Below are 57052 nucleotides of genomic sequence, written 5' to 3'. Positions count from 1 at the left end.
TATTACGATGGCAATGATAATGGCCACGATCGCAAGTTCCGCCGTAGCCGCCAGATAAGGCCAGATCTCGGTTGAAACCTCTGTCTTTGTCCGAAGGGAACTTCCTAAATCCCCGGTCAATAATCCTTTAAGATAATCAATGTATTGAATATACCAGGCATTATCGAGACCCAACTGATCCCTCAAAGCAGCAACGGCTTCTTTCGTAGCCTGCTGCCCAAGGATGACCTGTGCAGGATCACCAGGAATAGCACGTATGATTGAAAAAACGATAAGAGTCATCCCGAGTAAAACAGGAATGAGCTGCAATAATCGACGAATGGTGTATTGGAACATCATGTTCACCTCTCTATGTGGAGATTCTGATTTCGATAGAATAATAATGCTTGTCGGGGCTGTTCAACCCGCTTCCGCTTTTCTTCTTGTCCAGCTCCAGCGGCTAGCCCCTCGAGGTCATAAGTCAATCTTACCCCAAAGGCAAAGACCGCCTTTTGTGCAAGCTCCCCTTATGCTTGTCGCCTCTGGGCAAAGCCCCTCCGCTTTTCTATGTACAAAGGGGAGAAATCTGCGATGTCTCCCCTTTGGTTTATTGCTTATTACTCCATGTCAACTGCGCCTAACCAGTCAGAACCAGTTGGATGCGGTTTGAAGTTCTTAAGTGCAGCGCTTCCTGCAAGTAGTGGTGTAGAGTGAGCAAGTGGTACCCACGGAGCATCCTCATGGATGATTTCCTGTGCTTTCTTGTACAGCTCTTCACGTTTTGCTGGATCTACTTCTGTTTGAGCATCGATCAGGATTTTGTGTACCTCATCGTTTTTGTAGTAAGAGTAGTTGTTGCTTCCGATATTGTCTTGGTCAAGAAGGACATATAGGAAGTTATCTGCGTCTCCATTATCCCCTGTCCAACCAAGTAAGAATGCGTCTGCTTCTCCGTTTTTCGCCTTTTCAAGGTAAGTAGCCCACTCGTAAGATACGATTTTCGCTTTAACTCCTACTTCAGCTAAATCCGCTTGAATTGCTTCTGCTACTTTTTGACCGTCAGGCATATATGGACGAGGTACAGGCATAGCCCAAAGTTCCATTTCAAATCCATCCTTATGACCTGCTTCAGCAAGAAGTTCTTTCGCTTTTTCAGGATTGTATTCATAAGGCTCGATATCTTCATTGTATCCACCGATTACTGGAGGCATCGGGTTTTTCGCCATTTCTGCTTTTCCTTCGAAGAAAGCATCAATGATTTCTTGCTTGTTGATTGCATAGTTGATTGCTTGACGTACTTTAGGATCATCAAAAGGTTTACGAGTAGATGTCAAACCTAAGTATCCAACGTTCATAGACGGACGTTCGAATAATTGCAGGTTGTCATCACCCTCAACTTTACTTGCATCACTCGGATTTACTCCATCAGCAAGGTCGATTTCACCAGAAATCAGTGCATTCAGACGAGCTGAGTTTTCAGGAATCGATTTGAATACGACTTGATCTAACTTTGGTAAATCTTTGTTCCAGTAGTCTTCGTTTTTCTCTAGTACGATTTTGTCATTACGCTTCCACTCAACAAATTTGAAAGGACCTGTCCCTGCATCTGTCGGTGTTTCAGCAAGCTTGTCTCCTAATTCATCAATTGCTTTAGGACTTACGATAGCGAAAGGACTCATGGCAACATTCTTTAAGAATGGAGCTTGAGGACGCTTTAATACGAATTCAACCGTCATATCATCAGTAGCTTTCACTTCTTTGATAACATGACCTTCATCAGCTTTAAAACCACCAAACATGGAACCGTAATATGGGAATTGATCTGCATTCCCGTTCATCCAGCGTTCGAAGTTCTTCACAACGGCATCTGCGTTGAAATCAGTGCCATCCTGGAATTTCACGCCTTCACGCAGCATGAATGTATACGTCAGACCATCCTCGGATACTTCCCACTTTTCAGCTAATCCCGGGTTTACTTCTGTATCCTGTTCTCCGAATTTCACAAGTGTTTCGAAGATGTTCTTTGTTACTTTAAATGATTCACCGTCGGTTACTGTTCCTGGATCAAGTCCAACAGAGTCTCCTCCGCGACCAAAGATCAGTACTTTAGGATCTCCCTTATCTCCACTGTCGCCGCTGTTCCCTGAAGATTTTTCATCTCCTCCACATCCGTAAAGTACGGATGATACGAGCAGGATGAGCAGCATTAAAATTGACCAGCTCTTTTTCCTCAACTAAATCCCCTCCTGAATAATGTTTATATACTTATGAGACTTGCCGCTTTAGTAAAGATGGCAAGCTACATAATGCCCTGGTTGGTGTTCCTTGAATTCAGGTACCTTCTGCTTACACATGTCTGTGGCATGTGGGCACCTGGTATGGAATGTACATCCACTCGGTGGATTGGAAGGACTCGGAATGTCCCCCTGTAAAAGGATCGTATCCCTTTCGAAATCGGGATCCGGCACCGGAACCGCTGAAAGGAGTGCCTGGGTGTATGGATGAAGCGGCTTTTCATACAGGTTTTCACTATCACTCAGCTCCACCATTTTCCCGAGATACATCACACCCACTCGGTCACTTATATGCCTGACTACACCCAGATCATGCGCGATGAAAATATAGGTGAGTCCGAATTCTTTTTGTAAATCCTGCATTAAATTCAATACTTGGGATTGAATCGATACATCAAGGGCCGATACTGGTTCATCGGCTATGATAAGCTTCGGCTTTGTCATAAGTGCCCTTGCAATCCCGATACGCTGCCTTTGCCCCCCACTGAATTGATGGGGATAGCGTTTGGCATGGTAGCTACTTAACCCTACGATATTGAGGAGTTCGTGAACCCTTTCTTTTCTTTCCTTGGCAGACCCCATTCCATGAACCTTCAAAGGTTCTTCAAGAATCTTTTCTACTGTATGCCTTGGGTTCAACGATGCAAACGGATCTTGAAAGACCATCTGCATTTCCCTGCGAATTTTCCTCATCTCCGAGTTTGATAGACTCGTAAGCTCCCTGTCCTCAAATGTGACCTTTCCGTCAGATGGATCGATGAGTCTCATGAGCATCCTGCCGGTCGTCGACTTTCCACAACCACTTTCTCCTACGATACCTAGTGTTTCGCCTTTATTGACGGTGAAGGAAACCCCATCCACCGCTTTCACCGAGCTGACAGGTCGTCCCAATATGCCGCCTGTGATCGGAAAATGTTTCTTAAGGTTCTCAACCTTTAGCAACGGTTCCGTCATAAACTCCCTCCTCCACTTCATCGAACAGGAAGCATCGTGTGCAATGTCCTTGTGATGTTTCATATAATTCAGGTGTTTCCACTAAGCAGCGATCGAATGCTGAATCACAGCGTGCTGCAAAACGGCACCCAGTCTTAATGGACCCCGGTTTCGGAACATTCCCCTGAATCGAATGTAATCGCTGTTGTTTAATACGCATATCAGGTACGGACTGTATCAGACCTTTGGTGTAAGGATGTTGAGGGTTCTTGAAGATTTCTTCTACGGTCCCCTCCTCCACCACCTTGCCTGAGTACATTACGACTACCCGTTCACACGTTTCAGCAACGACTCCCAGATCATGTGTGATCAGAAGTACCGCTGTATTCAGCTCTTTATTCAGCCTCTTCATCAGCTTTAATATCTGGGCCTGGATCGTCACGTCCAGTGCCGTTGTCGGTTCGTCTGCAATCAGGACGCGGGGGTCGCATACCATCGCCATGGCAATCATGACCCTTTGTCTCATCCCACCGGATAATTGATGAGGATATTCCTTTATCAATTCCTCCGCTCTCGGCAGTCCGACCATTTTCATAATATCTACAGCTTTATCTCTTGCTTGTTTCTTTCCAACCTTCGTATGTATTCGTATTGCTTCAATTAATTGATCACCTATGGTAAAAACAGGGTTTAACGATGTCATCGGTTCTTGGAAAATCATCGCTATATCATTTCCCCGGATATCCCTCATCCGTTTCTCGGATGCTTGTGTCAGATCTTCATCTTTATAAAGGATCTTCCCACCTACAACTTTCCCCGGTGGATTCGGTACGAGACCCATGATGGATAGGGATGTAACACTTTTTCCACATCCACTCTCCCCGACGATCCCGAGAACCTCCCCTTCATTCACATGAAAACTGACTCCATCGACTGCAGGAACTTCTCCATCATCCGTAAAAAAGGAGGTCCTTAAATCTTCCACTTTCAGTAAAGGACGCTGTTCGCTCATTCAAATCCTCCTCTTATGAACTATCTCTCTTTTCTCAATAGTGCTTATTTTCTAAATTTTTATATGTTTCTTATTATACAAGATGTTACAAATGTTGCAATCCATTTTCAGAATTTTTCTACACAAAGTCGATATTCCTAACTCAATTCAATATATGTCCAATTAACCTGTTCATTCCTTCCAGATAAAGTTATTTAGTCCTACGATACTCATGTCACACCTGAAATAAGTTTGATATGTTTTTTGGAAACACAAAAAAAGTCATGACTTTTATCACGATAATTGTGATAAGTCATGACTTACAATGCTATTGGTCAAGCTGCTGTACCTGGAAGAGTTTGTAGTAGTGACCTTGCTTTGCCATCAACTCTTCATGTGTTCCCATTTCGACAACTTCCCCATGTTCCATATGGATGATTCGATCTGCGTGGGTGATCGTCGACAGGCGATGGGCCACGATGAAGGTTGTCCGGTCTTTTGCCAGGATTTCAAGAGACTCCTGGATGAGATGTTCACTTTCTAAATCTAAGGCAGATGTCGCTTCATCCAGGATAAGGATCGGTGGATTCTTTAAGAATACCCGTGCGATTGCCACCCTTTGCTTCTGACCGCCGGACAGCTTCACACCGCGTTCTCCAACACGGGTGTCGTACCCTTGAGGCAGTTTCATGATGAACTCATGGGCATTTGCCGCTTTCGCCGCCTCTATGACCTCTTCATCCGTCGCCAGGGGATTACCGAACTTAATATTCATTTTGACGGATTCACTAAAGAGGATATTGTCTTGTAACACCATTCCGATATTATCCCGCAACGACCTGACCTGAAATCTCCTGATGTCCGTACCGTCTAAAAGGATTTCACCTTCCGTCACATCATAAAAGCGTGGAATCAGGCTGACCAAGGATGATTTTCCTCCACCGCTCATTCCGACCAATGCAACAGTTTCTCCCCTTTTAATGTCCAAATTAAGGTTGCGGAGTACTCTGTCTTCATCTGATTCGTAACGGAAAGAGACAGTGTTAAACGTGATATCCCCACGAACATTATTACAAGGAACGGCTCCCGGTTCATCATCAATATCATACTTTTCATCCATGAACTCAAACACTCGATCCATGGAAGCAATCGATTGAGTCAAGGTTGTAGAAGAGTTCACCAGTCGTCTGAGGGGCCCGTATAGACGGTCGATATATGCAATAAAGGCAGCCATTGTACCAATGGTAAGGTCTTTTTCAATTACCTGCAGACCTGCATAACCGATAATGATCAAAGGTGAAATATCTGTAATGGTATTGACCACTGCGAATGCTTTCGCATTCCAGCTTGTCTGCTTTAAAGCTTTCGTTAAGAAATTATTATTCTGCTCCTGGAATTGCTTTTGTTCATAATCTTCCACTGCAAAACTCTTGATGACAGCCATACCCTGAACCCGTTCGTGCAGATGACTCTGTACTTCTGCCAGCGCCTGGGAGCGTTCTCTCGTCAATCCCCTGAGCCTCCCGAAGAAATACCGGACAGAGAAGGCGTAGAAAGGAAAGGCAATTAGAGATACTAAGGTGAGGGAAATATCCATCGTGAACATGATGGACAGGGCAATGACAATGGTAGCCGCGTCCAACCAAAGATTCATCAATCCTGTGATGACGAAATTCTTCGTTTGTTCCACATCATTGATGACCCTAGAGATGACTTCTCCCGCCCTCGTATTGGAATAATATTTAAAGCTGAGCCGTTGTATATGTGAGAATAAATGGTCCCTCAAGTCATACAGGATCTTGTTTCCCGTCCACTGCGCAAAATACTGCCGATAGTACTCCACCGGTGGTCTGACGAGCAGGAACAGAACGAGCATGATTCCCATGATCATGAGCAGCTGACTCGTCTTTTCATCAGCGCTTAACCCTTTGGCTCCGACAATATCATCGATGACATATTTGATTAATATCGGAATCAGAAGGGGAATCGTAAATTTGATGATACCTATGATTAATGTACCTATAATCTGCCATTTATAAGGTTTGACAAACTGAAGGTACCGTTTAATACTATCCAATCAAATACTCCTTTCTAAGATGTATATGTTTAGTTTACCCCAATAAAAAGGGGTGACCCTGTATAGAAAGAAGTGCGTCTCCTCCATAAAGACCTAACAATCGATCAGGGGAAGGTTGCTTCTTACCAGGTCAGCCCATTGACACTTATACAATTTTTCAAGTCCAGTTATCCCCTATGCGTCAGATAACGCTCGTACCAAATATCGATAAAATCCGGGGCAAACGGACCTTTTCTTTGTCGGATCCAGCGAACAAGCTTTTCGACATTCCGCTTTAGGATGTGATCGATCACATCCGGATAACCGTATAATTTTCGATGAGCTTCATACTCATCTTCATCAAGCAAGGTATAGGTCATGTCGGGAAACACTTTAATATCGAGGTCGTAATCGATATACTTGATCGCCTCATGATCATATACAAATGGTGAGCTTAAATTACAATAATAATAAATACCGTCCTCACGAATCATACAAATAATATTGAACCATAGCTCCGAATGAAAATAACAAATGGCCGGTTCTCGGGTCATCCACGTCCTTCCGTCTGACTCCGTCACCATCGTCCGGTCATTTCCACCGATGATCTGATTCGTCGTCCCTTTCAGGACAGTCGTCTCATTCCAGATTCGGTGAATGTTTCCGTCATGCTTAAAGCTATGTATTTGTACAGATTTTCCTTCAGTGGGAACCGCCATCGTACCCCCTTCTTTCGTTTCAAAATTACCCTTTTATATACTTGTCTATTTTATCATTATAACGTTTCCACAGAAAATTTAAAACAAAAGGGCTACCCTTAAAGAAAATATCCTTAAGAATGGCCCGAAATTGATAGTAACTGGGGGTGTTCTCCTCAGAACACCTGTTAATGTTCAGGTAGTGACTCCGTTTTGTTCCTTTTGATAAGAACGAATCACCTCATCGGTTTGCTTTTGAAAGATTTTTTGGATTTCCTTGAGATCCCTCTTTTTAGTGAGGATTTCCTTCTGTATCGATTCTACCTTTGTCATCTCCTGAAGCTCGATCAATTCTTCCTCCAACACCTGGCAACGCTCTATCTCGGACTGAAGATATAACAACTTATCCATCGTCTCCAACTGCACAGTAACCAACTCATTAAAACGCTGCTGTATCACTTCAACCAACTCCTCTAAACAAGCTCTCCTAACACATTCTCCCTTCAGTTCACAAACCCTTTGACTACTTCTGTCACAATGGGGAAAGTTTTGTCGAGGTGAATGATAGAGGTGGTGGGGTTGGTGATGATTCCAATATATGTTAAAAAACGCATTTATCATCGTAAATGACGCAATTGCCTTTCAGAATGACGCAAATAATAAAAAAACGACGCGATTCCTATAAAGAATGACGCAATAAACCCTCCAACCCCTCTTCAAAAAAGATATTCCCCCTCCAATCGAGCACTTTCTCAAAACCTATCATGCTTTCTCAGACAGAATTACCGCTGAACCGGTCATATCCTCCCCCAAAAATCGAAAAAGCACCCATTTAAATGGGTGCTTTTTCCGTCAAGAACAATTCAATTATTGTTGTTGACCGTATTTACCAGAAGCTTTCGCTTTGTTAGCTTCTGCTTGTTGGTTTTGTTGCTTCACTTGTTGTGCAGCAGTTGTTTCTGAAGCGAACTCAGTACCGTATTGTTGGTTAGTCGCTCCAGCTTGAGCGTTTTGTTGTTTCACGTGTTGAACGCTTGTACCAGATTGAGTTTTGTTTGGTTGTTTTGCCATTGTAATCACCTCCACGCTTATTAAGATAACCAAGCGTGGATTTCACTATTCGACCAATTTCAGGAAAAACATTCCATTAAACAAGCAGGGAACGACCACCGTCCACGATGATGGTTTGCCCTCTAATCATGGAAGAATCGTCCGAAACAAGGAACATGACCGACTTCACAAGGTCATCTATTTCGACCATGCGTCCTGCAGGTGTTTTACTGCGGGCATCTTCCAGCAGCTCTTCACGGTTAGGGAAGTGCTTCAGAGCATCTGTATCGATTGCCCCACCTGAGACTGCATTCACAATGATGCCTTTTGGTGCAAGTTCAACAGCAAGATAACGCGTAAGGGCTTCTACTGCAGCCTTTGACACCCCCACTGTTGTGTAATTATCCAAATAGCGAATGGATCCCAACGAGCTGATGCTCACGACGCGTCCACCGTTATCCATTAATTTTGCCGCCTCCTGGGCACAGAACAATAGAGCCTTGCTGTTGATGTTCATCGTCCAATCCCAATGAGATTCTTCAAGTTCCATCACAGGACGCAAAACTCCTGAGGCAGCGTTGCTCACCAATACGTCCAGACGGCCGAACTCTTCTTTGATCTGTTCGAACATGGATTTGATTTTATCCACATCACCGACATTCGCACGGACAACAAATGCTTTCTGTCCAAGTTTTTCAACTTGTTCAGCTGTTTCAAGGGCACCTTTTTTGCTTCTGGCATAGTTGATGACGATATCGTATCCTTTTTCAGCCAGCTGGATGGCGATTTCCCGTCCAAGACCGCGGCTGCTTCCTGTTACTAATGCTACTTTTTGACTCATGATTCTTCATCCTTTCCATTTCATTTTCCAATTGCTCCAAGGCATAAACAGACCCTGAACAAGCAAACTAATAAGAACATATCAGTTAATTGGAGGAATGAGTTATGTATGTAGGCAGAGATATGACCGAGCTTTCAATGATCTCGAAAGATGAATGGAAAGAAAGCGAACTTGCTTTCTTTCATCATTCACTACAACAAATAGTACCCTATTTGAACGCAGAAGGACAATCTATTCACCGGGAAATCGTCGAAGAAATTGAAAACCGGGGTGGATTGAAGCGAGGAGAAGCTGATTACACTCATGGCACAAAGATCAGTTACGACTGAATGTACATGACTGAAGGAAGCAGCCGTCCGCGCTGCTTCCTTCTATTTCTGTAATATTCCTTCTCCTGTTTCCTTCCAGATTTTTTGGTGTGAGACAGGGAAAGCATACTTCTCCATTTCCTCATGGGTAACAGCCATAAGATCTGTTCCTTCAAGGGTAGTACTGTCAACTGATCCCACATATACTTCAATATCCCAAACAATATGAGAGAATATGTGCTGTATCTTTGTCACAACACCAGCCTTGACAGAGCAATCCACTCCATATTCTTCTTCCATAAGATCAAGCAATTGCTTCCGTCCACTGCTAGTATTCCCCACTTCAAAATTAGGGAATTCCCATAAATTAGCGAGCAGCCCTTTAGATGGACGTTTATGAATCACGACCCGATCATCTTCAGTGAACAGCACGGCAGCCGCCATATTGAGCTTGCGGGCAGATTTCTTCTTTGATTTAACGGGAAGTTCGGCTTGCACTCCTTCTTCAAAAGCCTGGCAGTGTTCCCGCACAGGACAAAGAAGACATGAAGGTGATGTCGGGGTGCAAATCAAAGCACCAAGTTCCATCAATGCCTGGTTGAAGTACGATGGATTTTCCTTGGAAATCAAGTCCCTTACCGCTTCTTCAAACACTTTTCTCGAAGAAGGCTTTGCGATATCAAGCCAAATGGAGAGAATGCGTGAAAAGACTCTCATCACATTTCCATCTACAGCAGGCTCCGGTTTACTGTATGCAATACTTAAAATCGCCCCCGCCGTATACGGTCCCACTCCTTTTAAAGAAGAAATTTCCTTAGGGGTATCAGGGACGACCCCTTCGTACTTTTCATTTACTTCTTTAACGGCAGTCTGCAAATTTCTGACTCTGGAATAATAACCAAGCCCTTCCCATGCTTTCAGGACATCTTCTTCATCAGCAGAAGCAAGAGCATTTATGGTAGGAAACTTTTCTATGAATCGGTTAAAATAAGGTATGACCGTATCCACCCTCGTTTGCTGAAGCATGATTTCCGACACCCACACTTTGTAAGGGTCCTGATCCTTCCTCCACGGCAAGTCACGCTGTTCTCTCGAAAACCATGAAATTAAATCTTTCTGAAATTCCTCACGGTTGATGGTCTGTAAATGTTTCAATGGTTCTTCTATCAATTTTGTACCTCCAGGATGTTAAATGTTACATTGAATAGGGAATAATTAATTAGCGACCTGTTTTTAGGCATAAAAGGTTTATTTCTTGCAATCCACCACAAATACATTCGTCCAATAATCCAAATAATAAATGATGACGGGACATCCGTAAACGTTTTAACACATGAAAATGGGATTCAGTTGGAACCACAAAGGTTTCAATGTAGCGATTCGATTCGTCTCCGGCTTTCTCCCAATGGACATTGAAAGCATCATATTGTGGTAATGTCTCTGCGATACTGGTCATAATTTGCTTATATCGAGACTGTAGATTCTGCTTTATTTCGTATTCCATATAAATGTGCAAGGTGTTTTTCATTTGTAATGATCTCCTTTTAACCATATCATGATCACCAATGACAAGTCATAAACAAATCTTAGAAATTGCGAGCCAAGGGAGGACTTTTTTTTGGATACAGGCACTCATATCGTCATGGGCTTCGCTCTCGGGGGATTGGCTACATTGGATCCCGTTGTTGCCGAAAGTGCGGCCACTTCTCAAAGCGTGTTGGTTGCAGCTGTCATCGGCTCTCAAATACCTGACATTGATACCGTTTTGAAATTACGTAATAATGCCGTTTATATACGCCACCATCGTGGAATTACACATAGCATTCCCGCGGTTATACTTTGGCCGCTTTTGATCGTTGCTTGTCTTTATCCGTTTTTCCCTGGGGCAGACCTGCTTCATTTATGGATTTGGACATTTGTGGCCGTATTCCTTCATGTATTTGTCGACATTTTCAACGCTTACGGGACACAGGCAATTCGTCCAATATCGTCGAAATGGGTCGCATTAGGGGTCATCAACACATTTGATCCGGTTATTTTCGGGATTCATATTGTCGGATTGATCCTTTGGGGAATCGGACTGCCTCCAGGAAAAACTTTTTTGGTCATGTACCTTGTCATTTTTGCCTACTATGTACTGAGATTCCAAGTACAAAAAGCGGTGAAAAATGCAGTGAAGAGAAGAATCCCGAAAGCGGAAAAAATTATTGTCTCCCCTACGATCCGATTCTTCCAATGGCGCCTGGCCGTCGTCACCAAAGAACATTATTACGTGGCAAGGGCTTATAGAAGGTCGATTACGATTTTTGATAAATTCGAACGCGTGGCGATACCGGAAAATCCCGTCATCCGCGCCGCCCAAAAAGATAGAAACCTGGCCGCTTTTCTCTCCTTTTCCCCGGTTTACCGCTGGGAAGTGGATGAGTACGATGACCATTATGAAGTCCGCTTCATCGATCTCCGTTATCGCAACAATGGACACTATCCTTTCGTCGCGCTGGTGCAGCTGGACAAAGACCTGAACATCGTCAGTTCCTACACAGGCTGGGTGTTCAGCGAAGAAAAACTACGCTCAAAAGTCGACATCGACATTTTAATTGATTAAAGCAATGAGGGACGGACCTTTAAAGGTACGTCCCTCATTTTTTTCCATCAATGCACCTGATTGTCGTCTCTATCATCGATGAGATGCTTGTATTTAGGGTTTTGGGCAGCAAACTCATGGATCTGTTCACCATATGTATTGACCCACTGTCGAACGACTTTCTCCGTTACGACTTTTCCTTTATAGTCATAACCTGCTTTAGCATATGTCGCTTCGAAATCCTCCCATACGAGTTCGATCCAGGTCCTCGCTTTTTCATAGGAAAGCTTTTGATTTTTTTCCATTAACAATTGTGTTAATTCGTGGAATGTTGACTCCATATTGTCTCCTCCTTTTCCATATATTTAGTTCGTACATTCATGATAATGTCGACCATTTCACCCATACTAAAGATACGTGGTTAAGCTTAGTTTGAATCTTTGCTTCTTCACGGTATAAGTCAGTACATTTCACCTTTTAGGAGGCACATTATGCGAAATAAATCGACAGGGTTCCCCAACATGAACAACAACAAATTCGAAGGTGAACCGCGAGCAAAGGCGGAATATGCATCTAAAAGGGCCAACGGCACCATCAATACCCATCCACAAGAACGTATGAAATCTTCTGGACAAAGAGATCACGACTCACTTTAAGAAAGTGACATTTTGATTAGGGGGTAGTCACGATGGCAAACATGAAAAACAACTTCTACCGCAACAAGTACAGCAGTCCATTTAACAAGGCATTCTACAATCCGAAGCATGCCCATTCACAGGCTAATGGACAAACGACACAAACTCAAGACTTAATCATTCTAGAGAACCAGACACGTAAGCGTTCCTAGACCTACAGAGGTCCGTCCCTCTTGACGGACCTCTTCCCTATTTCTTTTCCCCTGCCAAAAGGGAAATCGGAAGGGCTTCTTCTTTACCGTCTCCACCAAGGCGGTATCCCCAAGCGAATACACCGTTCAAGTAATCCACTTTGAAATATGTACCCGGATCACCCTCAATCGCATAAATACCGCCAGGCTTGTACGCATCAGGATTCATGAGGTAAGCCTGTGCCATAAGGGCTTTACGCTCCAATACGGCAAACTCATTCACAATCCCCAGCTGCTCAGCCTTCCTTGCCTTCTCCTTCAACGAAGCAATCTCCTGCTTCAACTCATGCTCCGTCATCTCACTATATCTTCTCTCTTGTTCCATTCTCATCACCTCTACTAATAGTAGTATAGAGAAAATGATACAATAAGAAAAGCGCAGGGGCTTTGCCCAGAGGCGACAAGCATAAGACGAGTAAACCGGAAAGGCGCTCTTTGTCTTTTTGGTTTACTTGACTTATGACCTCGAGCCTCTAAGCCCCGGAGCTGGACAAGTAGTAAAGCGGAAGCGGCTGGTCAGGCCCGACAAGCATAAGACGGGATGGCCGGAAAGGCGTTCTTTGCCTTTTTGGCCATCATGGCTTATGACCTCGAGGGACTAGCCGCTGGAGCTGGACAAGTAGAAAAGCGCAGGGGCTTTGCCCAGAGGCGACAAGCATAAGACGAGTAAACCGGAAAGGCGCTCTTTGCCTTTTTGGTTTACTTGACTTATGACCTCGAGCCTCTAAGCCCCGGAGCTGGACAAGTAGAAAAGCGGAAGCGGCTGGTCAGGCCCGACAAGCATAAGACGGGATGGCCGGAAAGGCGTTCTTTGCCTTTTTGGCCATCATGGCTTATGACCTCGAGGGACTAGCCGCTGGAGCTAGACAAAGAAAAGCGCAGGGGCTTTGATTAGACCCGACACCCACAAGAAAGGATGAATCAACATGAAAACAGCCATCATCACAGGCGGAGGCTCTGGCCTCGGTAAAGAATTAGGCAAACTCCTAAGCGAACAAGGATTTCATATCTTCTTGCTCGGAAGAACCGAAGATACTTTAAAACAAGCAGTGGCTGAAATTGAAAGTATTGGCGGAGAAGCCTCATTTGCCACACTGGATATCCGTTCAAATGATGACATCGAAAAGCTGCATGACCATTTTTCAAATCACAGCATTCAGCTCCTCATACATAACGCAGGTGTAGGCTATTTCGGTCCGTTTAAAGATTCGAATGACGATGAATTAGTAAGCATGTTCGAAACCAATGCACTTGGGCCGATCCGGTTAACGAAGGCCCTACTGCCTCTTCTTGATCAACACAGCACCATTCTGAACATCATCTCTACAGCCGGACTTAGAGGAAAGAAAAATGAATCACTCTATGTCGCAAGTAAATTCGCTCTCAGAGGATTTGGAGAAAGTCTCCAAAAAGAATATGAAGACACTGACCTCAGAATCGTTAATGCCTATATGGGCGGAATGAACACTCCATTCTGGGACAATAGCGACCATATCAGTGACCCTTCACGACTCCGCTCCCCTAAAGAAGTGGCAGAGCTGATCATGAATGACTATCCTGAAAAAGATGAAATCGTCATTGAATCAAAAAAATAATCAAACAGCCCTCGTCGTATGACGAGGGCTGAATTGTAAAATTCTTTCCTTCATTCTTCATTTTCTCTTAATTCTACTAATAGCCTTTCGATATCCTCCATGGAAAATCCTTTCCGATACAACGTTTGTTTCATCTTTTGTTCATATTCATATCCGTCATACTTTGAACTAAGCTTTCTGTGAGCCTTCAATCCCTGATGATAAACGGCTGTCCATCTCTCATCGTCATCCCTGTCGGATTCGACCGTTTCCCATACGATTTTCATGACAGGCCCGGGGTACCCTTTCCTCATCATGTTCTGCTCAATTTTTTGCTTTGCAATCATCCTGGAGTCTTTTCGATACTTATGGAGGAGCTTCTCTGTTAATGCGACTGCTTTATCCACTTGCTTCTCCAGTGTAAAAGCAGCGAGCGCTTCTTCAATATGGGAGTCCCCTACCCCTTTCCTTCTTAATTCGCCCCGTATCCAAGTCGGTCCCTTGTCAGATGTATTCATCTGAGTACCGACAAATGCATGTGCGAATTCCAAATCATTGATGTATTTGATTTCATTCAATTTATGGACCACTTCCTGGATGATTCCATCCTCAGGGTCCCCTTCCTGCAAGTGATCACGGATTTCTTTCTCCGTCCTCATCCGGTAGGCAAGGTACTGAATCGCTTTGTTAAATGTTTTTTTCACGTCGTCTTCATACTGGATTTCAGAAATTTCAAGTTCATCCACATCCAGTCCTTTTCTCAGCTGAAATCTGGCAAGAACAGCTTCATCGACGCTGAAGGCATATTTTCCATCTATAAATAAATTATAACGCTCATCGTTTTTCACTTGTTTCGTGATTTTCGTAATCTTCCCCATTTTTTCCACCTCACCATAATCGTAACACATTCAACATATGTTTTTTATTCTGAAGATAGGTAAAATAATAAGTATTACTGGAGGGATGAAGATGAAGATTGCCATTACTGGTGGAACAGGTTTTGTCGGCAATGCGCTGACAGAGGAACTTCTCTCACATCAACATGAAATCATGATTCTTACACGTAATCCTGATAAATACGAAGCACGCCCAGGTGTGACATATGTGAAATGGCTTTCCGATGGCGCAAGACCAGAAGAGACGCTTGAAGGGATACATGCATTTATCAATCTTGCTGGTGAATCCATTAACAGTGGACGATGGACAGACGAGCGTAAGAAACGCATCATCAATAGTCGGATCCATTCCACTCAAGAAGTGATCAATATCATTAAGGCACTGAATGAAAAACCGGCATGCCTTATCAATGCCAGCGCAATCGGCTATTACCCTTCTTCTAAGAGTGATACGTATACAGAAACCTCAACGGAGACTGCAGATAATTTCCTCGGGGAAACCGTGCAGATTTGGGAAAAGGAAGCAGCCAAGGCCACACAACTCGGTATACGAGTGGCCTATACGAGATTCGGCATCATTCTTGGCAAGGACGAAGGTGCTCTTCCACGTATCGCACTCCCCTATAAAATGTTCGTCGGTGGGACGGTCGGTTCAGGTGAACAATGGATGTCGTGGATCCATATTAAAGATATCGCACGAGCCGTACATTTTGTGGCCGATACGGATGGGATTGCGGGCCCGGTAAATGTCACTGCACCATCCCCCGTCACCATGAAAGAATTCGGTAAGACACTAGGTTCCGTTATGGGACGTCCCCACTGGATACCAGTCCCTTCACTCGCGTTAAAAGTAGCGATGGGGGAAATGAGCTCCCTTGTGTTAGAAGGGCAAAAAGTGCTGCCAAACGTCCTTTTAGAAAATGGATTCAAGTTTCAATATCCAGAATTAAAGGGTGCCCTGAAAGATATTTATCATTAAATGAAGGTATGCCCCCTCCTTTTCAAGGCAAAAATGATACTAATCTTGAAAAGAAGGGATGTACATAGGAATGGATAATAAGAAGAAGAAAGACAAAAACAAGTCAGTTCTATCAAGCGCACAGGAAGTAACGTACTCCAGGGAGTTCAAAGCAGCTGACCGTGCCGGTGGCTTCAGTTCAAAAGCCCACAGATAGTCAATTATTACCTAACTAAAAATCCTGACTTTGAAGAAAGATAAAGGTACAGGCCGTGAGCCTGTACCTTTATTTTTTAACCAAAAGGGGATGTTGATATTGGGAAGATCACGCGGCCATAGCAAAAGAGGAAACAAAAACAGCCTGCCACAAACACCCGCTCAGCTCAAATCTGATGGTGTTGATGAAGAGTTCTCTCGTGAACTTGCCGATCAGGCAGATATGGAAGCACAGGCTCGGGCAAACGCTGCAAACCAGCGTGCAAGAGTAAAGAAAAACCAATAGTACTTTCCCGTTCGTTAAAAAAAGTTAGGTTTTGAGGAAATTCAAGAATAGGGACCCCAGCTGTGACAGCTCGGGTCCCTTTTTTCAAACCACAATCGGCTTTTTTTGCTTCTTTTCATGATGGTTGAACATCTGTTTCATATAAGGAATCATCCAGTGATCAGCCCCCCAACAATATGCCCCTCTTCCTGCAAACAGAAGGATGATCGCTGCTGTGTATAGAATTGGATTCGTGCTGACGGTTCCCGCGAGTAAAAAGTTTAAGTTCATGAATGCTCCTGCAATCAGCGCCGGTATGGTCATAAATCCAACAATCAATCCGATTCCCACCATAATCTCTCCCCAAGGAATCAGAACATTGAACAGTTCTACATTCGGTAGGGCAACCCCATTCAGGAATTCAGCGTACCAGCCTTGAACGGCTGGATGATCTCCTGTCGCTTTGGTCAATGCCCCTTGCAGAAAACCACTCGCATCAAAGTCACCATTCACTTTATGCCAACCTGCCTCCAGCCACTGTACACCCAACCAAATTCTCATCATCGTCCAAACAACGCTCACCTTTTGATTTTCCCACCATTTCATGATGGATCATCTCCTTACGGTTGTTTTTTTGTGAAATTATTCACATATCATGACGAAATGAAGAATTCAGCTTAAGTGAAGAATGGATGATTGTGAATCATTTCACATTTACTTTACACCTATAATATACCTCTTCCCCACCCGGAATACAATAGGCATTCATTCCGTTCACAAAGGTGTCAAAATAGTCTTGTGTAAGGAGTTCCTCCATAGTTCAGCATCTGAAGGTATGATCGTAGCAACGGTCCCCAATCTTTCTTCTCTCCCCCTCATTTCATCCATCTAAACATCCTAATAATGGAGTACATTTCTCTATTAAATATCCCTCATGTTCAGATCATACCTAAAACCGAAACTTTCTTATTTCCCACTCGTATTACATAATAGAGAAAAAACAGTTTCCGTTTACGGGGGATGAAACCATGAAATCAGAGAACAAGCTTTGGAGAATGTGGAAGGTATTATCTTTGGCCTTGTCAATTGTCGTAAGGGTCTATTGGTACCGATTGCGCGGTAAGTCCCAATGGGAAAAAGATAAACTTTGGGAACGTATCGGAAAAGAATTTAAAGAAACACTTTTCGAATTAAATGGAGTGTTGATAAAGGTTGGACAATTGTTGAGTATACGCGAGGACCTGCTTCCGAAAGGGTTTATCAGTCAAATTCAGGATCTGGTCGATCACGTCCCTCCTTCACCGTGGAAAGAAATCGAGAGTGTTCTTGAACGAGAATGGGGAAGCTCCATTTCTTCCAAGGTACAGGGAATTGACCATGAAGCCGTTGCTTCAGCTTCCATCGGGGAAGTGTATAAAGCGACCCTTCTTGATGGAACACAAGCGGCCATCAAAGTTCAAAGGCCAGAGATCCCTTCACTAGTCAAGACGGATTTTCGTACACTCTCCATCATCATCTGGTTTGCCCGACATTTTGCTCCCATGCCGAAAGGGTTCATTGATTTTAAAATGCTTTATAAGGAATTGAAACTGGTCATCGAACAGGAGCTCGACTTCTCCAAGGAAATGAATACCGCCATCTCATTTAAACAGCGGTTTAAAGAACATTCCAATGTAAAAATCCCCTCTATGTACTCTGAGCTATGCACAGACAAGGTGCTGGTAATGGAGTGGATTGATGGTGTCCGTTTAAATGATAGAGAAGCGATAGGGGTATATGGATTAGACGGGAAGAAGCTGGCGCAAGATTTATTCCGTCTCTTCCTCCCGCAATGGCTCGAGCCGGGGATCTTTCATGCCGATCCTCATGCCGGAAATATTCTCCTCCAACCTGATGGGACTTTCGTTCTCCTGGATTACGGAATGATCGGGGAAATTTCGAAAAGGGATTCCACACATTTTCAGCATCTTCTTGAAGGAGTCCTTCTAAAAAATTTCCGAAAAGCATCAGAGGCACTTGCTCAACTTGGTTTCCTGCTTCCCGACGCAAGTCCGAAAACGATCGAGCCTGTACTGAAGGAGTTTATCACCCTCGATATGGAGCAGTTCAAACAAATGGATTTGATTTCAGTAAAAAAGGAAATCAACGATATGGTGAAGTCACTTCCTGTGCAGGTGCCCACCCGATTTATCTTTCTGGGTCGTTCATTTGCCACCATCGAAGGACTTGTTCATACACTGAGTCCGGATGAAGAAACCCTTGATGTCGTCAAGCCTGCCTTCCTGGAATGGGTGAAGGACAGTAACACGAACAAATGGGATCTCCTCATGAAATGGGTTGGGGCCCAACCCCTCTTTCAGACTGTCCAGAAGGTACGACAGCTGTTGGATATCCCGGAAAAGGCACTGGAGCAAAAAGATCATCATCAACAAAATGAGTTTCATTTTAAGATGTATGAGAATCAAAAGAAGCAGGCATTCATTCTCCTACTGGCAGGAAGCTTTGGTGGATTTGCCGGGTTGACAATGGACATGGAGCTTTTCTGGCAAGGAAGCTTTGGACTTGCCGGATTTGGTTTTGCAGCGTATTGGGTCATCGGTAGCAAGCAAAGAAGATGGCTCAAAAAAATGAAGAATGGCCAACTGCATTAAATGTAAAAAGGTAACCTAAAATAAGGTTACCTTTTTATAGTAAAATCGAAACAGGAGGGATACAATGACTCACTCTAAAGAACCGTTTAATGATGTGACCGATCATATGTCAAAAATTGAAGGGGCTCCCATGAACAAACCCGAATTGGGAAGTCTTCCACTTGGGATCCGGATCATCGGATATGTTCTTTTTGGATTCATGGGCATTGGTGCTATTTGTGTCCTGATTCTGACTATTCTTTATTGACATTCGAGGCCATGAAGTTCACCTCTTTGACCTGATACTCCCCCAGCTCAACCCGATTATGGCCAATAAAATGAACCCCTTCCGCTTCCAGTGATAGCCTTTGAGTCATCATTTGCTCTTCATCTCGAAAACCAATTTCCCCTTTACTATTCAGAACTCTGTGCCACGGGAGGCTGTACTTCTCACTCATAGAATGGAGGATCCGTACGACCTGCCTTGCCGCCCTTGGACTGCCCGCAAGCGCAGCGATTTGTCCATACGTCATGACCTTCCCGGGAGGAATCATCTTTATGATTTTTACCGTTCGTTCTGTAAACGGCTTCATGATTATCACCTCTACTTTCCCTCTCGAAATACGGCCTTTTACCATTGTAATACGTAGAAGTGAATATAGGGAAATCAAGTCGCGTTCCTAGAAGATTTGCTCCCAGTATATTAAACTGTATATGAATGAATAGAAGGACGTGATAGAAAATGGACATTAAACTGATTGCACTGGATATGGACGGGACTCTCGTTAACCATGAGGGTGAAGTATCCCCGGAAAACGAACAAGCCATCCAACGGGCTAAGGAAAAGGGAATCCATGTTGTGTTAAGTACCGGTCGCTCCCTTTTCACATGCCGGGATATTTCAGATGAGCTTGGCCGATCATCCTATCTTGTGACTGTGAATGGCGGGGAAATCTACGATCATGAATATAATCTCGTAGACAGCATCCCTCTTGATATTGATCTTGTGAAACAGCTTTGGGCGTTGAAGGAGGAGCATGATGTGTACTTTTGGTCTTCCACTTCCCAGGGGTTATTCAATAGCAAGAAGCCCTTTGACCAAGACATTGAAACCTATAACTGGCTGAAGTTCGGATTTGATATCCAGGATGATGAGGTCCGTAAAGTTATGATGGATGAACTGATGAAGAATGAAGCACTTGAAATCACAAACTCATCTCCAACCAATATTGAAATCAATCCCGCCGGTGTCAATAAAGCCGCAGCATTGGTGAAGGTGTGTAAATGGCTGAACCTTTCAATGGATCAGGTTATGGCAGTTGGCGATAGCATGAATGATATTGCTATGATCCGTGAAGCAGGCTTCGGTGTGGCGATGGGGAATGCACAGGAAGCTGTAAAGGAAGCGGCTGATTGGATAACAGCCATCAACACCGATCATGGTGTCGCTCAAGCGATCGATAAAGTTTTGGAAGAAATCGAATAAATACACACTAAAGTGCCTGATTCAACGAGAATCAGGCACTTTCTCTATCCTGAGTGTCTATTCTTCTCTCATTACGTCCATACTGAGTGTTAAAAACAAGGATTGTACGCGATATGTATTTATTATTGGTAGTGGCTGTTTATCTGATTTTTGCCAAGCTTTTTATTGATTGGAAACGCTGGAAAGATTATTACCCGACGGTTCAATATTATATCATCTGTAACCTTACATATAACGTCATTTTTTATAATCATACTTTATGGAAGTACCAGGCTGTAACGGTGGACTGGCTAAACCATACCCTTATTGAACTCGTGTTCACCTTTTTCATTATTCCTGTTGTGATCATGATCTTTCTTCGCTACTATCCCTATGGTAAAAAGAAATGGCTGTATCTTACCTGCTGGATAACCTATTTCACATTTCTTGAATTCCTGTTTCATAAAAAAGGGCTGTTCCTGTATGAAAATGACTGGAATTTAGGGTGGTCCGCATTGTTTAACATCATCATGTTTTCAATTTTAGGGTTACATCATAAGAAACCTCTCCTTGCCATCATGATCTCCTTACCCATCATTGCCATCCTATTATTCATTTTCCATCCATCTTTACAAGAATTAAAGTGAGGGTGTTTCAATGTCTTCCTTTTCTACACCACTATTTATTATTTTGGTTTTAGGCGTTTATTTAACAATGGCCATTTATATCGCGATTTTGAAAAGGAAAGATTAAAAAAGAAGCACCCTTCACGGATGCTTCTTTCTCATTTATTTCACAATGATTTCATCATTTTCAACTGACACCATCAGTTCGTTCACGCCTTCTTCATCTAAAAGGAAATCGGCAATCTTATCTTCCACTCTTTCCTGGATGACACGACGCAATGGACGTGCCCCAAATTCAGGGTGGTAGCCCAGTTCCACAAGCTTCTGCTTCGCTTCCCCATCAATTTCCACAGTAATTCCCTGCTCTTTAAGCTCGGTCTCCAGCTCATTCAGCATCAGGTCGAGAATTCGAAGCAGCTCTTCTTTTTCAAGGGTTCCAAATTCTATGATGCTGTCGAATCGATTCAGGAATTCCGGTTTAAAGTAAGCACCCAATGATTGAAGAATATTTGTTTCTTTAATCGCGTCTGTGCCGCCGGTGTTGAAGCCGACAACCGCTTCCTTCTTGTCTGTCACACCTGCGTTGCTTGTCATGATGATGACGGTCTCTTTAAAGCTGACTGTTCTGCCCTGACTATCCGTAAGACGCCCGTCTTCGAGGATTTGCAGGAACATATGTTGAACATCAGGATGTGCCTTCTCAATTTCATCTAATAGGATGATGGAGTAAGGATTTCGTCGCACCTTCTCTGTTAATTGACCGGATTCTTCATGCCCTACATATCCTGGTGGTGACCCGATCAGTTTAGAAACAGAGTGTTTCTCCATATATTCACTCATATCCAATCGAAGCATGGAATCTTTAGAACCAAACAGTTCTTCTGCCAGAGTTTTCGTAAGTTCTGTTTTCCCTACCCCCGTCGGTCCGACGAATAGGAATGATCCGATCGGCCGGTGCTTCGCTTTCAGTCCAGCGCGGCTGCGGCGGATGGCCTTCGCTACTTTTTTCACCGCTTCCTCCTGTCCGATCACTTTATGGGCAAGGTTTTCTTCCAGTGATTTCATACGTTTCCGGTCATCGCTTTGAAGCTTTCCAACCGGGATGCCTGTTTTTCCTTCGATGATCGTCTGGATCAATTCCTTTTCTACTCTAGCCTTTGCTTGGGATGATCCTTCGCCCAGCTGTTTTTCCAATTCTGCTTCCTGATCCCTAAGAATGGCAGCCTGTTCGTAGTTCTCTTCCTTCGTTGCTCGCTCTTTCCTCATTCGAATATCATTTAATTTTTTGTGGATGGCGGATTTATCTTTGCCTTCTGAGAGAAGGTTGAGTTTCGAACCGGCTTCATCCATCAAATCAATCGCTTTATCCGGGAGGAACCGGTCCTGGATATAACGATGTGATAACTTCACACAAGCCTCGATGGCCTCGTCTGAAAATTCCACTCCATGATAGTCTTCATATCTTTCCTTTAATCCTTTAAGAATTTCAATCGATTCCTCTGGAGTCGGTTCATTCACCATGACCGGCTGGAAACGGCGTTCAAGGGCAGCGTCCTTCTCGATTTGACGATACTCCTTAAGCGTGGTGGCTCCAATGACCTGCAGCTCACCACGGGCCAGGGCCGGTTTAAGGATATTCCCTGCATCCATGGAACCTTCTGCAGAACCCGCTCCCACTAATTGATGGATTTCATCGATGAACAGCATGACATTCTCGCGATTCTGCAGTTCATTGATGATGGCTTTCATCCTCTCTTCGAATGATCCTCGTACACCTGTACCTGCAGTCAATGATGCAACATCCATCACATATACTTCTTTATTCAATAGTTTGGATGGGACATCACCCGCCACAATTTTACGGGCAAGCCCCTCTGCGATTGCTGTTTTACCGACACCTGGCTCACCAATCAATACGGGGTTGTTTTTGTTGCGGCGATTCAGGATTTCAATGACACGCTCCACTTCCTTATCCCTACCGATGACGGGGTCAATCAAACCGGCTTTGGCAGCTCCTGTGACATTTCGACCGAATTGATCAAGGACGCCTCCTCCCCCTTTTCCACTCTGGATTTGGGGTGAAGATGGATGGTGCTGTTTTTGGAATCCCTGAGTTGGGTTTCCTGCCATGTTCATTCCTTTGAACAATTCTTCAAAAGGAAATCCTCCGTTTATTCCAGAAGGTGTCTGCTGCTTTTGAAAGCAAGCTGAACACATCTTCATACTGGACTTCTGATCATTCACCTGAGTATACACTTCAACCGTTGCTTGATTGTGTTGACATACTTGACATTTCATTAAACATGACCTCCTGTAGTTTTCTATATTTAAATCAATTGTTAGTTGGTTTAGGTAAGATCAATCGTTGACTTTGACTTTCTTTGACCTTACAAACTTAGTATACTTTGACCTTTTTTGACTTTCAAGATTTTTGCTCATGGAAATTTTTTCATTTCAAGGCACATTGTTAATTGAAATTACTATGTATGAACATGTGAAATAGTGTCCATTCCAGACCCAAACAAAAAAGCTGGCTTTTACGCCAACTTTTTCGATTAATACCAGTGCTCCCAGTTGTCTTTATAACAACCATGCTTCTTTTTATGGCAGGTACATTTTTTAATTTTCTTCAATTCGTCTAGAATATCTTCCAGAAGTTCTTTGATGTCATCCAAATCATTTTTGCAATTTTGCTTGTGTGTTTTGCAGCAACCATATTTGTTCATATGTTGTCTCACCACCTTTTCAAGCATTGGAAGAACATTCATCATGTTACCAACAGCCCCTAGGTTTCCAAGTGAACCAAGCACATCAACAGATCCCTTTCCTTGAGAATCCTCTTTAAATAATGAACTTAATTTATCCTTTACCGACTCAAAGTCCAATTTACTGCCATCTTCTTTTGTGTATTGACCGATTAAATCCATCATTTCTTCCAACGGATTATTTTTTTCACTCATTGATTTCCCCTCCCTCTCTTCGCAAATGTCAATGTAAAACTCGTAAATCAATGTACTAACGGTTAGTAGAATCAAATGCAATCAAAAATATCAAACTCACTTTAAGAATGACTGACACACAACCAATAGCACCCTGCTTATCCAGTGAATGCAAAGCACTTTTACATGTTTATCATATGTTTAGATTGCTAGTTTCGATTGATACTATCGTCTATTTACTAGTAAAAAGGGCATTCTTGAAATAAAAAAATGCTAGACCCTTTTTTCAGGTCTAGCATTTTCCTCTTTGAAAAGAGAAAGAATCTTCCTTACCGCATAAACTTATATCAATTCACGGTTCCAATGACGATGAGCAGCTACGGCTGCTGTGAACTCATCGGCAAATGATTTCATATCCTCTCCCGTTACGACTCCTGAACCGGTGACACCAGCGTCTTTCAACCAGTTCACCCCTTCATGTGTTGCGCCGATCGGTTTGTAGTGAGAATAGGCTTCTTTCACAAAGTATGTCGTATCTTGATAGAATTTTTTATCTACATCCTCTCCGCCTGCCACGTAAAGGCTATCAAATAACACGGATTCACATGTTAAGAATGTATGGTCAACTTCAAGCTCTGTACCATTATTCCCTTTACGAATGCCAAGCTTATCACTGATAATTTCAGGTTGGATCCCCTCTTCCTTAAGGGAAGTAAGAACCATCTTCACTTCTTCACCCTTAAAACCGTTTCCAATGATGACACCTACTTTGCGGGTAGCGGGTTTCTTAATCGTATTTTCCTGACTTAAGGCTGGAGATGACTTCGTTACCTTTGACCCTTCTCCTTCAGGTACTTCTATATCAATTGCTTCGGCAAACCCTTTCACTAGGTCCATGCTTACATGTGCAAACATATCAACGACCTGCTTCTGGACTGATTTGCTCTTCACTTTACCGAGTTCAAAGCTAAAGGCTTGAATGATATGTTCTTTCTCTGGTTCACTCATGCTATTCCAGAACATGGTCGCTTGTGAGAAATGATCCTTGAAGCTTTCACTCCTGGCACGGACCTTGCGTCCTTCCATTTTCTCCTGGTAGTGAGTATATCCCCCTTCTCCTTTAGAAGCAGGTGCTGGAGAATTGTGAGCAAGAGAGTTGTTATGATAGCTCACTTGACCTTTATTGATCGTGTGGCGTCCGTATCCGTCCCTTTGGTTATTGTGGAAAGGGCACACCGGTCTATTAATTGGGAGCTCGTGGAAGTTTGGCCCGCCAAGGCGGATCAATTGTGTATCGGTATAGGAAAATAAGCGGCCTTGTAATAACGGATCATTTGAAAAGTCGATTCCCGGAACCACAGAGCCTGGATGGAAAGCGGCCTGCTCCGTTTCGGCAAAGACGTTATCGACATTGCGGTTAAGGGTCATTTTCCCGACAATCTTCACTGGGACTTCCTCTTCCGGCCATAGCTTGGTAGGATCGAGTAAATCAAAGTCAAAATGAAATTCATCTTCTTCCTTAATGAGTTGCACGCCAAGTTCATATTCCGGATAGTCCCCATTTTCAATGGACTCATATAGGTCACGGCGATGAAAATCAGGATCCTTTCCGTTGATCTTCTGGGCTTCATCCCATACGAGGGAATGAGTTCCCAGTACCGGCTTCCAGTGGAATTTCACAAAATGGGCTCTTCCATCTTCATTTACGAGACGGAATGTATGGACACCGAATCCTTCCATCATTCTAAGGCTCCGAGGAATAGCACGATCGGACATGGCCCACATGACCATATGTGCAGATTCCTGATTGTTCGCTACAAAGTCCCAGAACGTATCGTGGGCAGAAGCAGCCTGGGGCATTTCATTGTGCGGTTCCGGTTTCACCGCGTGGATCAGGTCCGGAAATTTGATGGCATCCTGAATGAAGAAAACAGGGATATTATTTCCGACAAGGTCATAATTACCTTCTTCGGTATAAAATTTGGTTGCAAATCCTCGTGCATCACGTACGGTTTCAGCAGAACCCTTCGATCCCGCTACAGTGGAAAAACGGACAAATACAGGTGTCTTCTTTGATGTATCCTGCAGGAATTTGGCACGTGTATATTCTTTCATAGAATCATAGAGTTCGAACTCCCCATGTGCCGCGAATCCCCGTGCATGAACGATCCGCTCAGGAATCCGTTCATGGTCGAAGTGAGTCATTTTCTCTCGGAAATGGAAATCCTCCATCAACGTAGGTCCTCTTTCTCCCGCTTTCAAAGAGAATTCATCCTCTGATACTTTCAACCCTTGATTGGTTGTTAGATGCTTTCCTTCATCTTCAACCCTGAACTGTTCAAGCTGTTTATCCTTCGTCTTTCCGTTCACTTGCGTACGATGATCGTCTGCCATTCTTTCATCCCTCTCTGTGATTATTGAAGTTTACTATGTAAAACATTCTGCTTCACTAGTACCCTTATTGCTTTGTTATAAACATATATTGGACAGTTTGGAATGGAGTGGATGAAATGGTTGTAACCAGGTCCATTAAACACCATTCTAATGCTGAATGGACTCACACCGGTCCATGCCGTTCAAAATTTTTTCAAACCCTCTTTACGAACGTAACATTGTTCTGTTACACTATCTCTAAAGTAACGTAACAATGTTTTGTTACGAAAAAGAGGTGACCCCTCATTGGAAACAGACCTTATTTCAAAAAAGGAAGTATTAGAGCTGACCGGTATATCATATGGACAGCTGTACCGCTGGAAACGAAAGAATATCATCCCTGAAAGCTGGTTCATCAAGAAATCGAGCTACACCGGTCAGGAAACGTTTTTCCCAAGGGAAAAGATGCTTGCGAGAATTGACACGATTAAAGAGATGAAAGATGGCTATTCACTTGATGAGCTCTCGGATTTTTTTTCACCCAATCCGACGAAGATTGAAATCCAGGAAGAAGAATTACGCTCACATAACATTCTTTCAGAACAGACGATGAACCTCTGCACATCACTAGTACCGGTTAAAAACGCAATTGAATTCGGTGACATCCTAAATATGATGATTATTGAGAAGGTAAGAAAATTACAGGTACCACAAAAAGATCAGAAAACCTTATTTCTTTTTCTTCATGAGAAGTTTACTCCACTGAAAGAATCTTCCCTTGAGCTCATTGGTATCCGTAAAGGAACTTCGTATGTATGGCTGCTCCTTCCCCTCCCTTCAGATTTTCTGGTGGATCATATGGCTCAAGTTGTGTTGAGATTCGATTTACAACAAATGACGGAAGAATTGAAGATCACATTAACGAATACGAAAGGGATATGACATCCCTAAAATTGGAGGAAAAATGAATGAATACAGTGGAAAAGAAAAAGCTGCATGATTTGAAGATCAGCGGGTCAGGAACGTCAGGCGGCGGACAATTTGATGAAGTCAAGATCAGTGGAAGCGGTAAGATTGCAGGAGATGTTGATTGCCGTGAGATGAAGATTTCAGGATCTGGAACCGTTGCAGGAGATGTTAAAGCAGGTGTCATTAAAACAAGCGGTTCCTCCGCCATTGAAGGAGATACAAAAGCAGAAACGATTACAACGAGCGGAAGTTCTAAGTACAACGGCTCCGTAATGGCGGCTGAAATGAACATTAGTGGTTCAAGTAAAGTGGCCAGGGATCTGATTATTGAAAAATTCAAGGTCAGCGGTTCGTGCAAGGTAGGTGGAAAGATCCAGGGCGGAACAGTCAAAGCAAGCGGAGCATTAAAGGTGGAACAGGATTGTGAAGTCGAAACCTTCTCTTCTTCGGGATCTGTCCATATCGACGGACTGTTGAATGCCGACAACGTTCAAATAGAGATCAATCACGAATCATTCATTAAAGAGATTGGTGGCGAAACGATTTCGGTGACTCACCATAACTCGAACAGGCTGTTCAAGCAAGTGGTCAACTTCTTTCTGCAAAAGGAAGATATCTTATCTTCAGAATTGATTGAAGGCGATGAAGTTCAACTTGAAAACACGAAAGCGAAGCTCGTTCGTGGTAAAAATGTTGTGATCAAGGAGAATTGTGACATTGATACGATCGAATACTCAGGCACTGTCGATGTACACAAGGATAGCCGGATCGGAAAAAAAGTGAAAATCTAATTTTTGAATTGTGACAGGGCGGGGTCCTTCCCTCCCTGTTTCTTTCATCCCCTTCCCCCTTTACACACATTCGTATCCCTTTAACTGAAAATTCATATTTTTATTCTGAATGTTCTGCTATATTAATAGGTATATAGTACAATCATACGAGAAATCTGGAGGCACATATGAAACGTTTGACCGAGCACTTGATTGTCATCTCATTCGATTGTTTATCTGCTTTGGATTACCCCATATTAAAGGACCTTCCCCACTTCCAGGAACTTCTTGCACGAGGATCCTTTTGCAGGCATGTCAAAACCATCTATCCATCTGTGACATATCCTTGTCACGCAACCCTTGTCACCGGTAAATACCCTAATCGCCATGGTGTTGTGAATAATACTCTCCTACAGCCTGGGAGGGATTCCCCTGACTGGCACTGGCACCGAAAATCGATTAAGGGTACCACCTTGTATGATGAAGCGAGGAAAGCCAATATGACCACCGCTGCCCTGTTATGGCCGGTGACAGCGAAGGCGGATATTGATTACAACATGCCCGAAATCTTTGCCAATCGTCCTTGGCATAATCAAATCCTTGTTTCCCTTTTGAATGGCACCCCACTTTATCAATTGCAAATGAATCGCCTCTTTGGCCACATCCGGAAGGGATTGGATCAGCCCGAACTGGATGATTTCGTTCTGGAATCGACGATCGAAACGATTAAAAGGAAACCTGACCTATTGCTTGTCCATTTTACAGACCTTGATACGCAACGTCACTACCATGGATTCGCTTCAGAGGAAGCACATGCAGCCCTCCGTCGACATGATGAGCGATTAGGAAGAATCATAAAGGCTTTACAGGATAACGGTCTCTATGACAAATCGACCATCGTCGCCCTTGGAGATCATAGTGCCTTGGATGAATCAAAGGCTGTTCAACTCAATACCCTTCTAAAGGAAAAGGGATTGATCACAGTAACGGACCGGGGAAAGGTGACCGACTGGAAAGCCTATTGCAAAGGATGTGATGGCTCTGCCTACGTCTACACGAAAGATCCTGCAACTGTACAAGAAGTAAAGTCCCTTTTGTCCAAGCTGCAACAGGACCCTTCCAATGGAATCGAATTCATTCTCACCGGTGAAGAAGCCGCTGCAAAAGGGGCAGATGGGCAATGTTCCTTTATGCTGGAAGCACGACCCGGCTTTTACTTTAAAGATGTGCTGGACGGATCCTTCATTCATTCGGTTACGAAGGAAGATGTGAAGAATAAGCGTTATACGTATGGATCTCACGGATATTCTCCAGAAAAGGCAGACTACTCCACGATCTTTATGGCTGCCGGAAGAGGGATACGCTCGAACGTCGAAATCCCTTCTATGCGTCTCATCGATGAAGGGCCGACATTTGCAAGACTTCTCGGCCTTACCTTGGAAGATACCGATGGAGAACCGATTGAAGCATTGCTGAACATATAAAGAAGATTCTGTTTCCTTAGGGGGAAAAACAATGAAGCGATTTTCGAAAGAAGAAAGCAGCTGGATATTTTACGATTGGGCGAATTCTGCGTATTCCATTATCATTTCTACCGCCGTCTTTCCACTTTTTTATAAAGCTGCCGCGACAAACGCCGGGGTCAGCGCTGCGGATTCAACGGCCTATTTAGGATATACCATTGCCATTGCCACCTTCATTCTTGCCATGATTGGTCCCATACTCGGAACCATCGCCGATTATGAAGGATACAAAAAGAAATTCTTTTCTTTCTTCTTTGCGTTAGGGGTGACCTTCACTGCCCTCCTCGCATTTGTTCCAAGTGATCAATGGCTGCTCTTGTTGATCTTTTATACAGTGGCAGCCGTCGGTTCCGCAGGCTCGAACGTCTTCTACGATGCCTTTTTGACCGACGTGACGACGGAAGAACGAATGAACCGGGTATCGTCACGGGGATTTGGATTTGGATATATCGGAAGTACGATTCCATTCATCATCAGTATCGCCATCATCATCTTATCCCAGAATGGAATCCTTCCCTTCTCTGTAACCGTTGCAAGCAAGATTGCCTTTGTGATCACAGCATTATGGTGGGGACTATTCACCATTCCCCTCATAAAAAATGTCCACCAGCGTTACTTTATCCAACGTGAAGAGAACGCTGTGGCTCGCAGCTTTAAACGACTTGGAAAAACGATGAAAGAAATCAGGAAATACCGCGCACTCTTCTTATTCCTGCTGGCTTATTTCTTTTATATTGACGGAGTTGGCACGATCATTACCATGTCCACGGCATACGGCTCGGACCTTGGTATCACTTCCACCAATCTTTTGATCATTCTTTTTGTGACCCAGGTGGTGGCCGGGCCATTCGCGATTCTATATGGAAGGCTGGCCGAAAGATTCACAGGCAAAAAGATGTTGTATGTAGGAATCTGCGTGTATATCATTGTGTGTATTTACGCCTATTTCTTAGAAACGACCATGGACTTCTGGATTCTTGCCATGCTTGTCGCTTCTTCTCAAGGAGGAATACAGGCACTTAGCAGGGCCTATTTCGCCAAACTGATACCAAAGAAAAATGCAAACGAATTCTTTGGGTTCTATAATATTTTCGGGAAGTTTGCTTCGATCCTCGGTCCACTGCTCGTCGCTGTCACCGCTCAAGTGACAGGTGCATCCAACAGTGGTGTTTTCAGTCTTGTCATCCTCTTTATCATTGGAATCGTGGTACTCGCCTTCGTTCCCGAGCCAAAAGGGAATGAAGTGGAGAAGTCTGCGATTGTGTAAATGTAAAAAGTTTCAGGGACATCATTATATGAACCAACTTTAAAGGCGAACCATCTGGGATCACGTGTTTCACCGCTGTTGATTTCCGTGCAAGACTTCGCTTTCCTCGGGCGGAAGGCGAGCCTCCTCACAGCTTTCGCTCCTGCGGGGTCTCACCTATTCCGCTTTTCCCGTAGGAGTCTTCGTCTTGCACTCCAATCAACAGCTAGATCCAGCTAAATACACAGTCTTTACTTTTAAAAAAACAAGAAAAAATCCGAACGAGATTTTCTTCCAATCACTCGTTCGGATTTTTCTTTTGCTGAAACCCTTTTGTCCCTGCTTCTTTCCATTTCTTTCTGATTCTTAGAACGTATGGGCTGCATCTTTCGCACGGGAAATGGCATTTTGCTTGATTTCGTCGGCTTTGTCCGGCATGGCAGCATGTCCTTCCACAAATACGCCTTCAAAGGAAGGGACTCCGAAAAACTGCATGATGATACTCAAATACCGATGTCCCATTTCCATCCCTGCTGCCGGTCCTTCAGAATATATACCGCCCCGGGCCTGGATATGGATGGCTTTCTTGTCCGTCAATAATCCAACCGGTCCCTGCTCTGTATACTTGAACGATTTCCCTGCTACTGCAACGGAATCAATATATGCTTTCATCACCGGCGGGAATGAAAAATTCCAGAATGGAGTGACAAATACATACTTGTCTGCTGCTATGAACTGATCTGATAATTCATTCAGGCGTCTCACTTTCATTTGTTCTTCAGACGAAAGCTCCTCAAATCCCTTACCTGATTGAAGCTTCCCCCAACCGCTGAACACATCTGCATCAATATGTGGGATATGTTCCTGATACAAATCGAGGTGAATCACTTGGTCTCCTGGGTTCACTTCCTTATATGTATCCATGAATGCTTTTGCAACCGCCATGCTATACGACTGTGTATCATCATGGGGATGTGCGGTTATATATAATACTTGTGCCATCATCATCCATCCTTTGCTTCTATTTATAGACAATCGTATTTTGTGAAGATATGGATGGAATTATCCTCATTTACCGGTAAAAAAAATGCTGCCTGTTTAGGGCAGCGTTTTGGGAAATGCCTTACTCTTCTTCACCAGGCACTTCAAAAGGGTTTCCCCCGATATTTTTTCTCATTTCGTCTGTTAGTTCGAATGGAGTGTTCTCTTGTGCTTCCCCTGTTGCGAAATGGTGACTGCCATCAAAGTGAAATGGTTTACCTTCCAATATCGACACCTCCGTTTTACTGTAGTATGGCCATTATGTACGGGTCCATTCCATTTTTCCCTGGCTCTTAAGAACAGACCTTTTACCCAGTAGTATTTTCTTAATTATAATATGCTTTACTTCCAGAAGATATCCTTTTTTCCCATTTTGTACTGATATTCTTTGTTCTCCAGTACTGTCACTAGTTCTTGGGAGGCAGCCGCTACTCTTTTCGTCTCATCCACCAGATGCTGGATGAGACCATGACACTGCTTTGCCCCTTTGACAAGAAGAGGAACACCGATCGAGTCGATCCCCAATTCACGGGAGAAAAAGCCTCCAGCAGTCATGAGTGGCGGAACCGTTGGTGATGTGTTGGAAATCACGATCTTTTCGTTTTGCCCGTACCTCTCAAGCAGGATGTAGCTTAAATCTGTCATAGCAGGGACAACATATTTTGAATTCCTGCGCCCAATCGTGAACACTGGATTTCCTTCTTCATCCTTACCATGATAAAAAATGCGTCCCCTATCCTTTTTTTTAAGCTGGTTAAAGAATGGGACAGAAAGGATGTCTTCTTTAGACAGAATTCCCGGTTTCAAAATATGTAAATGATACGCTGCAGCCATAGATGTGGTATGTGTTCCGCCAAAATCGTTATAGATATAAATCAATATGATCATCCTTAGAAGAGTCTGTATTCTTCAGTATGGGCTTAATGATCATGGTGTATCCTCACCGAATGGATTTCAATAAAAAAACCTGCTTAATGAAGGCTAAGCAGGTTTCCGTTTGGTGATATCAACCGCCGCCAGGTGCAGCTCCTGCAGCAGGTGCCGCTGTCCTCTGACCAAGCTCTTGATCGAGTACCAATACAGCAGCAGGATTGTCCCCGGCCATTTTCAACCGATCGACTATCGTTTGTGCCTGAGCTTCTTCATCGATTTGTTCTCTTAAGAATTCCTGGATGATCACCGCAGTCTGTTGATCATTTTGGGCCGCATACTGATAAGCCTGTTGATAGGAATTCGTCACAAATCGCTCATGCTCAAGCACCTTTTGAAAGGTTTCCAGAGGGGTTCCATATTCCTTCGGTTGAGCGGGAAGCTATTGAAGGTCTACCAGGCCTCCCCTGTCCGTCATATAGTCGATCAGCTTCAGCATATGAGTGCGCTCTTCCTCTGACTGGATCCTCAGCCACTTCGCCATCCCCGTATAATTCTGATTCGCCATATAGGCGGACATGGCCAGATATAAGGTAGTCGACACATGCTCGATTTGAATCAGATTATTCACCAGTTTTTGAATTTGATCATTCAGCATACCTGTCCTCCTCAAAATGTACTGACCATTTATTTTATTGTGTGGATAAGAGAAATATGATGGATAAAAAAAACAGAACCATCTACATCTGATGATTCTGCTTTCTCTCTAAGTAGCGCTTTTGTTTTCTCCTTATCACAAATTCTTCAAATGTACCGGAACCGCACACGACTCCAAGTACAATGAACACCAATCCGATCAGATGATAGGTCGTCACAGACTCACCGAGGAATATGGATGCTCCGACAAGGGAGAAGAATGTATTGAGATTCAGGAAAATCGATGTTTCCGCAGCACCGATTTTTCCAATGGAATGGTTGTATATCATATGTCCCACAGCTGTCGCCAAAATGGCCGAGGCAAAGAACAATACCCATATCGAAACAGATGCATTTCCTAATTGTCTCAGCCCACCTGGTTCTGTGAACAAACTAATGACAAACAGAACGACGGAGCCGAACACAAGCATATACCCCGTCAGCAACCGTGGATCCAAGGTTCTCGCAGCACGACTTATAATGATGAAGCTCAAAGCCTGAGAAAAAATAGAAACAAAAATGAAAAGGTCTCCCATCTTCAATCCGCCTATTCCTTCACCTCCAGACAATACGATGATTGCCACTCCGATCCCTCCGGAAAGGAACCCAAGGATCTTGATCACGGTCGGACGATTCCTTAGGATGATCGTAGCCATCAAAGCCGTTAAGAGCGGTCCCGTTCCGAGGATCAATCCTCCATTAGTAGACGACGTCCCCGTTAGCCCGACTGATAAAAAATAATGGTGACTAACCACATTCAACAGCCCTCCGCTAATGATGAACAAAAGTTCTTTAGGTGTCGGCTTCCTGACCTTCCCCATCACACCAAGGATAATAAACACGGAAACGCCTGCAGTGAAAATACGGAGTGAGGTGATCGTAACAGGTGTGAATTCACTCACCAACGTTTTTAATGCAGGTACATTGAAGCCCCATATCAACATGATCAACACAAGAATCATATACGTTTGCCATTTTTTCAAAGCTTCCTGCGCCTTCTTTCTATTTCAATTATTTCATCCCATCATAGCACCACCTATCCTTCACTGCCAGAGAAAGAAATCCAGATTTGGAAATACAGATCGGCTAAGTGAAATCTCCACATTTTTCTCATACCTGGACTATGCTATAGTAAAGGTCGAAAGGGGTTTGATAATAATGACAAATCAACCATTGCCACCAAAGACATGTACGATTGAACGCCTTGTCACCAAAGCGGAAGACGTCGAAAAGGTGCTTCAAGGAAAGAAAACGGCGACCCGCCGTAATGGAAGATACGCGGATATCGGGGAAATCATGGAGCTTCAGGGGAAGAAATACATAGTGGAAAATGTCTATTCACAATCACTCGGCGAACTGACGAATGAACACGCCAGTCAAGAAGGGTTTCAAACAGTGGAGGAATATAAAAACACCATCCTTTCCTACCATCCGGGAATGCCTTGGCACCCCGACATGAAAGTATGGGTCCACGAATTCAGCTTAGTGACTGAATAGAGAGCATATCATGGAGCATCTACTATACAGAACACTGATCTACCTTCACGTCATCAGTGTCGTGGCCTCCATAGGGCCCTTTTTCATATTATTGCCGATGATGAGGAAGATCCGTTTCGCTTCAGAGTCCATCCTCCCAACCTATCTGGACACGTTCCGTATCACCGTGCAGCTTTCCAAGCATTCAGGGCATGTCCTTGTAGGAACGGGCATTCTCCTGGTACTACTCGGACCATGGACATGGACAACACCGTGGATCATCATGACACTCGTCATCATGTTCTGCTCTCTGTTCTTTCTTGCACGGGCATTCTCGCCGACCCTGCGGAAATTCGGAGAGGATCATGCGGATCGGGAACGGCTGGTGAGAAAATTACACCGGACCGTTTGGATTTATCTCTTCCTGCTTTTGGCTATGCTGTGGTTCATGGTCGTCAAGCCTGGGATGTGGGCGTAAAGTGGTACGTGTACCAGGTACAATGACTGATGTTTGTACCTGGTACACGTTTTTTACTGTGGAATGGCGATGAAAATCATTTACCCCCATCTGTATTAAACCATTCTTTCCTCACCATTTGGGCCACTTTGGACTTTTATCGTTCCACTTTTCACTAAAATTGTGCCACTTTAGAAAGTTATTGGGCCACTTCTGGATAAATTTGTGCCAAATTGTGAACACGGCACTGTCTTAAAGCCAATATACCCTATTACATTTCCTTCCCCCTCCTCTTATCATCCCCTTGTACAAATATCCGAACTCTTTTATTCTAGTAATAATAGAATTTTCTAAAAAAGGAGACTATGTTGAAAAAGTTCTCGCTTCAGTCCAAAATCATCGTGATCGTATTAACACTTCTTTCCATTTTAATTTTATCTCTATCGATCATCTTTTTTCGGATGTTATCAGGTACTTTGACGGATTTGAAAGGAAAGCAAGCCCTTGCAGTGGCACAATCTGTTTCAAAAATGCCCGCTGTCATCGAAGCTTTTCGTACAAACCAGCCGGAAGATATCATCCAGCCCCTTGTCGAAGATATTCGAAAGGAAACCGGTGCAACCTTCATTGTCGTCGGCAATAAAGACTCTGTCCGGTACTCCCACCCCTTGCCTGAAAGGCTCGGCAAAAAAATGGTGGGTGGTGATAATGACCGGGCATTAATACAGGGGGAATCCTACGTTTCTCACGCAACCGGATCATTGGGACCTTCAGTCAGGGGAAAGGTACCCATCAGAAACGCTCAAGGGGACATCATCGGAGTGGTGTCTGTCGGATTCCTCGAAGATAATATCCACGACATTGTCATACCATATCGGACGAAGGTATTGACACTCGTCGCCGGTATCCTGTTAATCGGGATCATCGGTTCATTTTTCATAGGAAAAGGTATCAAGAAAGCGATCTTCGGGTTGGAGCCCGCCGAGATAGCCATGCAGTTCAAGGAAAAACGGGCAATCATCGAATCGGTCCGTGAAGGGATCATCGCCATCGATCAACATGGATTGATCACTGAAATCAATGCGAATGCACATAGGATCCTCGCATTGAATTATCAACATTCCAACAGGGGCAGACATATTTTGGACGTCATCCCCGATACAAAGATGATGGATGTGCTGAAAACGAGAGAAAGTCAGCTGGATGATGAGATTTCATTGAATCATCATGACCTTATTGTGAACAGACTGCCTATTATGGAAAAAGAAAAGATTGTAGGCGTGGTTGCCAGTTTTAGAAGAAAAGATGAAATGGATCAGCTTTCCAAAGAACTCTCCCAGGTTCAGGAATACTCAAGCATCTTACGCTCCCAGACACATGAGTATCGTAATAAATTGAACACAATCGCAGGCCTGATTCAACTTCATCACCACGAAGAAGCATTGACTCTCATTCAAGAGGAATCATCCGGATATGAGGATCTGATTCAATTCTTATTGAAAGCGGTTCCTGATCCGGTCCTTGCCGGCCTTATCATTGGAAAATATAATCGTTCTCAGGAACTGAAGGTTTCTTTCTCGATTCACCCTGATAGCTCGATCACCACACCGCTTTCGGATGTCCAGCGGGAAAAATTGATTACGATCATCGGGAATCTCCTAGATAATGCCTTTGAAGAATTACTATCCCTGCCGAAACATAACAGGCAGGTTCAAATGTTCATGACTGATCTCGGGAATGATTACCTTTTTGAAATAGAAGATAGCGGTGCAGGAATCCAGAATATAGAATCAATATTTAAGAAAGGGTACTCCACTAAACATGGCAAAGACAGGGGAATCGGCCTTCACCTCGTACAAAAAAGCGTGGAGCATTTGAATGGATATTTAACAGTGGAGAAGAGTGAACTGGGTGGAGCCTTATTTACGGTCAGTATTCCAAAGCGATAGTAAGGGGGAAGCACATTGCGTAAATGGAACGTATTTATTATAGAGGATGACATTCAAACAGCTGAAATCACCAGTCAGTATATCGCTCAATTGGAACGATTCCAGGTGGGTGGGATCTCCACCACGATAACTGAAGCCAAAAAAGTATTACATGTCGTAAAGCCGGACTTGATCCTCCTCGACGTGTATTTTCCCGACGGAACCGGTAGTGAGTTTTTATGGGAGATCAGAAAAAACCACCGAAACACAGATGTCATTCTTGTTACTGCAGCCAAGGAGACGGAGCATATTTCCAATGCGATCCGTGGCGGTGCATTCGATTATATACTAAAACCGATTATCTTTAACCGGTTTGAAGACACCCTGCTAAAATATCAACAGTATAAAGAGAGAATGAATCATTCTCAAGTGGAAAATCAACATGAAGTGGATAGACTTTTTAATAGAAAGAAAGCTACCGGAACCATCCAGACCATCCAACCGCCTCCGAAAGGCATTGATACCCTTACATTGGAATCCATTCTCAAGAGCATCAGAACGGGAGATGACCGGGGATACACAGCAGAAGAAATGGCTGGAGAAGTCGGCGTTACCCGCACAACCGCCAGACGGTACTTGGAATACCTTGTATCACAAAAGAAAATCATCGTAGAGCTGACCTATGGAGGTGTCGGGAGACCTCAACGAAGGTACTTCTTTCAGGAATAGAAAAAAAGCAGTGTGGCGACACACTGCTTTTTCCATGATCAAGCCTCTTTCTTTAACTCTTGGTACTCTGCAGGATTTCCTTTTTTCCTTAATCCTACAACAGTCGGAAGAACCAGGGAGAGGAATGAAACAATCAGTAACCCGATGGTGATATGGCTTTGAAAAAATACACTGTATGAACCGTTTGAAATCGTCATCGCCTGCCGGAATGATTGCTCCATCATCCCACCCAATATAAACGCAAGAATAAATGGCGGTGCAGGAAACTTGAACATTTTCAATAAATAGCCCAGCACACCGAACCCGACAAGAAGGTATAAATGAAATGTGTTAAAGCTGACGGCATACACCCCGATTAGGCAGAACACGATAATCAAGGCAATTAACAGTTGTTTAGGAATATATAGGATTTTCGCCAATATTGGTATGAGTGGAAGGTTTAGAACTAAAAGAAAGAGATTCCCTATATACATACTGGCGATGACTCCCCAGAAAACATCCGGGTGATCCTGCAGCATCAATGGTCCCGGCTGCACCCCTACAACCAATAAGGCTCCAAGTAGGACAGCAGTGGTTCCTGATCCCGGTATCCCTAATGTCAATAAAGGAACAAAGGCGCCGCTTGTTGCGGCATTATTAGACGTTTCAGGAGCAGCAAGCCCTTTAATATTTCCCTTTCCGAATGAAGATGGATCTTTGGATAAACGCTTCTCTGAAATATAGGATAAAAAGGATGCGATCGTTGCACCTGCTCCAGGAAGTACCCCGAGAATAAAGCCAAGGACAGAATGGCGGCTGATCGGACCTGCCATTTCTTTCAACTCATGCTTCTCCAGCTTTAAGCTACCAACTGCCTCCTTCCCCTTTAACGAATTTTCATTCCTTGAAATGATGAGCTGACACACTTCCGAAAGAGCAAATAGCCCCAGTGCGATGATGAGAAAATCGATGCCCTCCAATAAACCAGGGTTTCCGAACGTAAATCGCTGCGTTCCCGTTTGCTGATCGATCCCCACTGTCGCGATCATCAAGCCAATTGTCGCAGAGATCAGTGCTTTATTCGTCGATCCCTCAGATAAGCTCGAAATTGCAGTCAGTCCCAACAGCATGAGAGCGAAATACTCTGTTGGACCGAATGTGATGGCAAGCTTCGCCATATAAGGGGCAACGAGCATGAGGGCCACGACACTGATGGTTCCTCCTGCGAATGAAGAGATCGCGGCAATGGCGAGAGCTTTTCCTGCTTTCCCCTGCTTCGCCATGGGATATCCGTCAAACGCAGTCGCCACCGTTCCCGATATCCCGGGGGCATTTAATAGAATCGAAGATGTGGAACCGCCAAATACGGCACCGTAATACACTCCCGCCATCAGAATCAATGCCGATGCGGGAGACATTCCATAACTGAGTGGGATCATGATCGCAATGGCACTGATTGGACCTAACCCTGGCAGCATGCCAATGATGGTGCCTGCTAAAACACCGATAAATGCGAAAAACAGGTTCTCGGGTGTGAAGGCTACTTGAAACCCGTATAAGATACTTTCAATCATGCTGGTCACCTCCTAAAAGGGTAGAATTCCCTGTGGTAAAGTAATATTGAGTAAATAGGTAAATGAGTAATACATGATTCCTGAAAAGAGAAAGGCGACTAATACAGTAGTCACTTTCTTCTTGAACCCCAGGACAAATGGGATCACTAACAGAAACAGAATCGTAGATAATAAAAATCCAATAGGTTCTAATAAATAGATATAGATGAGCAGCGCTCCAAGCACCGATAATAAAATGATGACATCTTCTTTTTTAACATATCGCCTTTTCTTATCTTCTTCGGTATCATCTTTTGCCTGAACGAATAGGACAAGTGTTAATACAATCAGCAGGTATCCCAGCCCTTTTGGAAGTACGTCGCTATCTATGATGGCGTAGGGAAATGCAGGAAGCTGATAACTTAGAGCTAAATAGATCCCTGAAAATACTAATAAAATAATTGATATGATGCGATCTGGTTTGGTTCTCATATGATTCACTCCAATCAAGAAAGGAGGGAACAGAGAAATCTGCTCCCAACACCTCTATTTTTTCAAGCCGATTTCCTCCATCAATGCTTCGATTTCCTTGTATTCTTTATCCAGGAAATCACTGAACTCTTCAGAAGACATATAGTTATCCGTCCAGCCAAACTTGTCCCGCATTTCCTTCCATTGATCCGTTTCGATCATTTCCTTGAACGCATTTTCATAATAGGCGACGGCATCAGGATCCATATCCTTTGGTCCCAGGAAACCGCGCCACACAACAAATTCATCGTCGATCCCTTGTTCTCTCAACGTAGGGAAATCTGATACGGTATCCCCTTCCAGGCGTTCTGGTGCTGTGATAGCCAGAACTTTCACCTTGCCGGCACGTGCTTGTTCAGATGCTTCTGCAAGTCCTGTGGAATAGACATCTACTTTTCCGCCAAGGAGCATACTCATACCTGAACCGTCCTGTGCGGAAACATATTTTAATTTTTTCACATCCACTCCTGCTGCTTTAACGGCCTTAACGAATTGCATATGATCCATGCTTCCAGGTGAAGAAACACCAACGATTGAAACAGATGTCGGATCCTTCTTTAATACATCCACAAGATCATTCATCGTATCGTATGGTGAATCGGCATCTACAACAAAAGCCCCGTAGTCAGCAATCACCCCCGCTATTGGAGTAAAATCTTTATGCGATAATGTAGACTGCCCATTAAGTGGTACAAAGAAGATTGGCGGAGATGTCACGAACATTGTATGATTATCCCCTTTTTTGCTATCAATATAGGACCAGCCGACAGATCCACCACCACCAGGCTTATTGACCACAGCCATACGTTGGTCAATGATTTTCTGTTCTTCCATCACCTTTGATACGGTTCTGGCCGTTGTATCCCAGCCTCCGCCAGCGCCTGCCGGAGCCACGACTTCAATCGGCTTTGAGGGTGCCCACTTCCCATCCGTTTCAGTATTACTGGCAGAATCCGAGCTTCCGCATGCAGTGGTTGCGACTAATAATCCTGATAAAATAAGAGCCAATACACCGTTTTTCTTTTTCATTCATTTTCTCCCCCTTTGAATATTTTCGATAACGCTTTCATTATAGAAAATTCCGAAACTTAATAGAATAAATCGAAAATAAACGTCAAAAGAAAACTTTTGTGTATTTTGTTCATAAAGTTCACGTGAGAAATGCTTTTCCTTGTGATCCTGTGAAACTTTATATCCCCTTTAAGGAAAATCCACATATGATGTAGCAATTCCTCTTTTTTGAGAAAGGTGAGACTGACATTGAATTTACCATTGAGTATGCATAGACGGGTGCACGGAGGTGGAGGTCACGCCAGTTGGGGCCATGGCCATGGGCATGCCTCCTGGGGACACGGAGGGAATTGGAATAATGGCTGGAACTGGGGGCATCACGGTGGATACCCATTCGCTGCTGGTGCTGTGACAGGCCTGGCCGTCGGAGCTGCGGCATCACCGGGACCCTATCCGGTACCAGTACCGTATCCATATCCCTACCCGTACCCTTATCCACCGCCTTACCCGCAATATTAATCAACGAAAAAATCCCCGGCTCTTAAAATGGAGTCGGGGATTTTTCATGTTATGTGAGTTCTTGATAATAGATCAGCTTGTTTCCAAACGGATCGATTATTTGAAATTCTTTTGTTTTCCAAGGGGTATGTTCTATTGCTGGTTTTGCGAACCGGTAATTCTTTCTTAAAATGCCTGATAGAAACTCTTCTATCCCTTCTACTTCCATTCTAATGGCTGCACCCGGACTGCAATCTCCATGATGTTCTGAAAGATGAAGAATGCTATTTCCCTTTGACACCTGCATGTAAAGAGGGAAAGATGTTTCAAAAGCATGCTCCCAATCAAGAGTGTATTCAAGGATATCCATGTAAAATTCTTTTGCCTTTTCAATATCAAATATTCTCAAGATCGGAATCGTTTTATGAAATTGAATTTCTTCTCTCAATCCTGCTCCTCCTTTATCATTCATTCTCCTCCATGTCACTTTCTCTATTAACCACGAATTTCCTCTAAAGGATAAAGAAAAAGGATCTTTAAAATGTTGGAAGTTTATAAATCTATTATTTGTGGTACTATAGATTAGTTAGTATTTCGTTCATAGATTATACAAGGAGGAACTAATATGGATTTCTTATTTCCACTTGGACTTGCCATTTCGACAGGTGCAATCATTGCCCTTTTAAAAATCATAGCCATCGACGTCATTTTGTCTGGAGATAATGCAATCGTCATTGCCATGGCGACAAGAAGATTACCAAAAGACCTCCAAAACAAAGCGATATTCTGGGGTACGGCTGGAGCTGTCATCCTGCGAATTTTATTTGCTGCCGTTATTGTTTATTTATTGCAAATTCCATTTGTGCATCTTATCGGAGGCATCCTTCTTCTATGGATTGCCTATCAGGTACTCGTTGAAGATGAAGAAGATGCCAATATCAAATCGCATACCGGACTTAGACAGGCCATCATGACCATCATCGTTGCCGATGCCGCTATGAGTCTTGATAATGTCGTTGCTGTGGCCGGTGCCGCGCATGGACATATCGGCATGATCGCCCTTGGCGTATTCATCTCGATTCCGATCATGATATTCGGATCAAAAGCCATCGTAAAAATCCTTGAAAAATATCGCTGGATTGCATACCTTGGAGCAGGGATCCTTGCCTACACAGCAGGAGAAATGATCGTGTCAGATGAGAAATTCTTAAACCTGGTAAATATAGAGCATGGAGCAATCACCACCATCATTACCATTGGGTTGACGGTCCTGATCTTGCTCTTAGGTTACTTTGCCAACAAGCGTAATGAATCAAGTCACAGTAAGAATGTTGAACAGTATAACGCATAAAACGCATAAAACCAGTAAAGATGCTTACCTCGGTAAGCATCTTTTTTCATGAGGACTTGTTTTGAGGGACGGACCTCTAGTTTCACTACTAAACTCTTGATATAAAAGGATTCATCCACAAAAACAGAGGTCCGTCCCTCTATTTCATCATCTCTTTAACGAGTTGTTTGTTTTTGGTTTTGAAGACTTCGTTATGGGAGGATACCATGGCGGAGCTTTCTGCTTCTGGTTGTATGTATTGTTTGGCTTTATTGACGGCGTTTGCGGCGTCTTGGAACGCTCCTGCAATGAGGTTAACTTTCCCATCGTGTTTTAATATATCTCCTGCTGCATATAGTCCGTTGATGGACGACTCACTGTTTGAAGTCCCTGCAATGTAATACTGATCGATCATTTCAATTCCCAATGAGCTGTTCTTCAGCAGTTCTGTATCGATTTCATAGCCATGATTGATAATGACTTCATCAATGGATAAATGCGATACATCACCTGTTTGATGATTGGTCAACTCGACCCCGTCAATAGTCTGGTGATCGTTGGCTGCAATGAGCTTGGTGATTGAGGTATTGAACAGACAGGTGGCGGAGCTGTTCATTAGCTGGGCACACTGCGCTTCATGACCGTTAAGGGCATCTTTCCGATATGTCACGTACACCTTCTTCGCCACCGGTTCCAATTCATTGGCCCAGTCGACCGCCGAATTTCCCCCACCTGAAATCACAACAGTTTTATCCTTGAAACTTCTCAATGACTTGACCGTATAATGCAAATTCGTAACCTCAAACCGTTTTGCCCCTTCGATATCAAGTTTTTGAGGGGTAATGATGCCACTTCCGACGGCAACGATCACCGTTTTTGTATAGTGCTTCTGCCCTGACGAGCCTTCCAATATGAATACTCCATCTTCCTTACGTGTAATGGTCTCCACTTTTTCATTTAAAACAACCGTAGGATCAAAGGTTAAACCTTGTTGAACAAGCTGGTGAATTAGCTGAGCACCCGGTATTGGAGTAAGTCCACCGACATCCCAAATCATTTTTTCGGGATAAACATGGATTTTACCACCCAATGCTGGCTGATACTCGATAATCTTTGTTTTCATTTCCCTTAGACCACTATAAAAAGCCGAGTAAAGACCTGCCGGGCCGCCTCCTATGACTGTAACATCAAATACATCTTGATGATCCATTTTCGTTCACTCCTCACACAACCTCATTCTAATTGATTATCATTCTCAATTAAATCCTACCTCTTTTTCACTAGTTTGACAACCAAATTTTCTATTGACTTTAAGAAAAAAGGATTATAGTATTGAAATTGTTCGAGAATGAGAATCATTATCAACTTATCTTTTACTAAACGGAGGGCATAAAATGGTTCGCCTCTATACAGATGAATTAAACATTGGATACGGAGACCGATTGATTGTGAAGGATCTCAGCGTCGACATTCCGGACGGAAAGATCACCACCATCATTGGGTCCAACGGGTGTGGCAAGTCCACCTTGCTGAAAGCGATTACCCGCATCATCCCCCACCACTCCGGCAATGTTGTGCTGGATGGGGAAGTCATTTCGAAAGGAAACACGAAAGAGCTGGCCAAAAAGTTGGCGATCCTTCCCCAAACACCTGAAAGTGCCAGCGGTCTGACCGTTGGGGAATTAGTGTCTTATGGGCGCTTCCCCCATCAAAAAGGAATCGGGCGATTGACAAAAAAAGATTATGATGTCATCAACTGGTCGCTTGATGTAACGGGAACCCAAGAATTCAAATACAGGGAAGTGGATGCATTATCAGGTGGTCAGCGACAACGGGTGTGGATTGCCATGGCACTCGCTCAGGAAACGGACATTATCTTCCTCGATGAACCTACTACATACTTAGACATGGCTCACCAGCTCGAAGTATTGGAACTATTGCAGACGCTCAATCGAGAACAGAACCGTACAATCGTCATGGTCCTTCACGATTTGAATCAGGCAGCCCGTTTTGCCGATTATATTGTAGCGTTAAAGGAGGGTGAAATCGTAAAATCGGGTACATGTGAGGAAGTCATCACCCATGATGTATTGAAAAAAGTATTCCAGATAGATGCCGAGATTGGAAGAGATCCTCGAACAAATAAGCCAATGTGTATGACATATAACTTACTAAAAGGAGAAAATAAATATGAAAAAATGGATGATCCCGTTCACTATTCTGCTGTTGCTACTCGTTAGTGCATGCAGCAACAGCTCTACATCAAAAGAAGGTTCAGAAGAAAAAGAAAAAGCATCAGATACCATTACCTATCAATCAGAAAATGGTCCCGTTGAAGTACCGGCCGATCCACAGCGTGTCGTCGTTCTATCTTCATTTGCCGGAAACGTGATGGCACTCGATGTAAATCTCGTCGGTGTGGATTCCTGGTCCAAGATGAATCCTCGCTGGGATAAGGAACTCGAAGGGGTTGAAGAAGTAACCGACGAAAATCTGGAAAAAATCATCGAACTCGATCCCGATTTAATCATTGGATTATCCAATATCAAAAATGTCGATAAGTTAAATGAAATCGCCCCTACGGTTACATACACTTATGGAAAAGTAGACTATTTAACTCAACACATCGAAATTGGGAAACTATTAAACAAAGAAAAAGAAGCTCAACAATGGGTCGATGATTTCAAAAAGCGTGCCCAAACTGCCGGTGATGATATTAAAGCCAAAATCGGGGAAGATGCAACCGTTTCCGTCATTGAAAGCTTTAATAAGCAGTTATACGTATACGGAAACAATTGGGGTCGCGGTACAGAAATCCTTTATCAAGAAATGGATTTGAATATGCCTGAAAAAGTAAAAGAACAAGCTTTGGAACCTGGATACTTCGCCCTTTCCACTGAGGTGATGCCCGAGTTTGCGGGAGACTATTTGATCTTAAGTAAAGATCCTAAAGCAGATAACTCCTTTATGGAAACCGAAACGTACAAAAACATTCCTGCAGTGAAGAACAACCAGGTATTTGAAGTGAATATGATGGAATTTTATTTTAACGATCCTCTTACTTTGGATTATCAGTTGGACTTCTTCAAAGAGAAATTTCTAGGCAATTAATTCTTACAGGGGGAATTCTTATGATGAGAATTCCCCTTTTCACTATTCTATAAAGAAAAGATGATGGATGATGACCACTCAAAATCAACGATTTCCATTTTTTTATAAATTGATCGGTGCAACCCTCCTATTTGGAGCTGCCTTTTTGGTTTCTGTTACATTTGGAGCTGCAGAGACAACGGTGATGGATGTGTTGCATGCCTTGACTTTCTCGGCTGAAGGAGACAAAATCACTATCCTTCAAGAAATCCGCTTCCCCAGGGAAGTAGCTGCCATCGTGGTCGGGGCATCCCTGGCCGTATCAGGGGCCATCATGCAGGGCATGACGCGTAATCCCCTGGCCGATCCTGGTTTACTGGGCTTAACCGCAGGAGCGAATGCTTCCTTGGCAATCGCTCTCGCATTCATCCCCTCCATCAGCTATTACGGAATCATGATTGCCTGCTTTATAGGTGCCGCCGCCGGAGCCCTTATGGTATTTGGGATCAGTTCCATGAAAAGAGGCGGTTTTTCCCCCTTTAGAATCGTACTGGCGGGAGCTGCAGTATCTGCCTTTTTATTTGCCATAGCAGAAGGAATCGGTTTATTTTTCAAGTTATCGAAAGATGTCTCTATGTGGACTGCAGGTGGAATGATCGGAACGACCTGGTCTCAGCTGCACGTGATCGTTCCGTTTATAATGATCGGTATTTTGGTAGCTTTATTTTTCTCCAGACAGCTGACGATCTTGAGTTTGAACGAGGAAGTGGCGGTAGGCTTGGGACAGCGTACGGCATTTGTCAAAACGGTTCTTTTCATCGTAATCGTCCTCCTCGCAGGTGCCGCCGTTTCCCTTGTCGGGAATATGGTGTTCATCGGATTGATGATTCCCCATATGGTCCGGGCAGTCGTTGGGACGGATTATCGGTTCATCATTCCCGTCTCCTCCCTGTTTGGTGCTTCATTCATGCTTCTAGCAGACACACTGGGACGCACGATCAATGCTCCATATGAAACACCTGTGGCAGCGATCGTTTCGATGCTGGGGCTGCCCTTCTTCCTGTTCATCGTTCATAAAGGAGGGAAAGGTTTCTCATGATACATCCGGATTTGATTAAAAAACAGCGTATGCTTCTTATCGCTTTACTTATACTTATTGGGGCAACGGCCGTTATCAGCATTGGAATGGGCTATTCTTCCGTTTCATTTAGCAGGGTCATCCCTACTCTATTAGGTGAAGGATCATTTAAGGAAGAATTCATCCTCTTTTCCATCCGATTACCGAGGATCATCATCACGATTCTTGCAGGTATGGCCCTTGCCTTATCCGGTTCCATCCTCCAGGGGATGACACGGAATGATCTGGCTGATCCCGGTATCATCGGTATCAACTCGGGAGCTGGGGCAGCGATTGCCGTCTTCTTTTTGTTCTTCCCTATCGATGCGGGTTCATTTGCCTATCTGCTTCCGATTGTTGCTTTCGCGGGGGCACTCGTTACAGCCTGCTTGATTTACTTATTTTCATACAGCAGGAGAAATGGGATCCAGCCCGTTCGGCTGGTTTTAGTCGGAGTGGGATTCTCCATGGCGTTGTCAGGGCTCATGATCATCCTGATCTCCAGCGCCGAACGTGCAAAAGTTGATTTCATCGCCAAGTGGCTCGCGGGGAATATATGGGGTGCCGATTGGCCGTTTATCTGGGCCATCCTCCCTTGGCTTATCATTTTGATCCCTTTTGCCCTTAATAAATCACAGATGCTTAATCTATTGGGATTGAGTGAGCCCGTTTCGATTGGGGTAGGGGTCTCCATAAACCGTGAGCGATTCACGATGCTGATTGTAGCAGTCGCTTTGGCCGCCTCTGCCGTTTCAGTCACAGGAGGCATCGCCTTCATCGGCTTAATGGCCCCTCATATGGCGAAAGCAATGGTGGGACCACGGAATCAACTGTTCATCCCGATCGCCATCTTACTAGGCGGATGGCTCCTGCTCCTTGCAGACACCATAGGGCGAAACATCCTCCAACCCGACGGAATCCCAGCCGGCATCATGATCGCCCTCATCGGTGCCCCCTACTTCATGTACCTGTTACTGAAGAAGTAGTGGAGGGACGGACCTCGATTTCCAAGGAAGAATGTGATGTTGACGGGCTTTGAGAGTGTATATGAGAGGTCCGTCCCTCCAAATAAAAAATGCTGCTCCCCACATTCAGGCGGGGAGCAGCATTTTTTTATAGGATATGAGTGGCAATCAGGCGATCGAGTTTGCGGATGTCCACTTTTTTGTTGAGGCTAAGTTTCATTTTTCCTACTTTCGTCCATAATTCAAGTTCGGCATCGATATCGAGGGCTCCCCCATTTTCACTGGAGTAGAGAATGATCGATTTGAAGGGAATCGTATACACTTCGATTTTTTCTCCAGTCACCCCCTGGCGGTCCGCTATCATGATTCGTTTATTTGTGACGACCGCTACGTCGCGGATGGTTTTATAAGCAACTTCCGCTTTTTCTCCGTCGATTAACATCGTATAGATTTCTTGAGGTACCTCCACTTCTTCAAAAAATGTGAATCTCATCGTCTTTTTTACTTCTACCATCATTACGCCTCCCTATGAAACTTGTATCTTCCATTTAAGTATAGCAGATTCATTATCCAGTTTTAGGGAATACGTATTCAACCCGTCCACTTCTATCTAACCGTTACATTGACTTCTTCTCTCCTATACTCCTCTTCTCTCTCTTCCCTCACAGGCTTCTTACTCCAAAATGTTGCGAGGATCGGCCCTGAAATATTATGCCATACAGCAGCAATGACACTCGGCAGGGCAGCAAGGGGACCGAAATGGGCGCTTGCTAGGGCAACGCCTAACCCGGAGTTCTGCATTCCCACTTCGATAGAAATGGCCCGTCTCGTTCCTTCATCCAGCTTCATAAGGACACCCGTACCATATCCGAGGCCAAGTCCAAATACATTATGAAGGATGACGGCCGTGAAAATAATCGCTCCGGAGGAGGCAATATTCTCAACATTTGCCGAAACAACGGCTGACACGATGATGATGATCGCCAGCACAGAGATTAAAGGTATCACATTCAGGCTTTTTTCAACGGTACCCGGGAAGAGCTTTCGAATCACCAACCCAATCGTGATAGGAAGGATAATGACCTGAACGATTGATAGGAACATGGCGACCGGGTCGACCGGCAACCACTGACCCGCGAGCCCAAGAAGGATCAGGGGCGTAGCAATCGGAGCCAAGAGCGTTGACAGAGATGTCATAGCAACGGATAAGGCCAGATTCCCTTTTGCCAGATATACCATGACGTTGGATGCCGTCCCACCGGGAACAGAGCCCAATAATACCAAACCGGCGGCCAGTTCATCCGGCAGCCCGAGTATATAGGCAATCAAAAAGGCACCCAGTGGCATAATAAGAAACTGGGCCATGACACCCGTGATGACAGGAAGCGGGTTCTTCAGCACCAGTTGAAAATCAACAGGCTTTAACGTAAGCCCCATCCCGAACATCACGACGCCTAACAGAATCGTAATATATGCACCCAACGACAGAAAAGGAGCGGGAACAAAGTAAGCGACGGCCGCTACCAGGATGACCCAGACGGCAAAGTACTTTCCTGCCAGATTGCTGATGGTTTCAAGCAGCTTCATTTTAATTCCTCCTTCTTTGTATGTACCAATTTATGAGGATTGAAGATTCCTTCAGGGTCCAGTACAAATTTGATCTTCTCCATTACCTTTAAAGCTCCACCGTGTTCTCGCTCTTGATACTTCATCTTCCCGACTCCGACACCATGCTCTCCCGTACATGTCCCGTTTCGCTCAAGAGCATATTCCACAATCATCTCGTTATACAATCCGGCTCTCTTCACTTCGTCGTGATCATTTAAGTCGATCATGAGTGAGGTATGGTAATTCCCATCTCCCACATGCCCGAGGATCCCTCCGATCAGCTTCAGCTCTTCAAGCTTTTCCCGTGCGTGCTGAACGGCTCCAGATAATTCGGATATCGGGACACAGACATCCGTCACCATCAGTTTCCTGCCAGGATATCCATGCACATAGGCATAAGCAAGATTATGCCTTGCTTCCCACAGCTTGTTCCGCGCGGCCGTATCTGTTTCAAAGACGATTTCTTCACATTGATGGTCCGATACGATTTCGTTGGTGAACTCGACATCTTGATTCAGACCCGCTTCATTACCGTGAAACTCGAGGAACAGCGTAGGCTTTTCTTTATAATCCGTGTCACTGAACCGGTTTACCTGTATCATGGAAGGCTCATCCACCAGCTCCACTCTCGCAATCGGGACTCCCGCCTGTAAAATGGAAACGACCGCCTCCACCGCATCATCGACAGTAGTGAACGATGCCCGTGCTGCCACGATATGTTCAGGGATGCCATAAACGCGGAGGGTTAATTCCGTTATGCACCCGAGGGTTCCTTCTGATCCCACGAACAAACTGTTCAAGTGATATCCAGAGGAGGATTTCTGTGCCATGTTCCCCGTGTGGATCACTTCGCCGTCCGGCAACACCACCTCCAGATCACGGACCTGATCACGCATGACCCCATATTTCACAGAAGTCGTTCCACTCGCATTCGTCGCAGCCATTCCGCCGAGAGTAGCATCCGCTCCTGGGTCAACTGAAAAGAAAAGGCCATATTTCTTCAGCTCTTTATTGAGCTGGGTGCGCGTCACCCCGGGTTGAACTTTAACGAGGAAATCTTTCTCCCTCACCTCAAGAATTTTATTCATTTGGGAGAAGTCAATCGTGATCCCTTTATCATATGGAATCACGTGTCCCTCAAGGCTCGTCCCAAGCCCGAATGGAATGATGGGAATTTGATGAGCCGATGCCACTTTCACAATCGCACTCACGTCCTCACTGCTCTCAGGGAACACTACCACATCCGGGGGACTCGGCATATGATACGATTCGTCCCTGCTATGTTGATCCAAAACCGTTTCATTCACTGTCACCTGATGACTGCCCACAACCTCCCTTAACTCATCCAATAAACGACTATCCTTCACACTCATAAGCCCTCTCCCCTTCAAAAAAATGTATAATGCATCGAATTATACCTAATAATCAGAATATTTCAATAGTAAAAAGGTATAAATCTGAATCGCATGTTAAGGACTTTCGTGAGGGACGGACCTATATAAAGGGCATTTCAGCAGGCATATCCTTACCATACCGGGATTCTGGCTAGGTCCGTCCCTCCTCAAATAAAAATGGTATCGGAGCTGCTCCGATACCACAGGATTATGATTGATTGTGTTGGGTTAGTTTTTGGTTCAAGAGGGTGAACATATTTTTCAGTTCTTCTTTGGGTACGTTTTCGTATTGATCTCCAATGCTTGCTTCGAATGTACATTCATTGTCGCTTATTTCTTTCACGTACCCGGTTATTCCGATACCGGTTTGTTCATAGACGTCGATCAAGATGGACTCGATCTGCTTTTGCGGGAGGTGGAAATGTACATGGAACATATTAGAGACAGGTTTTTCTGGGAGGGTGGAGATACCTGAGCATTCATTGAGATGAGACGCCAGTTCCTTTGCACCTTCATAATACTGCTCCATCTTCCCGACACGTTGATCGAAATAATAGTCCGCACTGATAATATAAGGATATAGACTGATTAAATCGCCGCCATGCCGTCTCTTCCACACCTTGGATTCTTCCGTGAATTCCGCGTTTCCTGCAAGGATTGCCCCCGCTAATCCACCGAACCCTTTATAAAAAGAAATATAAACACTATCAAACAACTCGCATACTTCTGCTGCCGTTTTTCTGTAATAAGGGAGCACTTCATAAAGTCTCGCACCATCCAGATGGAGCTTGATCCCGTTATCCCGGCAGAAACGCGAGATGGCTTCAAGGGTTTCATATTCAGGCAGCTGTCCTCCTATTTCCCTTTGAGGCAGCTCCAGTAATAAGCATGAAATTTCTTCTTTCAAACCCACAACATCCTCGAGACCAATCACCCGGTCCTTATCGGCCAGCAATATCGGTTCAATGCCGTGTAATTTCTTCAACCCATCCTCTTCATGAATTTCGAGGTGACATAAGGGATGATAAGCAACCCTGTCTACCCCTTTTCGATCACACCAAATGCGAAGGGCAATCTGCTGTGCCATCGTTCCGCTCGGAAAGAATACAGCACTCTCTTTACCAAGGTCATCCGCTATCTTCTGCTGAAAATCTTCTATGATCTTTCCCGATCCGTATATGTCGCTATCCAAATTACCATCAAACTGCTCCAGAGCCTCTTTCAATACATTGAGATTCCTCTTCCCATGCCCCTGTAAAGGATGTGCAGCATTTTTATAGGCTTCAAATAATCGCTTTTCTCCCATCATCATTCTCCCCTTCTATGATTTCATCGCTCCGGCAATGAACTTCTTGATTCGTTTTTTGTATTCTTCTTCTTCCACTGTGAAACCTTCCGTATGCCCGGCACCGGGAACGATCCATAATTCTTTTTGGCCGCCTGCTGCCTCGTACAATCGATGGGCCATTTCCGTTGGGACAAGCTCATCCTTGTCCCCATGAATGATAAAAAGGGGCACACGGTTCTTTTTAACTTGTTCCAATGCTGATGCCTCTTTAAATGAATAACCAGCCCTCACCTTGGTCACTACACCCGTAATATCCATAATCGGAAACGCTGGTAAACGATAAAGGTACTTCAATTGATGGGCAAGCTCTTCGTCGACAGTTGTATAACCACTATCCGCGATGATTCCCTTGACCTCTTCTGGAAGTTCTTCTCCGCTCGTCATCAACACGGTTGCAGCCCCCATCGAAAACCCGTGTAGGAAGATGGTGTCCTGCCCTTTTTCATCGGTCAGGAATTGTATCCACTTTTTCACATCCAGCCGGTCGTCCCAGCCATAGCCGATATAATCTCCTTCACTCTTACCATGTCCACGGGCATCGGGCTTAAGGATATTGTAGCCCTCTTCATAATAGAATCTTGTTATTTCAGGCATTTGCTCGCTGTTTCCCTTATACCCATGTGCAAGAATCACCGTTTTCCCATTTGGTGATTCGTTTTCGAGATATTGGGCTCTGAGAGTCAATCCATCCTCCGATTTCACCTCAACCTTTTGAAAATCCCGCTTGCTTGTCCAGTTTTGCAAATCTCTCAATTTCTCCTGTTCCTCTTCCAAGGCACTGACCGCCTCAACCGCTTCTTCTGTGCCGCCGTAAAGTTCCACCGCTTCATTGCTTCGGTTAATGGCTACATCATAGAAATAGTTGCCGGCAACGAGCAAACCAATAAAAAACAGCAATAGCAAACTGCTTACAATCCACACTATTTTCCTCTTCATGGCATGGTCTCCTTCGTACAGAGTCGTTACTATTATTTTACCCGAATCAGATACTAGATTCATAGAAAAAGCCACAATAAAAAGCGCTCAGGCACGGCTGAGCGCTGAATGATAAAAACTACGACATTACCTTACTACTTTCTTTCCACCGGTTCACCTGTGCCTTTTCAACGAATTCAGCTCGATTTCCATATAACCTGATCACATCTCGAATTTCCTCAGGCCGATACTTTTCATTCCGGGCATGTCCGAGGGATTCATATCCGGAACCCCGCTGTAAATAATCGGAAGAGGCGACTGAATACCATCTTTCATCTTCTAAAGGATTATTCCCTATAAGAATATCAGAAACCACTTTGCCATCATGGATAATTTCAGCCCCCGATACATGCAGCCTGCCTACGAATTTACCCCGGAATCCAGGGCCTTTTCCATCTGCCAGGCAAACCTCTGCATCAAGGGATTCCCCAATCGCTTCCCTGATATGCTTTCCCTGGATTTCAAAAGAGGTCGGGTTCAATGGCGATGGACAGATTTCAATGAGATTCTTATGACTGATGGAATGAAAAGCCCCGGCATTCACAATTCCACTATTGATCAGACCAAGATCACAGTTCAACATGTCCTGCAGCCCATCGGCAATTAAATTGGTCATCGGATTCTCTTCCAACACATCATGCCAAAGCGGCAGATCGATGGTATAAAGCGGTTTGCTTAACACTTTAATCGCGACCATTTTGTTTTTCTTGAGAATATCCGTGACCTCTTGATCCGAGGTGGCGGACCGAGTCGCAATCGTTTCCCCACGTAGTAGTGAAACCCCTTCGTTTGTCACTTCAAATTCAACCACGCCGATATATTCACCATAGCAGCCTGCACTGTTCACCACAGTACCGTTGACAACCTTTGCCTCCGGATAAAGCTGGTGATCATGAGCAGAAAGAATAACATCCACCTCATTCAGCTCACAGGCAAGCTCTTCATCCGCCACCGTTCCTACATGATTTAGAAGGATGCACAGGTCATATTGACCGCGGTAGAGTTCTAGTTCCTTCTTTATTTCTTTCTTGTAATCCGTTATATGGACACCGAGGCCATCATTGAACCCCTGCAAGTCAGGGGATGAACCTGTAATGAAAATCCGCAGACCTTTCTTATTGAGAATGACGCTTGACTTCACTCCCTCAATCGCCGCTTTGTCTTTTCTAAAAAGGTTATTGCTGATAAATGGAATGGGACTATTCCCGGCCATATGCTCGAAGGTATCGAAACCGTTGAACATTTCATTGTTCCCGATGGTCAGTGCATCGTATCCGACGGATTGAAGAAGTTCAATCGCTGCCATCCCCCTCGTTCCCTGGAGCTCAATGCTTTTAAAATCGGCAAAATCTCCCCCATCCAAAATGATCGTGTTCTCATCCTTATGTTCTTTGATGAGGGTGGCTGCTCTCTTAAATGCATCAAAATGACTGTGTACATCATTTGTATGTATGATTTTTAGTTTCATCTTAACCTCCACGCTTTTTTCAGAAAACTCTCTCTTTTAATAGTAAAGCAATATAATGAGGTGTAAAGTATTTTATGGAAAAAGATAGTAAAAATATCTTTTTTACCCAGTAGGAAAACTACTATTCAAACAACGATACATGAGGTTCGTGCTCACAACAGTGAACGAGCATGGCATGAAGCTGGCCCCTGTGATGATAGAGATGGGCTACGATTTCGACGAGCCATTCGAACCGGGTATACGTTACGCCCCAATAGGACGTTATTTCTTCCGTTAGCATATCGTCTGTTAAAACTGCAACCTGCTCTTTCAGGTAGTGGAAATTCCTCTGTAGCTCTTGTTTCATTTCTCCCAGAGTAGTCAATGATTGACACGAGTAAAAATCGCTCATTTCCTTCTGACCCGCACCCTCGGAAATAAGAAAGTCCGCCCTTAGGATAAGGGAGATATGGGATATTAGCTCCCCAATGGAATGCTTGGAAGGAGTAGGTCTACTTTGCAAGTCTTCCTCTGTTAGACCGTCCATGATTTCAAGAATCGATGTAAGTGCTACTTCCATTTGGTGCAGTGTACCTTGACAGTAAACATTCATACTCATTCTCCTCTTGATCTTTTACCTTATTATACAAGGAGATTAGCATTGACACAGTCCATAAGATGCATATAGAATGTGAAATAATATTTTGTTAACGTTTTTCCTAAACATTGTTGCTTTTGAACAAGCAAGTGGTGGTTGATTTCCGCTCCAGGTGCTCGCTTTCCGCGAGGCTGGCGGTGAGCCTCCTCGGGCTAAAGCCCTGTGGGGTCTCTCACCTGTCCAGCGTTTCCCGCAGGAGTCGAGCACCTTCCGCTCCAATCAACTGTCAAAGCATAAATGTTTCAGTATAACCGTGTAATTGTCAGGATAACTTACAATCAAACAATTGCTTCTTCCTCTGGCACAGCTCAATGACAGAGCATATACCAGTCATAGACTGTGAAGATTTACAACAATCTTTACGAAAAGAGCTTTTGCATAAATAAAACGTTCCATACACTCGTATAATATTGGAAATATGGTCCAAAAGTTTCTACCAAACTACCGTAAATGGTTTGACTACGAGAGCAAAGAAGTGACAGGAGTCCCTGCACTTCTCTCTCTATGTCAAATCCCGGGTGCATCCCGGGGTTTTTCTATTCGATAAGGAGAGGATCACATGAATACACAGAAACAAATATTAAAAAAGCGAATTGCAGTGGCCAATAAAGATATCGCTGCAGACGTGGTCATAAAAAACGCGAAAATCATTGATGTCTTCAATCTGGAGATCACGGAAGGTGATGTGGCAATTTCAGATGGGATGATCGTCGGAATCGGTAAATACGAAGGCAAAGAAGTGATTGATGCAAAAGGGAAGTATGTAAGTCCTTCATTTATAGATGCACATGTTCATATTGAATCCTCCATGGTCACTCCTTCTGAATTCGCCAACGTTGTTCTCCCACATGGTGTTACGACCGTCATTACAGATCCTCATGAAATCGGGAATGTGTCAGGCGAAGAAGGAATCCGGTTCATGCTGGATGATTCTGAAAACATACCTTTAGACGTCTTCACCATGCTCCCTTCCTGCGTCCCTGCCACTCCTTTCGAAAATGCAGGGGCAACATTGACAGCACATGACCTGAAACCTTTTTATCACTATGAACGTGTCCTTGGACTCGCAGAAGTAATGGACTATCCCTCCCTCCAAAAAGGGGAAGATTCAATGTTGGATAAGATCGCGGCCACCACTCCTTTCACCCACAATATCGACGGACACCTGGCAGGCCTTGACACGAATGCCATTAATGTCTATAAAGCAGCCGGCATCCGGACCGATCATGAATGCACCACTGTTCATGAAGCTAAGGAACGCCTTCAAAGGGGAATGTACCT

The 57052-nt window shown here is 44.1% G+C and carries 62 protein-coding genes, 1 pseudogene and 1 riboswitch (2 of these 64 only partly in view); of the genes and pseudogenes, 27 read left to right on the top strand and 36 right to left on the bottom strand.

Annotation, left to right across the window (positions count from 1 at the left end):
* From ACIGG7_RS05085 to fabL, 9 genes are all read right to left on the bottom strand, one after another.
* A protein-coding gene (locus ACIGG7_RS05085) for an ABC transporter permease (RefSeq protein ID WP_224943563.1) crosses the window boundary here: on the bottom strand, positions 1 to 336 show its start. It extends 669 nt beyond the left edge of the window; the window shows 336 of its 1005 coding nt (coding positions 1-336); it begins with the start codon at positions 334 to 336; its stop codon lies beyond the left edge, outside the window.
* A 260-nt stretch (positions 337 to 596) separates the two neighbouring features.
* Complete coding sequence (locus tag ACIGG7_RS05080) at positions 597 to 2186, bottom strand: ABC transporter substrate-binding protein (RefSeq protein ID WP_397549099.1); 1590 nt, start codon at positions 2184 to 2186, stop codon at positions 597 to 599.
* A 75-nt stretch (positions 2187 to 2261) separates the two neighbouring features.
* Positions 2262 to 3227 (bottom strand): ABC transporter ATP-binding protein, encoded by a 966-nt coding sequence (locus ACIGG7_RS05075; protein WP_224943386.1) that lies wholly within the window; start codon positions 3225 to 3227, stop codon positions 2262 to 2264.
* Positions 3202 to 4218, bottom strand: coding sequence for an ABC transporter ATP-binding protein (locus ACIGG7_RS05070; protein ID WP_224943384.1), 1017 nt, complete (start codon positions 4216 to 4218; stop codon positions 3202 to 3204). Before ACIGG7_RS05070 ends, ACIGG7_RS05075 begins: the two co-directional genes overlap by 26 nt.
* 307 nt (positions 4219 to 4525) lie before the next feature.
* Positions 4526 to 6274: an ABC transporter ATP-binding protein gene (locus ACIGG7_RS05065; RefSeq protein WP_397549059.1), complete on the bottom strand. Its 1749-nt coding sequence runs from the start codon at positions 6272 to 6274 to the stop codon at positions 4526 to 4528.
* 167 nt (positions 6275 to 6441) lie between these two features.
* Complete coding sequence (ntdP, locus tag ACIGG7_RS05060) at positions 6442 to 6972, bottom strand: nucleoside tri-diphosphate phosphatase (protein ID WP_224943379.1); 531 nt, start codon at positions 6970 to 6972, stop codon at positions 6442 to 6444.
* Between the two features lie 174 nt (positions 6973 to 7146).
* Entirely contained in the window at positions 7147 to 7410 is a 264-nt protein-coding gene (locus ACIGG7_RS05055) for a YgaB family protein (protein ID WP_224943377.1), read from the bottom strand.
* A 408-nt stretch (positions 7411 to 7818) separates the two neighbouring features.
* Positions 7819 to 8022: a gamma-type small acid-soluble spore protein gene (locus ACIGG7_RS05050; protein ID WP_224943375.1), complete on the bottom strand. Its 204-nt coding sequence runs from the start codon at positions 8020 to 8022 to the stop codon at positions 7819 to 7821.
* A 76-nt stretch (positions 8023 to 8098) separates the two neighbouring features.
* Positions 8099 to 8842 (bottom strand): enoyl-[acyl-carrier-protein] reductase FabL, encoded by a 744-nt coding sequence (gene fabL, locus ACIGG7_RS05045; RefSeq protein ID WP_397549058.1) that lies wholly within the window; start codon positions 8840 to 8842, stop codon positions 8099 to 8101.
* A gap of 104 nt (positions 8843 to 8946) precedes the next feature.
* Between fabL and ACIGG7_RS05040 the strand changes: the two genes are divergently transcribed.
* Positions 8947 to 9171, top strand: coding sequence for a hypothetical protein (locus tag ACIGG7_RS05040; RefSeq protein WP_224943371.1), 225 nt, complete (start codon positions 8947 to 8949; stop codon positions 9169 to 9171).
* Between the two features lie 42 nt (positions 9172 to 9213).
* Here ACIGG7_RS05040 and mutY read toward each other — a convergent pair whose 3' ends face one another.
* On the bottom strand, positions 9214 to 10320 hold the full coding sequence (mutY, locus tag ACIGG7_RS05035; protein ID WP_397549057.1) for an A/G-specific adenine glycosylase: 1107 nt from the start codon (positions 10318 to 10320) through the stop codon (positions 9214 to 9216).
* Between the two features lie 49 nt (positions 10321 to 10369).
* On the bottom strand, positions 10370 to 10678 hold the full coding sequence (locus tag ACIGG7_RS05030) for a hypothetical protein (RefSeq protein WP_224943365.1): 309 nt from the start codon (positions 10676 to 10678) through the stop codon (positions 10370 to 10372).
* A 90-nt stretch (positions 10679 to 10768) separates the two neighbouring features.
* Between ACIGG7_RS05030 and ACIGG7_RS05025 the strand changes: the two genes are divergently transcribed.
* On the top strand, positions 10769 to 11755 hold the full coding sequence (locus ACIGG7_RS05025) for a metal-dependent hydrolase (RefSeq protein WP_224943363.1): 987 nt from the start codon (positions 10769 to 10771) through the stop codon (positions 11753 to 11755).
* A gap of 47 nt (positions 11756 to 11802) precedes the next feature.
* Here the strand turns inward: ACIGG7_RS05025 and ACIGG7_RS05020 are convergent, their stop codons facing one another.
* Complete coding sequence (locus ACIGG7_RS05020; protein WP_397549056.1) at positions 11803 to 12075, bottom strand: YfhJ family protein; 273 nt, start codon at positions 12073 to 12075, stop codon at positions 11803 to 11805.
* A 150-nt stretch (positions 12076 to 12225) separates the two neighbouring features.
* Here ACIGG7_RS05020 and ACIGG7_RS05015 point away from each other — a divergent pair, with 150 nt between their 5' ends.
* Both ACIGG7_RS05015 and ACIGG7_RS05010 read left to right on the top strand, forming a co-directional pair.
* The gene (locus tag ACIGG7_RS05015; protein WP_034762570.1) at positions 12226 to 12390 is read left to right on the top strand and encodes a small, acid-soluble spore protein K; all 165 of its coding nucleotides are present in this window, start codon (positions 12226 to 12228) and stop codon (positions 12388 to 12390) included.
* 32 nt (positions 12391 to 12422) lie between these two features.
* Entirely contained in the window at positions 12423 to 12581 is a 159-nt protein-coding gene (locus tag ACIGG7_RS05010) for a YpzG family protein (protein ID WP_082051311.1), read from the top strand.
* Positions 12582 to 12618: 37 nt separating this feature from the next.
* Here ACIGG7_RS05010 and ACIGG7_RS05005 read toward each other — a convergent pair whose 3' ends face one another.
* Entirely contained in the window at positions 12619 to 12945 is a 327-nt protein-coding gene (locus tag ACIGG7_RS05005) for a YfhH family protein (RefSeq protein ID WP_113970051.1), read from the bottom strand.
* A gap of 601 nt (positions 12946 to 13546) precedes the next feature.
* On the opposite strand from ACIGG7_RS05005, the gene ACIGG7_RS05000 reads away from it, so the two are divergent.
* Complete coding sequence (locus ACIGG7_RS05000; RefSeq protein ID WP_224943351.1) at positions 13547 to 14215, top strand: SDR family NAD(P)-dependent oxidoreductase; 669 nt, start codon at positions 13547 to 13549, stop codon at positions 14213 to 14215.
* A gap of 50 nt (positions 14216 to 14265) precedes the next feature.
* Here ACIGG7_RS05000 and recX read toward each other — a convergent pair whose 3' ends face one another.
* Complete coding sequence (recX, locus tag ACIGG7_RS04995) at positions 14266 to 15072, bottom strand: recombination regulator RecX (protein ID WP_397549055.1); 807 nt, start codon at positions 15070 to 15072, stop codon at positions 14266 to 14268.
* Positions 15073 to 15163: 91 nt separating this feature from the next.
* Between recX and ACIGG7_RS04990 the strand changes: the two genes are divergently transcribed.
* The 3 genes from ACIGG7_RS04990 (at position 15164) to ACIGG7_RS04980 (ending at position 16550) form a co-directional block, all read left to right on the top strand.
* Positions 15164 to 16069, top strand: coding sequence for a TIGR01777 family oxidoreductase (locus ACIGG7_RS04990; RefSeq protein WP_397549054.1), 906 nt, complete (start codon positions 15164 to 15166; stop codon positions 16067 to 16069).
* Between the two features lie 70 nt (positions 16070 to 16139).
* Positions 16140 to 16265, top strand: a complete 126-nt coding sequence (locus ACIGG7_RS04985) for a YfhE family protein (RefSeq protein WP_079531092.1) — start codon at positions 16140 to 16142, stop codon at positions 16263 to 16265.
* A gap of 99 nt (positions 16266 to 16364) precedes the next feature.
* Complete coding sequence (locus tag ACIGG7_RS04980) at positions 16365 to 16550, top strand: YfhD family protein (RefSeq protein WP_060673389.1); 186 nt, start codon at positions 16365 to 16367, stop codon at positions 16548 to 16550.
* A gap of 84 nt (positions 16551 to 16634) precedes the next feature.
* Here ACIGG7_RS04980 and ACIGG7_RS04975 read toward each other — a convergent pair whose 3' ends face one another.
* Positions 16635 to 17135, bottom strand: a complete 501-nt coding sequence (locus ACIGG7_RS04975; RefSeq protein WP_397549053.1) for a DoxX family protein — start codon at positions 17133 to 17135, stop codon at positions 16635 to 16637.
* Between the two features lie 422 nt (positions 17136 to 17557).
* Between ACIGG7_RS04975 and ACIGG7_RS04970 the strand changes: the two genes are divergently transcribed.
* Both ACIGG7_RS04970 and ACIGG7_RS04965 read left to right on the top strand, forming a co-directional pair.
* On the top strand, positions 17558 to 19180 hold the full coding sequence (locus tag ACIGG7_RS04970; protein WP_397549052.1) for an ABC1 kinase family protein: 1623 nt from the start codon (positions 17558 to 17560) through the stop codon (positions 19178 to 19180).
* Between the two features lie 64 nt (positions 19181 to 19244).
* Positions 19245 to 19427, top strand: a complete 183-nt coding sequence (locus tag ACIGG7_RS04965; protein WP_224943337.1) for a hypothetical protein — start codon at positions 19245 to 19247, stop codon at positions 19425 to 19427.
* Here ACIGG7_RS04965 and ACIGG7_RS04960 read toward each other — a convergent pair.
* A complete protein-coding gene (locus ACIGG7_RS04960) occupies positions 19414 to 19752 on the bottom strand; it encodes an MGMT family protein (protein ID WP_224943334.1) in 339 nt (112 codons plus the stop codon). The two genes, ACIGG7_RS04965 and ACIGG7_RS04960, sit on opposite strands and share 14 nt — an antisense overlap.
* A 149-nt stretch (positions 19753 to 19901) precedes the next feature.
* Here ACIGG7_RS04960 and ACIGG7_RS04955 point away from each other — a divergent pair, with 149 nt between their 5' ends.
* Both ACIGG7_RS04955 and ACIGG7_RS04950 read left to right on the top strand, forming a co-directional pair.
* Positions 19902 to 20645, top strand: a complete 744-nt coding sequence (locus ACIGG7_RS04955; protein ID WP_224943332.1) for a Cof-type HAD-IIB family hydrolase — start codon at positions 19902 to 19904, stop codon at positions 20643 to 20645.
* Between the two features lie 113 nt (positions 20646 to 20758).
* Positions 20759 to 21271 carry a CBO0543 family protein gene (locus ACIGG7_RS04950; protein WP_397549051.1) on the top strand — a complete coding sequence of 171 codons (513 nt, stop codon included), beginning with the start codon at positions 20759 to 20761 and terminating at the stop codon, positions 21269 to 21271.
* Positions 21272 to 21412: 141 nt separating this feature from the next.
* Here the strand turns inward: ACIGG7_RS04950 and ACIGG7_RS04945 are convergent, their stop codons facing one another.
* The 3 genes from ACIGG7_RS04945 to ACIGG7_RS04935 all read right to left on the bottom strand — a co-directional run bounded on the left by ACIGG7_RS04945 (position 21413) and on the right by ACIGG7_RS04935 (position 26583).
* A complete protein-coding gene (locus ACIGG7_RS04945; protein ID WP_397549050.1) occupies positions 21413 to 23548 on the bottom strand; it encodes an ATP-dependent Clp protease ATP-binding subunit in 2136 nt (711 codons plus the stop codon).
* Positions 23549 to 23805: 257 nt separating this feature from the next.
* The gene (locus ACIGG7_RS04940) at positions 23806 to 24210 is read right to left on the bottom strand and encodes a hypothetical protein (protein WP_224943324.1); all 405 of its coding nucleotides are present in this window, start codon (positions 24208 to 24210) and stop codon (positions 23806 to 23808) included.
* 321 nt (positions 24211 to 24531) lie between these two features.
* Positions 24532 to 26583 carry a catalase gene (locus ACIGG7_RS04935; RefSeq protein ID WP_397549049.1) on the bottom strand — a complete coding sequence of 684 codons (2052 nt, stop codon included), beginning with the start codon at positions 26581 to 26583 and terminating at the stop codon, positions 24532 to 24534.
* Positions 26584 to 26868: 285 nt separating this feature from the next.
* On the opposite strand from ACIGG7_RS04935, the gene ACIGG7_RS04930 reads away from it, so the two are divergent.
* The 4 genes from ACIGG7_RS04930 to ACIGG7_RS04915 all read left to right on the top strand — a co-directional run bounded on the left by ACIGG7_RS04930 (position 26869) and on the right by ACIGG7_RS04915 (position 31091).
* Positions 26869 to 27504 (top strand): DUF4004 family protein, encoded by a 636-nt coding sequence (locus ACIGG7_RS04930; RefSeq protein ID WP_397549048.1) that lies wholly within the window; start codon positions 26869 to 26871, stop codon positions 27502 to 27504.
* 26 nt (positions 27505 to 27530) lie between these two features.
* Positions 27531 to 28322, top strand: coding sequence for a polymer-forming cytoskeletal protein (locus ACIGG7_RS04925; RefSeq protein WP_397549047.1), 792 nt, complete (start codon positions 27531 to 27533; stop codon positions 28320 to 28322).
* Positions 28323 to 28489: 167 nt separating this feature from the next.
* A complete protein-coding gene (locus ACIGG7_RS04920) occupies positions 28490 to 29785 on the top strand; it encodes an alkaline phosphatase family protein (protein ID WP_397549046.1) in 1296 nt (431 codons plus the stop codon).
* A gap of 31 nt (positions 29786 to 29816) precedes the next feature.
* A complete protein-coding gene (locus ACIGG7_RS04915) occupies positions 29817 to 31091 on the top strand; it encodes an MFS transporter (protein WP_224943310.1) in 1275 nt (424 codons plus the stop codon).
* Between the two features lie 345 nt (positions 31092 to 31436).
* On the opposite strand, the gene ACIGG7_RS04910 is transcribed toward ACIGG7_RS04915, so the two are convergent.
* The 5 genes and pseudogenes from ACIGG7_RS04910 to ACIGG7_RS04890 form a co-directional block, all read right to left on the bottom strand.
* Complete coding sequence (locus ACIGG7_RS04910; RefSeq protein WP_224943307.1) at positions 31437 to 32072, bottom strand: FMN-dependent NADH-azoreductase; 636 nt, start codon at positions 32070 to 32072, stop codon at positions 31437 to 31439.
* Positions 32073 to 32193: 121 nt separating this feature from the next.
* Positions 32194 to 32337 carry a hypothetical protein gene (locus ACIGG7_RS04905; RefSeq protein WP_224943304.1) on the bottom strand — a complete coding sequence of 48 codons (144 nt, stop codon included), beginning with the start codon at positions 32335 to 32337 and terminating at the stop codon, positions 32194 to 32196.
* A gap of 116 nt (positions 32338 to 32453) precedes the next feature.
* Positions 32454 to 32990, bottom strand: coding sequence for a DUF3189 family protein (locus ACIGG7_RS04900; RefSeq protein WP_397549045.1), 537 nt, complete (start codon positions 32988 to 32990; stop codon positions 32454 to 32456).
* A gap of 127 nt (positions 32991 to 33117) precedes the next feature.
* Positions 33118 to 33636 (bottom strand): annotated as a pseudogene (locus ACIGG7_RS04895) (ferritin).
* Positions 33637 to 33721: 85 nt separating this feature from the next.
* A complete protein-coding gene (locus ACIGG7_RS04890; RefSeq protein WP_397549044.1) occupies positions 33722 to 34660 on the bottom strand; it encodes a DMT family transporter in 939 nt (312 codons plus the stop codon).
* Between the two features lie 175 nt (positions 34661 to 34835).
* On the opposite strand from ACIGG7_RS04890, the gene ACIGG7_RS04885 reads away from it, so the two are divergent.
* The 4 genes from ACIGG7_RS04885 to ACIGG7_RS04870 all read left to right on the top strand — a co-directional run bounded on the left by ACIGG7_RS04885 (position 34836) and on the right by ACIGG7_RS04870 (position 38267).
* Positions 34836 to 35174 carry an ASCH domain-containing protein gene (locus ACIGG7_RS04885; RefSeq protein WP_224943298.1) on the top strand — a complete coding sequence of 113 codons (339 nt, stop codon included), beginning with the start codon at positions 34836 to 34838 and terminating at the stop codon, positions 35172 to 35174.
* Between the two features lie 10 nt (positions 35175 to 35184).
* Complete coding sequence (locus tag ACIGG7_RS04880) at positions 35185 to 35631, top strand: hypothetical protein (protein WP_224943297.1); 447 nt, start codon at positions 35185 to 35187, stop codon at positions 35629 to 35631.
* Between the two features lie 344 nt (positions 35632 to 35975).
* Positions 35976 to 37559 (top strand): ATP-binding protein, encoded by a 1584-nt coding sequence (locus tag ACIGG7_RS04875; RefSeq protein ID WP_397549043.1) that lies wholly within the window; start codon positions 35976 to 35978, stop codon positions 37557 to 37559.
* Between the two features lie 15 nt (positions 37560 to 37574).
* A complete protein-coding gene (locus ACIGG7_RS04870; protein WP_397549042.1) occupies positions 37575 to 38267 on the top strand; it encodes a response regulator in 693 nt (230 codons plus the stop codon).
* 38 nt (positions 38268 to 38305) lie between these two features.
* Here the strand turns inward: ACIGG7_RS04870 and ACIGG7_RS04865 are convergent, their stop codons facing one another.
* The 3 genes from ACIGG7_RS04865 to ACIGG7_RS04855 are packed head-to-tail and all read right to left on the bottom strand — an operon-like array spanning position 38306 to position 41359.
* The gene (locus tag ACIGG7_RS04865; RefSeq protein ID WP_397549041.1) at positions 38306 to 39820 is read right to left on the bottom strand and encodes a tripartite tricarboxylate transporter permease; all 1515 of its coding nucleotides are present in this window, start codon (positions 39818 to 39820) and stop codon (positions 38306 to 38308) included.
* 12 nt (positions 39821 to 39832) lie between these two features.
* Positions 39833 to 40291: a tripartite tricarboxylate transporter TctB family protein gene (locus tag ACIGG7_RS04860; RefSeq protein WP_397549040.1), complete on the bottom strand. Its 459-nt coding sequence runs from the start codon at positions 40289 to 40291 to the stop codon at positions 39833 to 39835.
* 54 nt (positions 40292 to 40345) lie between these two features.
* On the bottom strand, positions 40346 to 41359 hold the full coding sequence (locus ACIGG7_RS04855; protein WP_397549039.1) for a tripartite tricarboxylate transporter substrate binding protein: 1014 nt from the start codon (positions 41357 to 41359) through the stop codon (positions 40346 to 40348).
* 231 nt (positions 41360 to 41590) lie between these two features.
* Here ACIGG7_RS04855 and ACIGG7_RS04850 point away from each other — a divergent pair, with 231 nt between their 5' ends.
* Positions 41591 to 41860 (top strand): hypothetical protein, encoded by a 270-nt coding sequence (locus ACIGG7_RS04850; RefSeq protein ID WP_397549038.1) that lies wholly within the window; start codon positions 41591 to 41593, stop codon positions 41858 to 41860.
* Between the two features lie 49 nt (positions 41861 to 41909).
* Here ACIGG7_RS04850 and ACIGG7_RS04845 read toward each other — a convergent pair whose 3' ends face one another.
* Positions 41910 to 42287, bottom strand: a complete 378-nt coding sequence (locus tag ACIGG7_RS04845) for a glyoxalase superfamily protein (RefSeq protein WP_397549037.1) — start codon at positions 42285 to 42287, stop codon at positions 41910 to 41912.
* A 177-nt stretch (positions 42288 to 42464) separates the two neighbouring features.
* Between ACIGG7_RS04845 and ACIGG7_RS04840 the strand changes: the two genes are divergently transcribed.
* Entirely contained in the window at positions 42465 to 43190 is a 726-nt protein-coding gene (locus ACIGG7_RS04840) for a TerC family protein (RefSeq protein WP_397549036.1), read from the top strand.
* 139 nt (positions 43191 to 43329) lie between these two features.
* Here ACIGG7_RS04840 and ACIGG7_RS04835 read toward each other — a convergent pair whose 3' ends face one another.
* Entirely contained in the window at positions 43330 to 44379 is a 1050-nt protein-coding gene (locus tag ACIGG7_RS04835; RefSeq protein WP_397549035.1) for an NAD(P)/FAD-dependent oxidoreductase, read from the bottom strand.
* Between the two features lie 184 nt (positions 44380 to 44563).
* Here ACIGG7_RS04835 and ACIGG7_RS04830 point away from each other — a divergent pair, with 184 nt between their 5' ends.
* From ACIGG7_RS04830 to ACIGG7_RS04815, 4 genes are all read left to right on the top strand, one after another.
* Positions 44564 to 45409 carry an ABC transporter ATP-binding protein gene (locus ACIGG7_RS04830; RefSeq protein WP_224943275.1) on the top strand — a complete coding sequence of 282 codons (846 nt, stop codon included), beginning with the start codon at positions 44564 to 44566 and terminating at the stop codon, positions 45407 to 45409.
* A complete protein-coding gene (locus tag ACIGG7_RS04825) occupies positions 45360 to 46280 on the top strand; it encodes an iron-hydroxamate ABC transporter substrate-binding protein (RefSeq protein ID WP_224943273.1) in 921 nt (306 codons plus the stop codon). Before ACIGG7_RS04830 ends, ACIGG7_RS04825 begins: the two co-directional genes overlap by 50 nt.
* Before the next feature lie 70 nt (positions 46281 to 46350).
* Positions 46351 to 47358, top strand: a complete 1008-nt coding sequence (locus ACIGG7_RS04820) for a FecCD family ABC transporter permease (RefSeq protein WP_224943554.1) — start codon at positions 46351 to 46353, stop codon at positions 47356 to 47358.
* A complete protein-coding gene (locus ACIGG7_RS04815; RefSeq protein WP_397549034.1) occupies positions 47355 to 48362 on the top strand; it encodes a FecCD family ABC transporter permease in 1008 nt (335 codons plus the stop codon). Before ACIGG7_RS04820 ends, ACIGG7_RS04815 begins: the two co-directional genes overlap by 4 nt.
* Positions 48363 to 48489: 127 nt before the next feature.
* Here ACIGG7_RS04815 and ACIGG7_RS04810 read toward each other — a convergent pair whose 3' ends face one another.
* The 7 genes from ACIGG7_RS04810 to ACIGG7_RS04780 all read right to left on the bottom strand — a co-directional run bounded on the left by ACIGG7_RS04810 (position 48490) and on the right by ACIGG7_RS04780 (position 55726).
* Positions 48490 to 48855 carry a PH domain-containing protein gene (locus tag ACIGG7_RS04810; RefSeq protein ID WP_224943548.1) on the bottom strand — a complete coding sequence of 122 codons (366 nt, stop codon included), beginning with the start codon at positions 48853 to 48855 and terminating at the stop codon, positions 48490 to 48492.
* 92 nt (positions 48856 to 48947) lie between these two features.
* Positions 48948 to 49928, bottom strand: coding sequence for a bile acid:sodium symporter family protein (locus ACIGG7_RS04805; RefSeq protein ID WP_224943261.1), 981 nt, complete (start codon positions 49926 to 49928; stop codon positions 48948 to 48950).
* Positions 49925 to 51322 (bottom strand): FAD-binding oxidoreductase, encoded by a 1398-nt coding sequence (locus ACIGG7_RS04800; RefSeq protein ID WP_397549033.1) that lies wholly within the window; start codon positions 51320 to 51322, stop codon positions 49925 to 49927. The genes ACIGG7_RS04805 and ACIGG7_RS04800 overlap by 4 nt, the downstream gene beginning before the upstream one ends.
* A gap of 229 nt (positions 51323 to 51551) precedes the next feature.
* Positions 51552 to 52652, bottom strand: a complete 1101-nt coding sequence (locus ACIGG7_RS04795; RefSeq protein ID WP_397549098.1) for a threonine aldolase family protein — start codon at positions 52650 to 52652, stop codon at positions 51552 to 51554.
* 12 nt (positions 52653 to 52664) lie between these two features.
* A complete protein-coding gene (locus ACIGG7_RS04790; protein WP_397549032.1) occupies positions 52665 to 53627 on the bottom strand; it encodes an alpha/beta hydrolase in 963 nt (320 codons plus the stop codon).
* Positions 53628 to 53745: 118 nt separating this feature from the next.
* A complete protein-coding gene (locus ACIGG7_RS04785; protein ID WP_397549031.1) occupies positions 53746 to 55134 on the bottom strand; it encodes a bifunctional metallophosphatase/5'-nucleotidase in 1389 nt (462 codons plus the stop codon).
* 121 nt (positions 55135 to 55255) lie between these two features.
* Entirely contained in the window at positions 55256 to 55726 is a 471-nt protein-coding gene (locus ACIGG7_RS04780) for a DinB family protein (RefSeq protein WP_397549030.1), read from the bottom strand.
* Between the two features lie 425 nt (positions 55727 to 56151).
* Positions 56152 to 56253, top strand: a riboswitch (purine riboswitch).
* Positions 56254 to 56330: 77 nt separating this feature from the next.
* On the opposite strand from ACIGG7_RS04780, the gene ade reads away from it, so the two are divergent.
* A protein-coding gene (gene ade, locus ACIGG7_RS04775) for an adenine deaminase (RefSeq protein WP_397549029.1) crosses the window boundary here: on the top strand, positions 56331 to 57052 show its 5' end (the start). 1024 nt of this gene lie beyond the right edge of the window; only the first 722 of its 1746 coding nucleotides appear in the window; the start codon lies at positions 56331 to 56333; the stop codon falls past the right edge of the window.

The sequence above is a fragment of the Rossellomorea sp. NPDC077527 genome (assembly GCF_044542955.1).
Lineage (GTDB): Bacteria > Bacillota > Bacilli > Bacillales > Bacillaceae_B > Rossellomorea > Rossellomorea aquimaris_E.
Note: the sequence above shows the minus strand (reverse complement) of the source record. Positions and strands in the feature narration are given on the sequence as shown.

Bases quoted from the DNA above. Each gene is read 5' to 3' on its own strand.
- ACIGG7_RS05080 (WP_397549099.1), bottom strand. From the start codon at position 2,186: ATGCTGCTCATCCTGCTCGTATCATCCGTACTTTACGGATGTGGAGGA.
- ACIGG7_RS05075 (WP_224943386.1), bottom strand. From the start codon at position 3,227: ATGACGGAACCGTTGCTAAAGGTTGAGAACCTTAAGAAACATTTTCCG.
- ACIGG7_RS05070 (WP_224943384.1), bottom strand. From the start codon at position 4,218: ATGAGCGAACAGCGTCCTTTACTGAAAGTGGAAGATTTAAGGACCTCC.
- ntdP (WP_224943379.1), bottom strand. From the start codon at position 6,972: ATGGCGGTTCCCACTGAAGGAAAATCTGTACAAATACATAGCTTTAAG.
- ACIGG7_RS05050 (WP_224943375.1), bottom strand. From the start codon at position 8,022: ATGGCAAAACAACCAAACAAAACTCAATCTGGTACAAGCGTTCAACAC.
- fabL (WP_397549058.1), bottom strand. From the start codon at position 8,842: ATGAGTCAAAAAGTAGCATTAGTAACAGGAAGCAGCCGCGGTCTTGGA.
- ACIGG7_RS05040 (WP_224943371.1), top strand. From the start codon at position 8,947: ATGTATGTAGGCAGAGATATGACCGAGCTTTCAATGATCTCGAAAGAT.
- ACIGG7_RS05030 (WP_224943365.1), bottom strand. From the start codon at position 10,678: ATGAAAAACACCTTGCACATTTATATGGAATACGAAATAAAGCAGAAT.
- ACIGG7_RS05020 (WP_397549056.1), bottom strand. From the start codon at position 12,075: ATGGAGTCAACATTCCACGAATTAACACAATTGTTAATGGAAAAAAAT.
- ACIGG7_RS05015 (WP_034762570.1), top strand. From the start codon at position 12,226: ATGCGAAATAAATCGACAGGGTTCCCCAACATGAACAACAACAAATTC.
- ACIGG7_RS05010 (WP_082051311.1), top strand. From the start codon at position 12,423: ATGGCAAACATGAAAAACAACTTCTACCGCAACAAGTACAGCAGTCCA.
- ACIGG7_RS05005 (WP_113970051.1), bottom strand. From the start codon at position 12,945: ATGGAACAAGAGAGAAGATATAGTGAGATGACGGAGCATGAGTTGAAG.
- ACIGG7_RS05000 (WP_224943351.1), top strand. From the start codon at position 13,547: ATGAAAACAGCCATCATCACAGGCGGAGGCTCTGGCCTCGGTAAAGAA.
- recX (WP_397549055.1), bottom strand. From the start codon at position 15,072: ATGGGGAAGATTACGAAAATCACGAAACAAGTGAAAAACGATGAGCGT.
- ACIGG7_RS04990 (WP_397549054.1), top strand. From the start codon at position 15,164: ATGAAGATTGCCATTACTGGTGGAACAGGTTTTGTCGGCAATGCGCTG.
- ACIGG7_RS04985 (WP_079531092.1), top strand. From the start codon at position 16,140: ATGGATAATAAGAAGAAGAAAGACAAAAACAAGTCAGTTCTATCAAGC.
- ACIGG7_RS04975 (WP_397549053.1), bottom strand. From the start codon at position 17,135: ATGAAATGGTGGGAAAATCAAAAGGTGAGCGTTGTTTGGACGATGATG.
- ACIGG7_RS04970 (WP_397549052.1), top strand. From the start codon at position 17,558: ATGAAATCAGAGAACAAGCTTTGGAGAATGTGGAAGGTATTATCTTTG.
- ACIGG7_RS04965 (WP_224943337.1), top strand. From the start codon at position 19,245: ATGACTCACTCTAAAGAACCGTTTAATGATGTGACCGATCATATGTCA.
- ACIGG7_RS04960 (WP_224943334.1), bottom strand. From the start codon at position 19,752: ATGAAGCCGTTTACAGAACGAACGGTAAAAATCATAAAGATGATTCCT.
- ACIGG7_RS04955 (WP_224943332.1), top strand. From the start codon at position 19,902: ATGGACATTAAACTGATTGCACTGGATATGGACGGGACTCTCGTTAAC.
- ACIGG7_RS04950 (WP_397549051.1), top strand. From the start codon at position 20,759: ATGTATTTATTATTGGTAGTGGCTGTTTATCTGATTTTTGCCAAGCTT.
- ACIGG7_RS04945 (WP_397549050.1), bottom strand. From the start codon at position 23,548: ATGAAATGTCAAGTATGTCAACACAATCAAGCAACGGTTGAAGTGTAT.
- ACIGG7_RS04940 (WP_224943324.1), bottom strand. From the start codon at position 24,210: ATGAGTGAAAAAAATAATCCGTTGGAAGAAATGATGGATTTAATCGGT.
- ACIGG7_RS04935 (WP_397549049.1), bottom strand. From the start codon at position 26,583: ATGGCAGACGATCATCGTACGCAAGTGAACGGAAAGACGAAGGATAAA.
- ACIGG7_RS04925 (WP_397549047.1), top strand. From the start codon at position 27,531: ATGAATACAGTGGAAAAGAAAAAGCTGCATGATTTGAAGATCAGCGGG.
- ACIGG7_RS04920 (WP_397549046.1), top strand. From the start codon at position 28,490: ATGAAACGTTTGACCGAGCACTTGATTGTCATCTCATTCGATTGTTTA.
- ACIGG7_RS04915 (WP_224943310.1), top strand. From the start codon at position 29,817: ATGAAGCGATTTTCGAAAGAAGAAAGCAGCTGGATATTTTACGATTGG.
- ACIGG7_RS04910 (WP_224943307.1), bottom strand. From the start codon at position 32,072: ATGGCACAAGTATTATATATAACCGCACATCCCCATGATGATACACAG.
- ACIGG7_RS04885 (WP_224943298.1), top strand. From the start codon at position 34,836: ATGACAAATCAACCATTGCCACCAAAGACATGTACGATTGAACGCCTT.
- ACIGG7_RS04880 (WP_224943297.1), top strand. From the start codon at position 35,185: ATGGAGCATCTACTATACAGAACACTGATCTACCTTCACGTCATCAGT.
- ACIGG7_RS04875 (WP_397549043.1), top strand. From the start codon at position 35,976: ATGTTGAAAAAGTTCTCGCTTCAGTCCAAAATCATCGTGATCGTATTA.
- ACIGG7_RS04865 (WP_397549041.1), bottom strand. From the start codon at position 39,820: ATGATTGAAAGTATCTTATACGGGTTTCAAGTAGCCTTCACACCCGAG.
- ACIGG7_RS04860 (WP_397549040.1), bottom strand. From the start codon at position 40,291: ATGAGAACCAAACCAGATCGCATCATATCAATTATTTTATTAGTATTT.
- ACIGG7_RS04855 (WP_397549039.1), bottom strand. From the start codon at position 41,359: ATGAAAAAGAAAAACGGTGTATTGGCTCTTATTTTATCAGGATTATTA.
- ACIGG7_RS04840 (WP_397549036.1), top strand. From the start codon at position 42,465: ATGGATTTCTTATTTCCACTTGGACTTGCCATTTCGACAGGTGCAATC.
- ACIGG7_RS04835 (WP_397549035.1), bottom strand. From the start codon at position 44,379: ATGGATCATCAAGATGTATTTGATGTTACAGTCATAGGAGGCGGCCCG.
- ACIGG7_RS04830 (WP_224943275.1), top strand. From the start codon at position 44,564: ATGGTTCGCCTCTATACAGATGAATTAAACATTGGATACGGAGACCGA.
- ACIGG7_RS04825 (WP_224943273.1), top strand. From the start codon at position 45,360: ATGAAAAAATGGATGATCCCGTTCACTATTCTGCTGTTGCTACTCGTT.
- ACIGG7_RS04820 (WP_224943554.1), top strand. From the start codon at position 46,351: ATGACCACTCAAAATCAACGATTTCCATTTTTTTATAAATTGATCGGT.
- ACIGG7_RS04815 (WP_397549034.1), top strand. From the start codon at position 47,355: ATGATACATCCGGATTTGATTAAAAAACAGCGTATGCTTCTTATCGCT.
- ACIGG7_RS04810 (WP_224943548.1), bottom strand. From the start codon at position 48,855: ATGGTAGAAGTAAAAAAGACGATGAGATTCACATTTTTTGAAGAAGTG.
- ACIGG7_RS04805 (WP_224943261.1), bottom strand. From the start codon at position 49,928: ATGAAGCTGCTTGAAACCATCAGCAATCTGGCAGGAAAGTACTTTGCC.
- ACIGG7_RS04800 (WP_397549033.1), bottom strand. From the start codon at position 51,322: ATGAGTGTGAAGGATAGTCGTTTATTGGATGAGTTAAGGGAGGTTGTG.
- ACIGG7_RS04795 (WP_397549098.1), bottom strand. From the start codon at position 52,652: ATGATGGGAGAAAAGCGATTATTTGAAGCCTATAAAAATGCTGCACAT.
- ACIGG7_RS04790 (WP_397549032.1), bottom strand. From the start codon at position 53,627: ATGAAGAGGAAAATAGTGTGGATTGTAAGCAGTTTGCTATTGCTGTTT.
- ACIGG7_RS04785 (WP_397549031.1), bottom strand. From the start codon at position 55,134: ATGAAACTAAAAATCATACATACAAATGATGTACACAGTCATTTTGAT.
- ACIGG7_RS04780 (WP_397549030.1), bottom strand. From the start codon at position 55,726: ATGAATGTTTACTGTCAAGGTACACTGCACCAAATGGAAGTAGCACTT.